Raw genomic sequence first — 56149 nt, forward strand, 5'->3', positions numbered from 1 at the left:
GGAGAGGGTCCATACGCCGGTTGAGGTGGGTGCGCCCGATAACCCCACTGACCAGGCATTGCCCCGCGGCGTCGCCGCCATCGTGGTGCTGGGTGGCGGCGCCGTGGATGATCCCTCGCTGCCGTTAACTGCCCAGCTTTCCCCGACTTCCCTACAGCGGCTGATCGAGGGCATTCGGTTGTGGCGGCTGCGGCCGGATGCGCTCCTGGTGACCAGCGGGGCGTTGCCGCGGGGCCGGTCCCAGGCCGCGATCGCCGCGGATCTGGCGGTGTTGCTGGGTGTGCCGCGGGAGCAGATCCGCAGGCTGCCGGCGGCTCGCAATACCGCGGAGGAGGCGGCGGCCTACGCGGCGCTTGCGGCTAACGTCAGCGACGATAGCGCCTCAGGCGACGAGGTCAGAGGGCTCACGCTTCGCCAGCCCGTGGTCGTCAGCTCGGCGAGCCATCTACCGCGGGCCATCGCGGAGTTCAAAAGCCAGGGCCTCGAGCCTTTACCGGCGCCAACCGCCCACAGGGCCAGCCCCCAGCGCTTTGCCCTGCCCGGTGACTTCGTCCCACAGGCCGATGACCTGCGCACCGCCGAGGCGGCCTGGCACGAATTCCTGGGCCGGCTTTGGGCGTGGCTGCGGGGATAGCGCCCTAACGCCGAAACCACCAGATGATCAGCGTCACCACGACGCTGACAATAATTGAGGTGGCGAGCGGGAAGTAGAAGGTGAAGCCCTCCCGACGGACGAGGATGTCGCCCGGCAGCCGGCCCAGCCCCAGCTTGCTGATCACCGGCCAGAGCAGGCCGCTGATCAGGATGACAAGCCCGATAGTGACAAGAAGCTTCTGCATAGCGAACCCTGGGATCGCCCGATGCGTTGTGTCTGACGCCCGGCCCGGCGCGACGTCAGGCCGCTGTGGACCGCTGCACGCCGGTGTCCGTTCCCACCAGGAGCTCATCCGCCGGCCGCAGGGCGAACAGCCCATTGGTGACCACGCCGGCGATGTTGTTGAGCTGCTGCTCGCGGTGAATGGGCTCGGACAGATCCAGCGCGCGGACATCCAGAATGAGGTTGCCATTGTCTGTGGTGAAGCCCTCACGCAGTTCCGGGCGCCCACCGAGGCGGACGAGCTGGCGTGCCACGTGGGAGCGGGCCATGGGAATCACTTCCACCGGCAGCGGAAAGTCGCCCAGTGCGGTCACCTGCTTGCTGGCATCGACGATGCAGATGAAACGATCGGCGATGGCAGCGACGATTTTCTCTCGCGTGAGCGCTCCGCCGCCGCCCTTGATCATCTGAAGATGCCGATTGATCTCGTCGGCCCCGTCGACATAGATGGCCAGTTCCGAGACGCTGTTGGCGTCCCGGACCTCGATGCCGTGACCGCGCAATCGCTCGGCGCTGGCCTCGGAGGCCGCCACGGCGGCTTCGATTTCGATATCCGAGGCGGCCAGCGCGTCAATGAAGTGATTGACGGTGGATCCGCTGCCGACACCGATAACGGTGCCCGCCTCGACTTTCTCGACTGCCGCCTCGGCGGCGAGACGTTTCTGCGCGTCGGCGCTCATGGCCTGGTCTCTCCTGTACACTGAAGCCCTTTGGGGCGAATTCCCGTTCTGGCATGAAATCCTATCTACAACGCATCCTCACCGCGAGCGTCTATGATGTCGCGCATCAGACCCCGCTGACATCCGCCGTCAATCTCTCCCGTCGGCTCGGCAATAACGTGCTTCTCAAGCGGGAAGACATGCAGCCGGTGTTTTCGTTCAAGATCCGCGGTGCCTACAACAAGATCGCGAGCCTGACCGAGGCACAGCGCGAGAAGGGCGTGATCTGCTCGTCGGCGGGCAACCATGCCCAGGGTGTGGCGCTTTCGGCGAAGAACCTGGGCATTCGTGCCACCATCGTCATGCCCCGGACCACGCCGAGCATCAAGGTGGATGCGGTGCGCAACTTTGGCGGACGCGTGGTCCTGCACGGCGACAACTACGATGCGGCGAAGGCCCATGCCGAGAAACTGGTGGAGGAGCGGGGGCTCACCTACATCCCGCCCTACGACGATCCGGATGTCATCGCCGGCCAGGGCACCGTGGGCATGGAGATCCTCAGCCAGCACCCGCGTCCGATCGATGCGGTCTTCGTTCCTGTCGGCGGGGGCGGTCTGATCGCCGGGATCGCGGCCTACATCAAGCAGCTGCGGCCGGATATCCGCATCATCGCGGTGGAGCCCGAGGACGCGCCCACGCTCGAACGTGCCATGGCCACCGGCCGTCGGGTGACGCTTGATGAGGTGGGTATTTTTGCCGATGGCGTCGCCGTCCGGCAGATCGGTGAGGAGACGTTCCGTATCTGTCGGGAGCTCGTGGACGAGTGCATGCTGGTCAGCACCGACGAGATCTGTGCCGGCATCAAGGACATATTCGAAGACACCCGGACGGTCATGGAGCCTGCCGGCGCCCTTGCCGTGGCCGGGATCAAGAAGTACGTCGAGCAGCGGGGCGTGACTGGGGAGACACTGATCGGCATCAACTGCGGTGCCAACATGAATTTCTCGCGCCTGGCTCATGTGGCCGAACGCGCCGAGCTCGGTGAGCATCGCGAGGCGGTGCTGGCGGTCACCATCCCCGAGCGGCCCGGTAGTTTTCGGGAATTCTGCGAGACCATCGGCAACCGCGCCATCACCGAGTTCAATTACCGCTATGCCCATGCCGATGAGGCGCATGTCTTCGCGGGTATCGGCCTGAATGACGGCCTCGCCGAGCGTGACGAGGTGGTGGCGGCGCTGGAGTCCCGGGGTTATCCGGTCCTGGATCTCACCGAGGACGAAATGTCGAAGGTGCACGTCCGGCATATGGTCGGCGGCCGGGGCCACAACGTCGACCATGAGGTGCTCTATCACGTGCGCTTCCCGGAGCGCCCCGGGGCATTGCTCAACTTTCTCAAGCGTCTGGGGCGGCGCTGGAACATTTCGTTGTTCCACTACCGTAACCACGGTGCGGATTACGGGCGGGTGCTGGTGGGCATTCAGGTGCCGCCGGATCAGCGCGGGAAGTTCGAGGCGAGTCTCGACAAGCTTGGCTATCCGTACCGGAATGAGTCGGATAATCCGGCCTACGCGCTTTTTCTGAGCTGACGGATCTCTAGCTGAACGTTAGCCGAGTCACTGGGCGGCGCAGTGGATGCATAGCGTGGCGGCCGGATCGATCTCGAGGCGCTGGGGGTTGATGTATTCCCCGCATCGCAGACACTCGCCGTAACTGCCATCGTCGCAGCGTTGAAGGGCCGAGGCGATGCGCTTGAGCGTGAGCCGAGCGCGCTCGTTGGTCGCCTCCGCCATGGCCTGCTGCTGTAACGCGTCCATGCGCGAGAGACGCCCGACGCGGGTCTGATCAAGCTCCACCGTGGCTCGCGATGCGTCCCGCGTCTGCTCCAACGCCTCGATCTCCGAGCGCATCTGTTGCAGACGTTGCCGGAAGTGGGGGACATCCGGTTGATCAAACATGGCTTGAGATTATCACGCGGTCGTTTGTCCAGACGAAGGGAAGGCAACCACCACAGGCCCAGGGGAGGTTGCTATCCCCTTTCCGCCCCCTTGTTAACGTTGGACATAAAACCGGTGGATGCATTACGCAACGCGTATCGACGTGTTTCTCTCTTGGCCGCCGGATACATGCGACTGCCACGCGTCCGTCCGGCCTCTGGCCCCGGTCAAGCGGATGCGCCGCGTACCCCGCGCGCATCAGAGACGTATGACGTCCTGCGTTACTCTGTCCAACGTTAACAAGGGCCCGGAAGGGCATACGATCCCTCTCTCCTTGGGGCTCCCTGGCCTTCCCTCGGCTCCCTGGCTTTCCTTGCCCCCTCCCTAGTCTTCTCCTAATTTCCCCATCGTCTCTTTTCCTTCCCATGCCTACCGTTTATCTGATGCCCACCGCCGCCGATCGGGAAATGGCGTATGGGCCGACGAATGGCCGACCCGAGCATGCCAGATCATGTTTTCCTGGATCCCGCCAAAAAATCGATCCCGTCACCACTCACCAGTCGTCGGTCGTCGATGAACCCCAACCGATGGAGTGATCACGCCATGCTCAAAACCGTCGCAACGCCGAGCCTGAGGGCAATATGGCTGGGACGACAGCCTCGACGGATGCACTCGCGGCTGCTGCTTGCGCTGCGGCGGGATCTGTCGATTATCCACGCGGCGGTATCAATCGAGGACCTTGCCCTTGCCTGTGGCGACCGGCTCGAGCCACTGGCCGACGAATCCATCCCTTTCGATGATGCCGCCGGCGTTGGGGCGGCTGAGCATGCGGCTGGCGAGACCGGGATGTACTGCCTTGATGTGGGCTATGGCTGGCGGCTGTATTTTCAGTTCCATGATGGGGAGGCCCACGGCGTCCGGCTGGAGGAGCATTCGAGATGACCATCGACCCAATGACCGACCCGATGATCAGCCCGACGCCGGATGCCCTGGACGAAGATGATCCGCTTTTGCCTGATCCGGCGCTCGTCGACGACGCCGAGGCGCCGGTTCCTCCCGGTGAGATCCTCGGAGCCAGCTTCATGCTGCCGCAGGGACTGCTGCCAACGCCCCTGGCGCGTGCGCTGCGCGTTCCGGTGAACCGCATCACCGATATCCTCAGCGGCAAACGCCGTATCACGGCGCAAACGGCATTGCTGCTGGCCACTTATTTCGACACAACGCCGGAGTTCTGGCTTCGGCTGCAAATGGAGTACGATCTGCGATGCGCGCGCCGCCGTGGGCGGATCCGAACGCATCTCCAGGCCATCCAGTCCGCCAGACGTCTTCGCTGATTTGTCCTCTCCGTTGGGTTTCTGTTAGAACTGCCCCACTACATCTAGTGGAGGACGCATGAGCGCTTCGTCACCCTGCATCAGTATCTGTGAAGTCGAGAACGGTCGCTGCATCGGCTGTGGCCGAACCGAGACGGAGATCGCCGAGTGGCGCGATTATCCCGAGGAAAAACGCCTGGCGATCATGGATCGGCTGGATGAGGAGGCCGCTAACGGCGGCTGGATCGATGCCGGTGCCTTTGCGCAGGCTGCCAGCGCGACCGGCGATGCCGTACCCGCGTCAACGCCCGCGAAAGTCCAACCCAACCGCCCCGGAACAACGAATGCCTGAGCATGAGCCCAAGCGCTGCCCGCGCTGCGGCAACGGTTTCGAATGCCGGCAGGGGAGCATTCACCGCTGCCAGTGCGTGGACGTCATGCTGACCGATGAAGTGCGGGAGACCATTGCCCACACATACGACGACTGCCTCTGTCGCGATTGCCTGCAGGCCCTTGCCGCGGCGGATTCAGTCGGCGATTCGGCCGCCGACGCTGCTGGTGCCGTGGCCCCTGGCGTGGCAGCGAGCCCATCACCGATAACGACTTCAAAGCCGTCCCCGCTGATGCCGTCCCAAGTGGTCCGCGAGCGCCGACGCCAGGCACGGGATGCGGCGCGCGCCCGATCCGTCCGTCCGGAGGAAGTTCTGGCGGCGCTTAACGGTCTGCCCGGCCGCCGTTAGTCGCCAGCTCCGACTCGCCTCGGTCCCTAATGACGCACCGGAATCCGGGCTGACTCATCAGCCCTGCTCGCGATCGCCGGGTCAGTGACTCGCTATCAGGCCCGTCCGGCATCAAAATCCGTCGGCGTGTGGAAGTACTCGCTGCTACGGGCGAAATCCTCCAGCGCGTTGCGCATTGCCTCCAGTCGCAGTTCCGCCGTACACAGGGGTTTGCATTCTTCGCAGTTCGCATCGCCGCAGGGCTGATTGGCATAGAGCCAGTACTGAATGGCACCGGCGAGCAGGCCGTCGGCGATTTCCCCGAGCTCGGCATCCGGGTCGGCATCCGCCAGACGGTTGCCAAGCTCGACCGTCTCGCGTGCACCCCTTTCGTAGGCATTTTCCTGTTCAGTCATGGCGCGATTCTAGCAGCCGTCGCAGGCGACCGGGTTTTCTGGCTATCATGCGGCCTGGTTGCACTCAAGGACTCGGGAGACATCGCCAATGAACACCCTGATCAAGGATCGAGAGGCCGCCGTGGCGCAAGTACAGGGCCTGATCCGCGACATCCCCGACTTCCCCAAGCCGGGCATCGTCTTCAAGGATATTACGCCGCTGCTGGGGGACGCCGAGGGTTTTCACCTGGCGGTTGATCTGCTGGCGGATTCCATCGAGGGGCCGACTCCGGAGTACATCGTCGGCACCGAGTCACGTGGGTTCATTTTCGGCGCGGCCCTTGCCTATCAACTGGGTGCGGGCTTCATCCCCGTGCGCAAGCCCGGCAAGTTGCCCTCAGAAGTGCATGCCTGTGAATACCAGCTCGAATATGGAACCGATGCGCTGGAAGTGCATCGCGATGCCCTGCATCAGGGCGCCAGAACCCTGATCGTCGATGACCTGCTCGCCACTGGCGGGACGGCTCGCGCCACGGGTGATCTGCTGCGGCGTCTGGGTGCCGAGATGCTGGGCTACAGCTTCGTGATCGAGCTGACCTTCCTCGCCGCCCGCGAGCACATGACCGACGCACCGGTGCACTCGCTGGTTCAGTACTGAGCGGACGCTAGCGAATCAGCCGCCGGCGCGCCAGGGCGGCGCTGATCCAGTAAGTGGCGACGATATAGACGAGGATCACGCCCAGATGCAGCAGCGGCGCATCGATGCTGCCGCCGGTCATGAGCGGGCGGACCAGCATGACGACATGGGCCAGTGGCAGAAACTGCGCGCCGATCTGCACCGCCTCGGGCAGGCTCGAGAGCGGGAAAAAGACGCCCGAGAGCAGCAGCATGGGCGTCATGACCAGGGTGAAGTAGTACAGAAAGAAGTCATAGCTGGGCGACAGCGCCGTCACGATCATGGCGATACCGGCGAAGGCCAGGCCGGCCAGCAGGATCACCGGCAGCACCAGCAGGGCCTCGGGGCCGGCCACCAGGCCAAGCAGGGCGGCGACCAGGACGATGGCACTGGCGTTGATCAGGGCCTTGGTGGCGGCCCAGACGATCTCGCCAAGCACCACATCATCCACATTCATCGGCGCGGCCAGCATGGCCGCCCAGGTCTGCTGCTGGGTCAGCCGCGTGTAGGCGGAGTAGAGCGCCTCGAAAGTGGCGCCGGTCATCGCCGCCGAGCAGACGATGCCGCTCGCCAGAAACACCATATAGGGCATGGACTCGACTTCGCCGACGAACTGACCGAGCCCGTAACCGAGGGCGAGCAGATAGAGCAGCGGCTCGCCGAAGTTGCCGAGTATCGAGGGCAGCATCAGCTTGCGCCAGACCCGCAGGTTGCGCAGCCACACGGCGATGAAGCGCAGGCTGAGCTCGGGCGGCTCGCGCAGGTGGTCGAGTACGCCCATCAGTCCCTCAGCTCCCGGCCGGTCAGGCGCAGGAAAACATCCTCAAGGCTTGCCGGGCGGTACAGATAACCCGGCCCCACCAGCGCCTCGACGTGATCAAGCAGGGTGTCGCGCTCGCTCCCGTAGATGAGTACCGTCTCGCCAACCGGCTCAACGCGCAGGCCAGCGGCCACGAGCGGTGCAAGGGGATGGTCACCGGCCCCAGCCGCAGCACTGTCGCCAGCATTGCTGCCTGCACCACCCGTGTCCGCTTCATCGCGCTCGCCGCCACTCCAATGCAAGGCGAGATCACCGCGTAGCTCTACCACATGCGGCTCGATATGCTCGCGGATCAACCGCGTCGGGCTGTCGCAGGCAACGATGCGGCCGTGGTCGATGATGGCGGCCCGATCGCAGAGCCGCTCCGCCTCTTCCATATAGTGCGTGGTCAGCAGCAGCGTTCGGCCCTGCCGGCGAAGGGTCTGGAGACGTTCCCAGATATGCTGTCGCGCCTGCGGATCGAGGCCGGTGCTTGGCTCGTCCAGCGCGAGCAGTTCTGGATCATTGACCAGGGCACGGGCCAGTGTCAGGCGCCGCTTCATGCCCCCGGAGAGGCCCTGGATCGGCGCATCGGCGCGCTCGGTCAGCTCGGCAAACCGCAGCAGTTCGTCCATACGGGCCTCGACCTGTCGGCGACTGGCGCCGTAATAGGCGCCGTAGGTGACCAGATTCTCCCGTACGCTGAAATCCGGATCGAGATTATCGAACTGCGGCACAATGCCGGCCCGCTCGCGCATGGCCCGGGCCCGCTGCGGGATCGGCTCGCCCAGTACCGTGATCTCACCCGCGCTGGGTGGGGTGAGGCCCAGGAGCATGCGCAGCGTGGTGGTCTTGCCCGCTCCGTTGGGGCCGAGGAGGGCAAAACACTCACCGGCCTCGATATCAAGATCGATGCCATCGACCACATTGACCGCGCCGTAGCAACGGGTCAGACCGCGGGCAACCACCGCCGGGGCGTTGCCCGTTTCAATCGCTGCATGCCCCATGCTCAGGTGGCTGCCACATCCCGCTTGTGGGCATTGTGATCCCGCGCCAGGAGCACGTAGAACGCCGGCAGTACGAACAGCGTGAACACCGTGCCGATGCCAAGCCCCGTGGCGATGGTCAGGCCGATGTCGAAGCGACTGACCGCACCGGCGCCGGTGGCGATCAGCAGCGGCACCATGGCCATGATCAGTGCCAGCGAGGTCATGATGATCGGCCGCAGCCGGATCGCTGCCGCCTCCTCCACCGCCTTGCGCTTATCGAAGCCCTTTTTGAGCTGCAGATTGTTGGCGAACTCCACGATCAGGATGCCGTTCTTCGCCACCACGCCGATCAGCGTGATCAGCCCCACCTGGGTATAGATGTTCACCGTGGCGAAGCCGAGGGTGATGAATGCCAGCGCGCCGGCGATACTCAGGGGCACCGACACCAGGATGATCAGCGGATCACGCCAGCTCTCGAACTGGGCGGCGAGGACCAGGTAGATGACCACAATGGACAGGAAGAAGGTCACCACCAGGGCGCTGCCCTGATTGACGAACTGCCGCGACTGACCGGTGTAGTCGACGTTGTAACTCGCCGGCAGGTTCTGGCTTGCGAGCTGATCGAGATACCCCAGGGCATCACCCAGGGGAACACCCGGCGTCGGGATACCCTCCAGTGTCACGGAGTTGAGCTGCTGGAACTGATTGCGTGAGCTGGGCACCACGGAATGGCTGAGCGACACAAGACTCGATAGCGGCACTTTCTCGCCTGCGGACGTCTCGATGTAGTAGTCCTCCAGCATTTCGGCGTTGAGCCGATAGGGTCGGTCCACCTGAGGGATGACCTTGTAGCTGCGGCCATCCAGATTGAAGCGGTTCACATAGCCGCCACCCAGCATGCTGGAGAGGTTGCCGCCGATCTCGGCCATGGTGATGCCCAGATCCGCGGCCTTGTCCCGGTCGACCTCGATGGTGGTCATCGGCCGGTCGAATTCCGTGGATTTCTTCAGGAACAGAAAATTGCCGCTCTGCATCGCCTGGCCGATGAGCTCTGTTGCCCGGGTGTCGAGCGCCTCGTAGCTCGCGGAAGTCGTCAGCACGAACTGTACCGGCAGACCGCCGCCGGAGCCGGGCAGGCTGGGCGGCGGGAACACGGCGGTGTCGAAGCCGGGGTTAGGCGTGAATTTGGCATTCACCTCCTGCTGAATCGCCCCGATGCCCCGTTCACGATCCTTGTTGGGCACCATCTTGAAGCCACCGAAGACGGTATCCGGCGAGAGGCCACCGATGATCATGAACGTCTCGCTGTATTCCGGGATGCTCTCTGCCTCGTCCTGGTAGAGCTCGGCGAATTTTGACAGATAGTCGAAGTTGGCCGTCCGCGGCGCCGAGCCCTGGAAGAAGAGGATGCCCTGATCCTCGGTGGGAGCCAGCTCGCTCTGGCTCATCGTGAACATGAAGTAGTTGGACGCGAGGACCACGATGCCGAAGAACACCAGCACGCTCTTGGTATCGAGCAGGCCGTTCAGGACCCGCTTGTATCCGCTCGCCAGGCCCTCGAAGAAGTTTTCCACCATCTTCTCGAAGCGGCCCTGGTTGCCGCCGGGCTTGAGCACCTTGGAGGAGACCATCGGAGAGAAGGTCAATGCCACGATGCCGGAGATCAGCACCGCCCCCGCCAGCGTGAACGCGAATTCGCTGAACAGCGTGCCGACAAGCCCGCCCATGAAACCGATCGGCGCATAAACCGCCAGCAGGGTGGTGGTCATGGCAATGATCGGCACGGCGAGCTCACGCGCCCCCATGATGGCCGCATCGAAGCGGCTGTGACCTTCTTCGATGTGCCGGTGGACGTTCTCCACCACGATGATGGCGTCATCCACCACCAGGCCGATCGCCAGCACCATCGACAGCAGCGTGAGCAGGTTCAGCGAATAGCCCAGCGCCAGCATGATGGCCGCGGCGCCAATGAGCGAAAGCGGGACCGCGATGGAAGGGACGATGGCCGCCCGGATCGAACCGATGGTCAGGAAGATGACCACCAGGACGATGAGCACCGCCTCCAGAATGGTGGTGAGCACCTCATTGATAGAATCCTGGATGAACTCGCTGGCGTCGTAGGGCAGTGCGAGCTGGATGCCTTCCGGCAGCTGCCGGCGGAGGTCGGGCAGCTCATCGCTCACCCGGCCGGCCACGGTGAGTGGGTTCGCGCCCGGTGCCTGCTCAACGGCAATGAACACCGAAGGCTGGCCCCGATACCAGGCCGCCGATGAATAGGTCTCGGAGCCGAACTCGGTGGCCGCCACGTCATCCAGCCGGATGATCGTGCCGTTCTCCTCGCGCACGACGAGTTGCCTGAACTGGTCCGGATCGGCGATATCCGTGGTCGCCGAGAGATTGATGCGGGTATACGGGCCCTTGGTGTTGCCGATACCGGCCTGATAGTTGTTCTGCTGCAGGACCTCGCGCACCTCGGTGGCGGTGACGTTGAGCGCCGCCATCCGGTCGGGGTCAAGCCATATGCGCATGGCCGGCGAGCGGCCGAACACCCGCGCCTTGGCCACGCCGGGGAGGGCCTGGACCTGCGGCTGCAGCACGCGGTTGACGAAATCGGTGATCTCCGGGACCGGCACGTCCTCGCTGTAGATGGCGAGGTACATCAGCGCCGTCTGGTCACCGGTGCTGGACTCGATCACCGGATCCTGAGACGCCGCGGGCAGCACATTGCGCTGACTGGCCACCTTGGCCTGGATCTCGGAGACGGCCGCGTTGGCGTCATAGTTGAGCTCCATGTTGACTTCAATGGTGGACAGGCCCTGACGGCTCTCCGAGGTGATGTAGTCGATGCCATTGGCCTCGGCGATCGCCTGCTGCAGCGGCTGCGTGATGAAGCCCTGGATGAGCTGGCTGTCCGCGCCCGGATAGCTCGTGGACACGGTGACCACGGTTTTCTCGGTGGAGGGGTATTCGCGCACCTCGAGCATCTCCAGCGACCGCACGCCGGCGAGCAGGATCAGCAGACTGATCACCGTCGCCAGTACGGGTCGCTGGATGAATATGTCGGTAAACTTCATCGCCCGGTCACCTCGGCGGGGTTCATTTCCACCGTCTTGTCGATGGTCACCGGCTGGCCAGGCCGTACCTTGATCAGGCCTGCGGCCACGATCCGATCACCCGCCTCGAGCCCCTTGGTGACCGACACTCGGCCGTCACGAATCTCGCCGGTCTGGATCTGTATCCGCTCGGTGACCATGCCCTGGTCCTGTTCCTTGATCCGCAGCACGAAATCGCCGTAGGTGTTGAAGCTCACCGCGGTGCGCGGAATCGTCAGCACATTGCGCTCGGTGGGTTCGAGCAGTGTCACCCGCGCAAACATGCCCGGCCGCAGATTGCCGTCGGCGTTGTCCAGCGTCGCCCGGACCGGTATCGCCCGGGTCTGGTTATTGATACCCGTGTCGATCGCGGTGATCTTGCCGGTGAAGACCTGATCGAAGGCGCTGGTGCGAACCTGAATGGACTGTCCCATGGACAGATCCGGCAGGAACCGCTCCGGCATGTTGAAGTCGGCATAGATCGGATCGAGGCGCCGCAGCTCCACGATATCGCTGCCCGGGGCGAGGAATTGACCGACGCTGACCCGGCGCAGTCCCAGCACGCCGTCGAAGGGTGCACGAATGGTCTTCTGCCGGATCCTGGCCTGCTGGCTCTCTACCGCGGCGTTGGCACTGTCGAGTCGGGCCCGCGCCTCGTCGAATTCCGACTGCGAGATCGCCCGCTGCGGCAACAGGTCCTCGGAGCGCTCGAACTGGATGCGGGCGAGCTCCGCCTCGCTCTGCAGGCCCTGGAGCTCCGCCCGATCCACTGCCTTGTCCAGCTCCAGCAGGATATCGCCCGTGGCGACACGTTCACCCGAGTCGAAGTTGAGCGACTGGATGATGCCGGCCACCTCCGTGCTCACCGCCACGCTGTCGACCGCGGTGAGGCTGCCCACGGCGCTCTGCTGCCCCTGCCACTTCTCGCTCTGCACCTCGGTGGCAACGACATTGGCCGCCTGCGGCCCGCCAGGCCCGCCAGCCTGCATCTGCACGAAGTATTTGTAGCCGAAAATGCCCCCGAAGATTCCGCCCAATAGCAGCAGGGCGATAAGGAAGCGGATGAAGACTTTCATGGATCGGGCCCCGTGAATTGAGTGACCGGCCGGTGCGCCTGACTTGCGCCCTCCGACACTGGTGCGGTTACAAAGTTGCAAGTGTATCAGTGCGGAGGCGGATTTCACGCGGGCGGGATGGAGCCCCGCCAGCTGCAGCGTTAGGCTGGTTTCCGGGATGGATTAAACGATAGGGGAGAGGTCCATGATTCGGGATATCCTGGTCTATTTGAGTGATGACGGCCACGAGGCCGATCATGTGGCCTCGGCCGCGGATCTGGCCGCCGCCCATGAGGCCCATCTCATCGGCCTCGCCGTGGCGGAACCGCTCGCGGCCCATGCCGAATACCTTCCGCCGGAGGCACTGGAGCGCTATCGGGAGGCCTGGCAGACCCGCAACCGTCGGCTTGAACAGGTGTTTCGCGAGGTCAGCGGGCATCACGGCCTCAGCACCGAGTGGCGCTCGGTGGAGGACCTGCGGGTGGACCGCAGCACGGTGGATGTCATCGCCATGCAGGCCCGGTATGCCGATCTGCTGGTGCTCGGCCAGGTGGATCCCGACCGACCGGCCGACCTGATCCCCGCCGATCTGCCCGGACAGGCGGCGGTTATGGCGGGTCGCCCCGTGCTCGCCCTGCCCTATGCCTGGGAGCGGCGACCGATCGGGCGACGGGTGATCATCGGCTGGGATGGCGAGCGCGAGTCGGCCCGCGCGGTGAGCGATGCGCTGCCCCTGCTGCGGCGCGCCGACAATGTGCAGGTGGTGGTCGTTGGCAGTCAGCACGGGCCGCACGACCGTCATGGCGATCTGCCGGGCGCCGACATCGCCGCCCATCTCGCCCGCCACGGCGTGCCGGTGGAGGCCTCCAGCCAGGGTAGGAGCGAGATCCCGGTGGCCGACGCGCTGCTATCCGCCGCCGCGGACAGCGATGCCGATCTGTTGGTCATGGGGGCTTACGGCCGATCGCGCTTCCGCGAGATGGTGCTCGGTGGCACCACCCGCCGCATCCTCGGCGAGATGACCCTGCCGGTGCTGATGGCGCATTGATCGCCGCGCATTATGCCTGCGCTTAGAGCGTGCTGGCGGCGGTGGAAAGGGCCAGAAAGACCAGCGCCGCGCCGGTGATGCGCTCGATCCACACGCCATGGCGCCTCAGCCAGGTCGTCGTCCCGGTGGCCGTCAGGCCAATCGCCACCAGCGCATACCAGCCCGCATCCACCACCGTCGCAGTGCCGGCGAGGATGGCGACCTCGACAACGCCGGCGTCGGCCGATACGAACTGACTGAACAGCGCCAGGAAGAAGAGCGCGATCTTGGGATTGAGAAAAGCGATGGTGAAACCGTCGCGGGCCGCGGCAATCCCGCCGGCCGGCTGCCGGCCCGCATCCGGGCCGGGCCCGGGGGGCACCGGGCGCCCATCGGAGCCCGCCGCGCGCCCACCCCGCATGGCACTCGCCCCCAGCCATAGCAGATAGGCTGATCCGGCCAGGGTGATGGCATTGAAGAGGGCTTGCTGCGCGGCGATGACCGTCGCCAGGCCGAGGGATGTCGCCAGCGCGTAGCCGCCCACGCCCATCCCGTGGCTCAGCGCCGTGGTGATCCCGGCGCCGCGGCCGCGGTTAACGGTATTGCGGATGACGACGGCGAGGCTCGGCCCGGGTGACAGGGCGCCGAGGAGGCAGATCGCCAGCAGTGACAGCCATGCCGCGAACGTCATGCGTCCCCGCCCGGCCGCTGCATGGCCGCCTTAGTCGCGGCTCGCCGACATGGTCAGTGAAACCGAGTCGGAGAAGCGCAGTGCGTGCGGCTTGTCCACCTCCACTTCGACACGGCGGGCGGGGTTGTGGGCCATGACCATCTCCACCAGGTCGTTGACCAGCTTTTCCAGCAGCAGAAAGCGATTGTCCTCGACATGCGCGATCACCTGCTTGGTGATGGTCTTGTAATCGAGGGCCTCGGCCACTTCGTCGCCCCGTGCCGCGGACAGGGCGTCGTAGTCGATGCGAATGTTGACCACCACGTCCTGGCGCTTGCGTTGCTCCTCGTCATTGAAGCCGATGAAGGTGCGCAGGCGTAGATCCTTGATATGGATCTGCGACAGGGGTCGGGTGAGCCCCTCGCTCATGCCGGCCGCCGCCGGATCAGCTGCAGGAACTCGTTGCGGGTCGACACCGATTCGCGGAAGGTGCCGAGCATCACCGACGAGCTCATCTCGGCGTTCTGCTTGCTCACACCGCGCATCATCATGCACATGTGTTGAGCGTCCATCTGCACCGCGACGCCCTTCGCGCCGGTGACCCGCTGCAGGGCCTCGGCCACTTCGCGGGCGAGGTTCTCCTGGATCTGCAGGCGCCGGGCGTACATGTCGACGATGCGCGCGATCTTCGAAAGGCCGATGACCCGCCCATCCGGGATGTAGCCCACCTGGGCATGGCCAAAGAACGGCAGCACATGATGTTCGCAGAGCGAATAGAACTCGATGTCGCGAACAATGACCATTTCATCATTGTCCGATTCGAACATTGCCTCGTTAACCAGATCATCCAGCGATTGGTGATAACCCTGAGTGAGGTATTCCATCGCCCGGGCGGCTCGATAGGGCGTTTTCGCGAGGCCTTCGCGTTCGACGTCCTCGCCGAGGCCGCGGATGATCTGCTCAAAATGATGGTCCAGATCGGGATTCATCATCGATCTCCGTTCGATTGGAAGGATGCCGTTATGACGGCGTTAAGACAGGGATCTTACACAGGTGTGTCATGAATTCGACCGAAAAGGTGTCGATTGATGCGATTGATGGCGATTATGCGATGGTTGCCGTGGCGCTGGCTGCTGCGGCGGGCGGCCCGTTCCCAGGGGTTCCTCGATCCGCTTGCGGTAATGGCCCGCCTGCGCCGGTTCGGACAGCCCTCGGAGGTGGCCGAGCCCATTGAGCTGCTGCGAGCCGGCATGATTTTCCATGCCCGCGGGCTCATCAACACGCGGGTCATCCAGCACAATCTGGACTGGGTCTGGCCCTACTGGATCGAGCAGCAGTTCGACCCGGCCAGTGCTGCCTTCCTGCCAAGGGCGTTCAGCATCACCCATGTCAATCTGACCCACCGTAACTGGACGGCGGTCGGCCGGCCGGACTGCGCGGCGCTGCCCATCGTCGACCCCCGCGGTCTGGTGACGCCGCTGGATGACGGCTGGTCGCTGGACGCCTGGGTGCTCGGCAGTCGCGGCGAGACCCTGTACCCCTCGCGTCTGGATGACGTCGATCAGTGGCTGGAGATCGGCGACGACGACCTTTGTGTGGTGACCCGCGCCCGGCAGAACGGACTGTGGCTGGAGAGCCGTGCGCACGTCGTGCGCCAGGGGGATGCTTTCCGCCTGGAATGCCGCTACCGGGCAGCCGCCGAGTCAGGCGGGCGACTCGCCATCGCCCTGCGACCGTACAACCCGGAGGGCATCAGCTTTATCCACCGGCTTGATCAGCAACCGCTCGATGATCGCGCTGACGGCCCTGCCTGGCAGTGGCGTGTTCGCAACGGTGAACCGGGAACGCCGCCGGCGACGGTAGCGTTCAGCCGGCGCCCCGAGCGCATCGACCAATCCGACTATGAGACGGGTGATGTCGCCCTGGCGCTGGCCCTGGAGCGACCCGACGGCTCACCCGAGGCCACGCGCATTGACTGCGACACGGGCCTCGTCACGGCAGCGGCGCAGTTCGAGATCCCGTCGGGGGAAGTGGCGGAACTCAACGTATCGATCCCGCTCCCGCTCCCGGATGAGAACGTGACCGCCCAGGCAGAGACATGGGCCGAGGCGCTGGCGCCGGCCGCGCGACTGGATGTGCCTGATCCGGCCTTCCAGAGGCTCTACGACACGGCGCTGCGGACGTTGCTGCTCCACTCCGTCGAAGACATCTACCCCGGGCCCTACACCTATCGGCGTTTCTGGTTCCGGGATGCCGCGTTCATCATCCATGGGCTTTTCAGTGCCGGTCTGATCGGTCGCGGCCGACGGGCCCTGGCCCACTTCCCGTCGCGCCAGACCCGCGCCACCGGGTATTTCCACAGTCAGGAGGGCGAGTGGGATTCCAATGGCCAGGCGCTCTGGATCGTGGCGCGTTACCACGAGCTGACCGGGAAGTGGCCACCCGGGGCCGACGCCGACGAATGGCGCCGGGTGATCCGCCGGGGCGTGCAGTGGATCGCGCGCAAGCGGCTGCCTGCGGATACCGGGCGTCCCGAGGCCGGATTACTGCCGGCGGGTTTCAGCGCCGAGCATCTCGGCCCGAATGACTACTACTACTGGGATGACCAGTGGGCACTGGGTGGGCTGCGCGCCGCGGCGCGTCTGATGCGCGCCGAGGAGGAAAACGACTTTGCCGACTGGATCGAGCGCGAGGCCGACGATCTGGCCGCCAGCCTGCGCCGGGCGCAGGACGCGGACGAGCAGCGGCTCGGTGCTCCGATGCTGCCGGCCTCGCCGCTGCGTCGCATGGATGCCGGTGCCGTTGGTTCGCTGGCGGCCGGCTATCCTCTGCAGACGCTGGCGCCCGACGACGAGCGCCTGCTGGGGACAGTGCATTATCTGCTCAGGGCTCATCGGGTGAATGGCGGATTCTTTCAGGAGATGATCCACTCCGGCATCAACGCCTATCTCACCCTGCATCTGGCTCAGGTATTATTGCGCGCTGGTGATCCGGAGGGTCTGACCCTTATCGATGCGGTGGCTTCGCTCGCCAGCCCCACGGGCCAGTGGCCGGAGGCGATCCATCCACGCACCGGCGGTGGCTGCATGGGCGATGGCCAGCATGTCTGGGCGGCGGCGGAGTGGGTCACGATGATGCGCAATGCCTTCTGCCGCGAGGAAGCCGACGGCCTGGTGCTGGGCGCCGGCATTCAGCCCCGCTGGCTGGCGGCCCGGGCGCCATTTGGTTTTGGTCCAACGCCCACCGCATTCGGCAGCGTAACGGTGCAGGCGGAGCCGCTGGAGGCGGGTGGCCACCGGCTTTACTGGGAAATTGACGGGACGGGGCCGGAATGGATCAGAGTCGAGCGCCCCGGACGGGCGGCCATCGCACTGCCGGGTGATGCCCGCGAGGTTCACCTGCCGGAAGAACGCGCATGAAGATCGTCATGATGACCAACACCTACCTGCCCCACGTGGGCGGAGTGGCCCGTTCGGTGTCCGCCTTTACCGAGGGTTACCGTGATCAGGGTCATCGGGTGCTCGTTGTGGCGCCGGTCTTTCCGGACATGCCCGTGGACGAACCCGACGTGGTGCGCATTCCCGCCCTGCAGAATTTCAATGGCAGTGATTTCTCGGTGGTTCTGCCGGTACCCGGTCGGCTTGATGAAGCCCTGGATGCCTTCGAGCCCGACATCATTCACGCCCATCATCCCTTTCTGATCGGCTCCACCGCCATGCGGGTGGCCACCGAGCGGCGCTGCCCGCTGATCTTTACCCACCACACCATGTACGAGGCCTACACCCACTACGTGCCGGGGGACTCGCCGGCCCTCAAGCGCTTCGTGGTCGAGCTCTCCACCAGCTATGCCAACAGCGCCGATCGGGTCATCGCGCCAAGCGACAGCATTGCCGAGGTGCTTCGTGCGCGGGGCGTCGAGTCACCGGTGGAGGTGGTCCCCACGGGCATCGACCGCGACGCCTTTGCGGCCGGTAATGGCGAGGCCTTCCGCGAGCGTGCCGGTATCGACGCAGGGGCCCGAGTGATTGGCCATGTCGGTCGGCTCGCCGAGGAGAAGAACCTCGACTATCTGGGCGCGGCCATGGTCAAGGCCGCCATCCAGGATGCGAACATCCATTGCCTGGTCGTGGGCGAGGGGCCTGCCGGCGAGGGGCTGGAGGCGCGGTTTGCCGAGGCCGGCATCGCCGGGCGCCTCCATCGCCCGGGAGCCCTTGCCCTGCCGGGGCTTGCCGATGCCTATGACGCCATGGATGTCTTTGCCTTCGCTTCCCACACCGAAACGCAGGGGCTGGTACTCGCCGAGGCCATGGCGGCCGGCGTGCCCGTGGTCGCCCTCGACGCACCGGGAGCGCGGGAAGTCGTCAACGCCCAGAATGGGCGCTTGCTGCCCGCTGACTCGGATACCGGAGCCTTTGCCGATCGGCTGCAGAGTCTGCTGGCCATCGAGGGGTCGGCGCGCTCGCGGATGCAGGCATCGCTGGCGCAGACCGCGGATGCCTATTCGATCACCCGCTGCGCGAATGGGGCGCTTGATCTCTATCGCCGGAGCCTGGCGGACACCGAGGATCGCGGGCACTCCCGCGATGACGCCCGCGAGGCCTGGCATGGCAGCCTGCGACGCGTGCAGGCGGAATGGTCTGTGATCCGGGGCATGGCCCGGGCCGCCGGTCGGGCGCTCACTGGTGAGGGCGAGCCGGATCGCGGCGGCTGAACCTCTGCATGCAAGGTTTGTCTTCCCTCTCACGCTCGATCACAAAGGAGAATGTCATGAGCCGAATACTCGTTCTGTACTACAGCACCTGGGGGCACGTGGAGACCATGGCCGAGGCGGTCGCCGACGGTGCGCGCGGCGTCGACGGCGTGGAAGTGGACATCAAGCGGGTCCCTGAGCTCATGCCGGATGATGTCGCCCGGGAGGCCGGTGCCAAGCTTGATCAGGCCGCACCGGTGGCCGAGCCCGCCGAGCTCGCCGACTACGACGGCATCATCTTTGGCACGCCCACCCGGTTCGGCAACATGGCCGCCCAGATGCGCAACTTCCTCGACCAGACCGGTGGGCTCTGGGCCAGTGGCAAGCTGATTGGCAAGGTGGGCAGCGTTTTCGCCAGCACGGGCAGTCAGCATGGCGGCCAGGAGACTACCCTCACCTCTTTTCAGACAACCCTGTTCCACCACGGCATGGTGGTGGTCGGCGTGCCCTACTCCTGCAAGGCGCTGACGCGCATGGACGAGGTCACCGGCGGTACGCCCTATGGCGCGACCACGCTCTCGGATGGCGATGGCAGCCGCCAGCCCAGCGCCAACGAGCTGGAAATCGCCCGTTTCCAGGGCCGTCATGTGGCTGAAATCACCGCCAGGCTGGCGGGCGGGGAGTAGCGCCGTGGGATTGCTGGTTGATGGTGTCTGGCATGACCAGTGGTACGACACCGAATCCACCGGGGGGCGCTTCGAGCGCCCCGATACGGTTTTCCGGAACTGGATCGACCCGGATGGCGATCATCCGCCGGCCTCCGGGCGATACCACCTCTACGTGTCCCTGGCATGCCCCTGGGCTCACCGGACATTGATCGTCCGGCGGCTCAAGGGTCTGGAGCCCCATATCGGCGTCTCGGTGGTGCATCCCTACATGGGCAGCGGTGGCTGGCATTTCGACGGCCGCTATCCGGGCGCGACCGAGGATGCGCTGTTCGGCTTCAATTACCTGCACGAGCTCTACCAGAAGGCCGATCCGCACTACACAGGCCGGGTGACCGTGCCCGCGCTGTGGGATCGTGAGCGGGAGACGCTGGTCAGTAACGAGTCCGCCGATCTGGTGCGCATGTTCAATCGCGCTTTCGACAGCCTGCCGGGCGTAAAGACCGGGCTTGACCTCTATCCTGCAGACAAAGTGACGGACATCGACGCGCTCAACGAGCGGATCTATCACGCGGTCAACAACGGTGTTTACAAGGCGGGTTTCGCCACGGCGCAGGGTGCCTACGAGGAGGCGGTCACCGAGCTCTTCGCCGCGCTTGACGAGCTCGAGGCAGTCCTCGGCGAGCGGCGATATCTGACAGGAGCAGGCATAACCGAGGCCGACTGGCGGCTGTTCACCACGCTGGTGCGGTTCGACGCGGTGTATGTGGGGCATTTCAAGTGCAACCTGCGGCGTATCGACGACTATCCTCACCTCTCCGGTTACCTGCGCGATCTCTACCAGCAGCCCGGGGTCGCCGACACCGTCAGTCTCGATCACATCAAGCGGCACTATTACACGAGCCATCCGATGATCAATCCCACCGGGGTCATTCCCGTTGGGCCACTCCTCGACCTCGATGCGCCGCATGCTCGGGGTGCGTGATATCGTTATAGGGATGACGCACGAAGCCGCCCGCACCACTGAACGATCCAAGGCCCGTGAGACCGGACAGGCCCGCCTGCCAACGCGTTGGGGCGAGTTCCGCATTCATGGTTTCGAGGCCGCCAATGGCAGTGAGCATGTCGCCCTGGTGATGGGCGACCCGGCCGGGTCGAGTGCGCCGCTCGTCCGCGTCCATTCCGAATGCCTGACCGGTGATGCGCTTTTCAGTCAGCGCTGCGACTGCGGGCCGCAGCTTGAGGCGGCCATGCGCCGCATCGGCGAGGCCGGCGAGGGCATCATCATCTATCTTCGGCAGGAAGGCCGGGGCATCGGTCTGCTCAACAAGATCCGCGCCTACGGCGTGCAGGACCGGGAAGGGGCGGATACGGTCGAGGCCAATGAGGCGCTGGGCTTCGCCCCGGATGCCCGCGACTACGGCGTCGCGGCGGCCATGCTCGAGTCGCTGGGCGTTGAACGCCTGCGTCTGATGACGAACAATCCCGGTAAGGTGGCCGGCCTCGAGTCCGCGGGGGTCGTCGTGGTCGAGCGTTTGCCCATCCTGGCCGGCCGTAATCCGCATAATCATGCCTATCTCGAGACCAAGGCCGCGAAGTTCGGGCACCACTTCGACGAGTCGACGGATCCGCCCTCTTCCGGCGGGAATTGATCTGCGTCACAAACGCAGCGGCGCCCGCGCTGTCGATTACCTGTAGCATTTCGGTTCGCGTTATGGAGGCCGCCCGAGTGGAGGCGTCGTGAATCTTAAATCCTATTTGATCGCCCTCGCTGTGGCGCTGGTCCTGGCCGCGTGGATGCTCAGTGGCCAGCTCGGGACTGACCAGTCCGTCTCGCAGACCGCGCCGGCCTCCAGCGGGGCGGCGATTATGGACGTGCAGGTGGCGAGCTTCCAGGCGAGCCAGGTGCAGCGGTATCTGGAAAACCAGGGCGAGACACGCGCCGATCAGGATGTCGACCTGCGGGCCGAGACCGATGGTCAGGTCGCCGAGGTGCTTGTCCAGGAGGGCAGCACGGTGGCCGCCGGCGATACGCTGGTGCGACTCGCCATGGGTGATCGTGACGCCCGCCGTGAGGAGGCTCGGGCCCGGGTGGCCCAGCGCGAGGCCGATTTCGAGGCGGCCCAGCGTCTTCAGGGCAACGGTTTTCAGTCGGACATCGCCGTGCAGGAGGCCCGGGCCGCATTGCACTCCGCGCGGGCCCGTCTGGCTGAGATCGAGAAGGAGATCCGCGATACCCGCATTGCATCGCCGATCGCCGGAGAGGTGGAGTCGCGGCCGGTGCAGGTGGGTGATTACCTGCGCGCAGGGGAGTCGGTCGCCCGGCTGGTCGATACCGATCCGCTGATCGCGGTTGCACAGGTCGCTCAGCAGGATATCCGCAAGGTGGAGACAGGGCGCGAGGCGCAGATCTCGCTGGCCACCGGCGATGAACTGAGCGGCGAGATCACCTATATCAGTAATGCCGCGCAGAGTGGCTCGCGGACCTTCCGCGTCGAGGTCCGTGCCCCCAACCCCGATCGATTACCCGCCGGCGTCAGCGCCACGATCCGCATTCCGCTCGATCCGGTCAAGGCCCATTTCCTCAGTCCGGCCTGGCTGTCGCTGGAGGCCACCGGCGAGGTGGGCGTCAAGACGGTGGATAGCGAGAACCGCGTGACCTTCCGGCCGGTGGATATCGTTCGGGCTGAGCGCGATGGCGTGTGGGTGAGCGGGCTGCCGGATCAGATCCGGCTGATTACGGTGGGCCAGGGCTTCGTTCGTGCCGGTGAGACGGTCAATCCGGTGGAGGCAGGCAGTACGCCGGGTCTCGCCACCGAACCGCCCGGGGGTGGCGGTATGCCAGCCATCAGCGGGGGCTGACCGATATGCGCGCGCTGATCAACGCCGCGTTCAGCCGCAGCCGGTCAGTGACGCTGATCCTGCTGCTGGTGATCGGCATGGGCGTCATCGCCTACCAGAACATCCCCAAGGAGGCCGAGCCCGACGTCAATATCCCGGTCATCTACGTCTCCATGGCCTATGAGGGCATCTCGCCGGAGGATGCGGAACGCCTGCTGGTGCGCCCCATGGAGCGCGAGCTCTCCAGCATCGAGGGCATCAACGAAATCAAGGGCACGGCGACCGAGGGCTTCGCCTCGGTGCTGCTGGAGTTCGACGCCGGTTTCGATGCCGACCGCGCGCTTGATGATGTCCGCGAGGGCGTGGATATCGCCCGCTCCGAGCTGCCCCAGGGAGCCGAAGAACCCCGTGTCAACGAGGTCAATGTCGCGCTCTTTCCCGTGCTGACGGTCGCTTTGTCCGGACCTGTGCCGGAGCGGGCCCTGATCAATGCGGCGGAGGACCTGCAGGATCGGATCGAATCCCTGCCCGGTGTGCTGGAGGCTGATATCGGCGGCAATCGCGAGGAGCTGCTCGAGGTGGCGGTGGATGACCGGGTCATGCAGACCTACGACGTCTCCTACGCCGATCTCTTCAACCTGGTCAGCCGCAACAATCGCCTGATCGCCGCGGGTGCCCTGGACACGGGCGCCGGGCGTCTGTCCATCAAGGTCCCGGGTGTGATCGAGAACATGGACGACGTCCTCAGTCTGCCGGTGAAGGTCGCTGAGGATCGCGTGGTGACCTTCCAGGATGTGGCCAGCGTCCGGCGGACGTTCAAGGACCCGGATGAATTCGCCCGCATCAACGGCGAACCGGCGATCACGCTGGAGGTCTCCAAGCGCGTCGGCGCCAACATCATCGAGGTCAATGACCAGGTCCAGGGCATTGTTGAAGGCATGCGGGCGGACTGGCCCGAGGCCATGGAAGTGACCTACCTCCAGGATCGCTCGGAGGATATCCGCACCATGCTGCGGGACCTCCAGAACAATGTCCTCACCGCGGTGGTGCTCGTCATGATCGTGGTGGTGGCGGCCATGGGCTGGCGCCCGGCACTGCTGGTGGGCCTGGCGATTCCGGGGGCCTTTCTGGCCGGCATCCTTGCCGTGTACGCCATGGGCTACACCATGAACATCGTGGTGTTGTTCAGTCTCATCCTGGTGGTGGGCATGCTAGTGGATGCCGCCATCGTCGTGGTGGAGCTGGCCGAGCGGCGCATGACCGAGGGCTGGTCGGCGCTGGAGGCCTATCGCTACGGCGCCCAGCGCATGAGCTGGCCGATCATTGCTGCCACCGTGACCACCCTCGCGGTGTTCGTGCCGCTGTTGTTCTGGGGCGGGCTCGTTGGCCAGTTCATGAAGTATCTGCCCATTACGGTGATTGTCACGCTCGCCGCCTCGCTGGCCATGGCGCTTATCTTCATCCCGGTGCTTGGCGGATGGTTTGCCCGCAGCGAGACCACCCAGGGTAGCCATCACCGCCGTATTCGCATCGCCGAGAGCGGTGATCTCGGCGAGCTGGATGGCTTCAGCGGTGGCTATGTCCGCTTTCTGCGGCGCGCGTTGCGCATGCCGGGGACGGTCCTGCTGCTCATGCTGGCGGTGGTGGTGGCCACCTACATTGCCTATGGACGCTTTGGCGTGGGCGTGGAGTTCTTCCCGTCCACCGAACCGGACTATGCGCGCATCCAGGTACAGGCCCGCGGCGATCTCTCCGTTCACGAGAAGGATGAACTGGTACGGGCGGTGGAATCGCGGCTCGCCGGCTTCGATGAGGTCGGTTACGCCTATGCGCGGACCTTCGCCGATCCCACCCGCACCGGCGGCCAGTCCCTGGCCCGCGATGCCATTGGCGTCGTGCAGCTCGATTTTGTCGACTGGACGCAGCGCCGGCCCGCCGCGGAGATCATCGAGGATATCCGTGCGGCCGTGGCGGATATTCCGGGGATTCGGGTGCAGATCACCGAGCAGCAGCAGGGACCGGGCCAGGCCAAGCCGGTGGAGCTGCAGGTGGCGGGTCTCCCGGGGCGGCTTGAGGCGGGCGTCGAGGCCCTGCGGACCCGTATGAACGAGCTCGGTGGCTTCGCCGATGTGGAGGATAACCGGCCGCTCCCCGGCATCGAGTGGTCACTGCGTGTGGACCGGGAAAAGGCGGCACGCTACGGCGCCGATGTCCAGCTGGTGGGTAACGCCGTGCAGCTGGTGACCAACGGCGTCCAGATCGCGGATTACCGGCCGGATGACGCCGATGACGAGGTCGACATCCGGGTGCGCTTTCCGGTGGAGGACCGCAGCCTCGACAGCCTCGGGCAGCTGCGGGTGCCGACGCGATATGGCCAGGTGCCGATCAGCAACTTCGCGGCGTTTGTCCCGGCTGCCAAGACCGGCACCCTGGAGCGCATCAACGGCGAGCGGGTGCTGACCATTAATGCCGATGTTGAGGCGGGGCGCCTGGTGGATGAGCGGATCCAGGCCTTGCGGGCATCCCTCGCGGAAAACCCGTTGCCCGATGGCGTGATGGTTCAGTTCAAGGGCGAGGATGAGGATCAGCGCGAGGCCCAGTCCTTCCTGTCCACCGCGTTCGTGGTGGCGATCGCCCTGATGGGCATCATTCTGGTCACACAGTTCAACAGCCTCTATCAGACGCTGCTGGTCCTCTCCGCGATCGTGCTCTCGAGTGCCGGCGTGCTCCTTGGGCTTATGCTCACCCAGCGGCCGTTCAGTATCGTGATGGGGGGCGTCGGCATGATCGCGCTGGCCGGGATTGTGGTGAACAACAATATCGTGCTCATCGATACCTACAACGCCCTGCGCGACGAGGGCATGCCGGTCCCCGAGGCGATCCTGCGCACCGCCGCGCAGCGTCTGCGGCCGGTGCTGCTGACCTCGGTCACCACCGTGCTCGGCCTGATGCCCATGGTGCTCAAGCTCAACGTCGACCTTGTCAACCGCAGCATCGAGTTCAACGCCCCCTCCACGCAGTGGTGGGCGCAGCTCTCGGCCACCATTGCCGGGGGGCTGAGTTTCGCGACGGTACTCACGCTCATCCTGACACCCTGTCTGCTCATGCTGGGATACAACGCCCGTCAGGCCATGACGCGCTGGCGGCACCGTCTCAAACCCGCCTGAGGGGGTCATATGGAGCTCTATACGTCACCTACATCGCCGTATGCACGTCTTGTGCGCATCACGCTTGCCGAGAAGCAGCTGGATGAGCGGGTGAGCTATCGCTTTGTCGATCCGTGGGCCTCGCCGCCGGAGTTGCTGGCCGTCAATCCGGCCTGCCGTGTCCCCACGCTGGTGACCACCGGCGGGCACGTCCTGACCGAGGCCAGCCTCATCGTGCTCTTCCTGGAGCGTCGCTTCCCGGAGCCGCGGCTGATTCCCCGGGACGCCGTGGAGCCGGTGCATGCGCGTCTGGGCGAGGCCCTGGGCTGCCTCGACTGTGGTGCCGGCGTGATTGCCGAGCGGCGCTATGGTGACCCCGGCACGCCACTGGCGCGCCGTCGCGCCGAGGCCCTGCATCGCGCCGTGGAGGGCGTTGCCGGGAGGGTCGCCTCGGAGCGCACCAGCGACCCCGATCTGGGCGATCTGGCTGGTGCCGTCGCCCTCGACTGGGTGACATTTCGCTTTGCCGATGAGGTGCATTGGCAGTCCCGTTTTCCAGCGGTGGCCGCCTGGTTGGAGCGGCTCCGGGAGCGGCGGTCCTTCAGCGAAACCGCGCCACCGACTCGCTGAGGGAGCGGTGTTGATGTCGCCACGTCGTCAGGCACTGGCTGCCGGTCTGAAGGCCGTTGCTCCCATGGTGGCCGCGATCATGCCGTTCGGTATGACGGCCGGCGTGGCCGGGCTCGATGCGGGCCTGGGCCCGGCCCTGACCATGGGCATGTCGATGATCGTCTTTGCGGGCGCGTCGCAACTCGCCAGCCTCCAGCTGATCGATGCCGGCGCTGCCGTCCCGCTGGTGGTGATCACCGCGCTTATCATCAACCTGCGCATGGTGATGTACAGCGCCCACCTCGCGCCTCATTTCCAGCATCTGCCGCCGGGTTGGCGTTCGCTGGTGGCCTATATCCTCACCGACCAGGCCTATGCCCTGACCATCTCACGGGTCATGACGGAGGGTTCCGGCCGGTTCACCCACTGGTTCTACCTGGGGGTGGGGATACCGCTATGGGTGGTGTGGCAGTTATCCACTGCATTCGGGTACTGGGCCGGGACGGCCATGCCACCGGAATGGGAGCTCGGGTTTATTGTGCCGCTGATCTTCCTGGCCCTGCTGATGATGTCCATCAATAGCCGGCCCGGCATGATTGCCGCCGTGGTGGCCGGCAGCCTGTCGGTCCTGGGCAGCGGCCTGCCCGCTGGCCTCGGGCTGACCCTGGCATCACTGGCGGGCATCACCGCGGGCGTTGTCTCGGAGGGGCGCCGTGGCAGCGATTGATCCGCTCTGGTGGGTGATCGGCCTGATCGGTCTGGGAACGTTCGCCTGGCGTGGTTCGTTCCTGGTGTTTGGGCGCGGGCTGCGGATGCCCGATCTGGTTCGGCGTGCGCTCAATTATGTGCCGCCGGCGGTGTTCGCTGCACTGGTTTTGCCTGGGCTCATGCAATGGCAGGCGGATGGAACGCTGGATACGCCCCGGCTGATCGCCGGGGCGGTGGCGGGCGCTGTGGCCTGGTGGACCCGCGGGACGATTGCCACGCTGGTCGCCGGTATGGCCGTGCTATGGATTCTTCGTGCCCTGATGCCGGTCTAGTGGTGACTGGGCAGGCCATGACGGGCAGCCTGACGGTCGGCAAGCTGCGCCCGGATGCGCCGGACCATCGATTTGCAGGCGCCGGCGATATAGGCGCTGCGGATGATCTCAGCCTGGCGAATGGCGGCATCGGTGCTCATGCTGTGGACTTCCTGAGGGCTCATGCTGACCTCCCAACAGTCTTGATGTTGGGAGAATTGTATTCTGTGCCCAGGATGAGATAATCCGGCTAATTGGCACACAATTCATGACGTAGAGGAAAAGGTAGGCCATGGATCGAGCGGCGGAAATGCACATGTTCGTGCGGGCGGTGGACAAGGGTAGCTTTTCCGCCGCCGCCAGAGACCTCGATCTCACCCCCTCGGCGGTGAGCAAGCAGATCCGCCGTCTCGAGGACCGGCTCGGCGTGCGGCTTTTCAATCGCACCACGCGCCGGGTCAGTCTCACCGAGGTTGGACACGCCTACTACGATCGCTGCTCGCGGATCATTCAGGAAATCGAAGAGGCCGAGGAAGCGGTCACCGCGCTCAACGAGAATCCGCGCGGGACCCTGCGTGTGGCGGCCACGGTGGCTTTCGGCCGGGTAGAGGTGCTCCCCCGTATCCAGGATTTCCTGGAGCGGTATCCCGAGCTCAATGTCGAATTCGAGCTCACTGACCGTCAGGTCGATCTCATCGAGGAGGGCATCGACGTGGCGATTCAGTGGCGGGAGCAGATGGAGGATCCCTCGCTGATTGCCCGGCGCCTGTGCGTCAACCGCCGCATCATCTGTGCCTCACCACAGTATATCGAGCGCCATGGCAAGCCTCGGACCCCGGAGGAGCTCCTGGAGCATAACTGCCTGACGCTCTATGAGGTCTCGCAGTTCAACGACTGGGCTTTCGAGGATGCTGAGCAGGGTCACCGTGTGCTGCATGTCGGTGGTAACTTTCGGGCGAACACGGCGGATGCGCTGTATGAAGCGGCGCTCGCCGGTGTGGGCCTGGCCCGGCTTTCCACCTGGCTGGTCATGCCCGCCATCCGTCGGGGCGACCTGGTCCCGGTGCTGCCGCAGTATCCTCACGAGAGCTCGGCCTACTTCCTTCTCTACCCGCATCGCCGGCACTTGTCACGCAAGGTACGGGCATTCGTGGACTTCCTTGTGGAGGTCTTCACGCCGGTCCCGCCCTGGGAGCGGGAGGGCCTGGAGTTTACCCAGGCAGAATGGCAGGAGCGTATCGAGCGCGGATGACGCGCATGATCCGCTTGAGGGGCTGACGGATCAGGCCGGCGGCGCCGGCCCGTTGAGCAGGATCACCCCGATATTCAGGTAGGCGGCGTAGCTCACCCAGATCAGGTAGGGCGCCAGCAGCCAGGCAGCCGGTGCGTGCACGCGCCGAAAGCGCAGCATGGTCAGAGCGATCAGCACCCAGAGCACGACCAGGTCCACCAGCGCCAGATCCGGGCGATGCCATTGGAAAAACAGGATGCTCCACAGCCCGTTGGCACCCAGCTGGGCAATGAAGGGCAGCAGCACCGCCAGGCCGGCGACCAGGCCTGTACGTCGCCAGACCTGCCACGCGGCGGCGATCATCAATCCGTAGAGGATTGTCCAGGCCACCGGAAAGAGCAGGTCCGGTGGCGTGAGGGGCGGCTTTTGGAGGCCGGCGTACCACTCGCCGGGCGGGCTGAGAATACCGCCCATCGCGGTAATGACCACCAGCAGTGTCCAGCCCCCCAGGCCGATCAGGTCACGCCGTCGATCGTCCATGGGGCGCTGTGCGGCGGCTGCCATCACCAGCTCCCCGTGTTGGGCATGGATGCCCAGGGCTCCTGCAATGGGAGTGCATCGCCGTGCTGTAGCAGCTCGATGGAGATGCCATCAGGCGATTTCACGAAGGCCATATGACCATCGCGGGGCGGCCTGTTGATGATCACGCCGTTATCCATCAGCCGCTGGCAGGTGCCGTAGATATCGTTCACGCGATAGGCCAGGTGACCGAAGTTGCGACCGCCGGTGTACTCCTCCGGATCCCAGTTGTAGGTGAGCTCCAGCATCGGAGCCCGTTCCTCGGAGCGGGCCCGGTCGACATCCGCCGGGGCGGCAAGAAAGATCAGCGTGAACCGGCCCCTGTCACTCTCGCGCCGGCTGATCTCTTCCATGCCGAGCAGCCCACAGTAGAATTTGAGTGACTCGTCGATATCGCTGATGCGTACCATCGTGTGCAGGTACTGCATGGTCCCCTCCGCACAAAACGCCATGATAGCGTTTCATTTGCCGGTGGTCAGCGTCCGGCGTACCGCATCATGCCATCCCTCGACGACATGCTCGCGCGTGCCGCGCGAGATGGCCGGCTCGAAGCGGCGATTGAGCGCCCACTGCGATTCCAGACTCTCCAGCGAATCGTACAGCCCGTGCTGCAGCCCCGCCAGGTAGGCGGCGCCCAGCGCGGTGGTTTCGATAATCTCCGGGCGCTCGACGGCAAGCCCGGTCAGGTCGGCCAGTCGCTGCAGCAGCCAGTTGTTGGCGACCATGCCGCCATCCACGCGCAGGGTTTCCTGGGCCGTACCCGAGTCGCCGGCCATGGCCTCGAGCAGATCACCCGTCTGCAGACAGACCGAATCCAGCGCGGCATGAACGAACTCGGCCACACCGGTGTTGCGGTTGAGTCCGAAAATGGCCCCGCGCGCGTTCGGATCCCACCAGGGCGCGCCCAGGCCCGTGAAGGCCGGGACCAGATAGAGCCCCTCTGCTTCGGCATCATTGGCGAGCCCCTCGCTCTGCGAGGCATGGGCGATGATACCCAGCTCGTCGCGCAGCCACTGAATGGCGGCACCAGCGATAAAGATGGCGCCCTCAAGGGCATAGGTCGGCTGGCCATTGATTCGATAGGCCGTCGTGGTGAGCAGCCGGTTGCTGGATGGCACCGCCTGGTCGCCGGTGTTCATCAATGCGAAGCAGCCCGTGCCGTAGGTGCTCTTGATCATGCCCGGCTGGAAGCAGCACTGACCGACCACGGCGGCGTGCTGATCGCCGGCAATGCCCTCGATCGGCAGTTCCGCGCCCAGAACCTCCGGATCGGTCACCCCGAAGTCGGCGGCACTGTCGAGCACCTCGGGCAGGATGGCCGCGGGAATGTCGAACAGCGCCAGAAGGTCCTCGTCCCAGGCCTGACGGTGGATGTCGAAGAGTAGCGTGCGGCTGGCGTTGGTGGCGTCCGTGGCATGGCTGCGGCCGCCGGTCAGTTTCCACAGCAGCCAGGTGTCCACGGTGCCGAAAGCGAGTTCGCCGTTTCGGGCGCGTTCCCGGGCGCCCTTCACGTTTTCCAGGATCCAGGCGATCTTGGTGGCGGCGAAGTACGGGTCGAGCAGCAGGCCGGTGCGCTCGGCCACCAGTGGCTCGTGGCCGGCCGACTTCAGAGCGGCACAGCGCTCGGCGGTGCGGCGATCCTGCCAGACAATGGCGTTGTGGATGGGCTCACCCGTGGCGCGATCCCACAGGATGGTGGTTTCCCGCTGGTTGGTGATGCCGATGGTGCGGGCATGAACGCCGGCGGCCTTTGCGGCTTTCAGGGCGCGGCGGCAGGTGTCGACGGTGGTGTTCAACAAATCCTGAGGATCATGCTCCACCCAGCCGCTGTGCGGATAATACTGGGTGAATTCCTCCTGGGCCGTGGCAATGATTCGACCTTCGAGGTTGAAGACAATCGCCCGTGAACTGGTCGTGCCCTGATCGATGGCCAGGATGCCGCTGTTTTCAGCCATTCCGCTGCCCTCCTCCATAATATTTGCGCCGTTTTTCCAAAACGGTATGATCGAATCCGAGCGAAAAATGTCAAGCTTGATGTTCACAAGCGAAAACAAGGGGGAGAGCGGTGATCGCGGTAGACGACGATGCCGTGGAGCTGAATCGCCGGCAACAGGCGATGCTCGGCCTGGTCCAGGAGCAGGGCTTCGTTTCCGTTGAGGAGCTCGCGCAGCATTTCTCCGTGACCTCGCAGACCATCCGGCGGGATATCAATTCCCTATGCGGGGCAGGCCTGCTACGCCGGTATCATGGTGGGGCCGGGCTGCCCTCCAGTGTCGAGAACGTGGCCTATCAGGCGCGTCAGATCCTCTATCCCGAGGCCAAGGAACGGATCGGCGCAGCGATCGCGGCGCGCATCCCCAATCAGGCATCCCTCTACATTACCCTCGGGACCACCACCGAGGCCGTGGCGGCGGCGCTGCGCGAGCACCGCGGGCTGCGGGTGATCACCAATAATCTCAATGTCGCCAGCATCCTCGCGGACAACCCGGGTTGCGAGGTCATTGTTGCCGGTGGTGTCGTACGTCACCGCGATCGTGGAATCACCGGTGAGGCAACCATTGATTTCATGAATCAGTTCAAGGTTGATTATGCGGTGATGGGAATCTCCGGCATCGAGGCGGATGGAACGCTGCTGGATTTCGACTACCGCGAGGTGCGGGTGCTCCAGGTGATCATGGGCAACGCCCGCTCCATCCTGCTCGGCGCCGACCACAGCAAGTTCGGGCGCAACGCGTTGGTCCGGGTGGGTGATCTCAGCCGCATTACCGAGCTCTACACCGATGCCGAGCCACCCGCCTCCATCCGTCGGATCCTGTCCGAGAACGGCGGCCGGCTGGTTGTGACCGATCCCTGAAAGACGCGTAAATGTTCGCTTGACTCCCCAAATCGGGCTGGTATGTTTGAAATCGAACATTACGAAGCGGCAATATAGCCGCCGTCATTCGAAACGGAGGAGAGGCACTCGTGTCTTCCGAGGGTCAGCAGACGGACTTCTACGATGTCGTCGTCGTCGGTGGCGGCATTAACGGTGCGGGCATCGCCCGCGACGCGGCGGGCCGCGGTCTCCGGGTCCTGCTCGTCGAGCAGGGCGACCTCGCCAACTACACCTCCTCCGCCAGTACCAAGCTGGTGCACGGCGGACTTCGCTACCTCGAGTACTACGAATTCCGGCTCGTTCAGAAAGCACTGAAAGAGCGCGAAGTGCTCATGGGTATCGCCCCTCATATCATCTGGCCGCTTCGTTTCGTCATGCCGCATGTCAAGGAGCTGCGGCCGGCCTGGATGATCCGCATGGGCCTGTTCCTCTACGACCACCTCGGCGGCCGCAAGAAGTTGCCGGGGTCGAAGGGCATCAACCTGCAGACACACTTTGCCGGCGCGCCCCTCAAGGACAGCCTCCGCAAGGGCTTCATCTACTCCGACTGCTGGGTTCAGGATTCGCGCCTGGTGGTGCTCAACTGCATGGACGTCGAAGCGCGTGACGGCAAGGTGCTTCCACGCACCCGCTGCACGGGGGCCGAGCGCAGCGGTGACGAATGGCGCGTGCAACTCACCGACACGATCAGCGGTGAAGTGCACGATGTTCGTTCTCGTTCGATTGTGAACGCCGCGGGCCCCTGGGTCGCCAAATTCCTTGGCAACGCCATGCACCAGGAGGATGAGAAGGCCGAGAAGGACGTCCATCTGGTCAAGGGCAGCCACATCGTCGTGCCGAAGATGTTCGACCATGAGGACTCCTACCTCTTCCAGAACGACGACGGTCGGGTGATCTTCGCCATCCCCTACGAGCAGCATTTCACGCTCATCGGTACCACCGACGTGGCCTATGAAGGCAACCCGGCGGAGGCGACGGCCAGCGACGACGAGATTCAGTATCTATGCGATGCCGTGAATCGCTACTTCAAGCATGGCATCGCCCCGAAGGACGTGGTCTGGACATACTCCGGCGTCCGCGCCCTTTATGACGAGTCGGAAGAGGAAGACGTATCGGCCGTGAGCCGTGACTACAGCCTCGAGCTCGACGACAAGGCCGCCCCGCTCCTCTCGGTATTCGGGGGCAAGATCACCACCTACCGCACGCTGGCGCGTCAGGCGGTCGACCGCATTGCGCCCTTGCTGAATGCCAGCATCACCGACTGGACGGGTCGTTCGGCGCTGCCGGGCGGCGACATTCCCGATGGTGACTTCGACGCCTATCTCGCCGCGCTGCGCAAGTCTCGGCCCTGGCTGCCCGAGGATATGGCGTGGCGCCTCGCCCGCAACTACGGCACCTGCGTTGAGGAAATGCTGGGCGATGCGGCTTCGCTGGAAGATCTCGGTGAGCATTTCGGCGCCGATCTCTACGAAGCCGAGCTGCGCTACCTGGCCGAGCGGGAGTGGGCAATGACCTGCGAGGACGCCATCTGGCGTCGCACCAAGCTCGGGTTGATGCTTGATGCCTCGCAGCAGGAGCGGGTGGACGCCTGGTTCACCGGCCAGAACAAGAAGAGGGCAACTGCGTAATGAGTCTGATCCTTGAGGGGGTCGACCGCACCGTCGGTGGTGAGGTTTACCTGAAAGATATCAACCTCACCTTCGAGCGCGGTGAGTTCAATGTGCTGCTGGGCCTGACCGAGGCCGGCAAGACCACCATGATGCGGATCATGGCGGGCCTGGAGCCGCCGAACCGCGGCCGTGTGGTCGAGGATGGTCAGGATGTGACCCGCGTCCCGGTCCGTAAGCGGTCGGTGGGCATGGTCTACCAGCAGTTCATCAACTACCCGTCGCTGAGCGTCTACGACAACATTGCTTCGCCGCTCAAGCTGGCGGGGATCTCCAAGTCGGAGATCGATCGCCTGGTGCGCACCGAAGCCGAGCGTCTGGGCATTGACCACCTGATCGATCGCCTGCCGTCGGAACTCTCCGGGGGGCAGCAGCAGCGTTGTGCCATGGCCCGGGCGCTGGTCCGCGACGCCAAGCTGGTGCTGCTGGACGAGCCCCTGGTCAACCTGGACTACAAGCTGCGTGAAGGGCTGCGCTCGGAGCTCCGCTCCTTGTTCGCCGATCGCGACACGGTGGTGGTCTATGCCACCACCGAGCCCGAAGAGGCCCTCGTGCTGGGCGGCAAGACGACGGTATTGCACGAAGGCCGTGTCATCCAGAACGGCGTGACGGCCCAGTGCTATCGCCACCCGGCCAGTACCACGGTGACCCAGGTGTTTGCCGACCCGCCCATGAATCTCATGCCGGTGACGGTGGGTGACGGCCAGGTCAAGGCTGAAGGGTTGCTGAGCGCGCCGCTGCCGGCGCACATGAAGGACCTGGCCCCTGGGCATTACACACTCGGCGTCCGACCGCATCACCTGTTCGTGAATGCCGGGGAGGGGCGTGTTGGCCTTCATGGCACCGTCGAGGTCGCCGAAATCGCCGGTTCCGTGACGTACGTGCACCTCGAAGTGAATGGCCGGGACTGGGTGATCGAGGAGCGTGGCGTCCATCAGGTGCACCCCGGCGAGCGCTTCGAGCTCTTCATGGATTTGAACCGGGCATACGCCTTCGACAGCGCGGACCAGCTGGCGGCCGCGCCGGATAGTTAATGCGGATGACAAAATGGCGCGAATAGAACTCAACAATCTGGCGCATCAGTACGCCCCCGGCGGCGACTACGCCTTGCAGCCCATGCAGCATGTCTGGGAGGACGGGGGCGCCTATGCACTCCTGGGACCGTCGGGCTGCGGCAAGACCACGCTGCTGAACATCATCTCGGGGCTGGTGCAGCCTTCGGAGGGACGGGTGATGTTTGGTGATCTTGATGTCACCACACTGGCCCCCGAGCAGCGCAACATCGGGCAGGTTTTCCAGTTCCCGGTCATCTACGACACCATGAGCGTGTTCGACAATCTCGCCTTCCCGCTGCGTAACCGCAAGCATGGTGAGGACTATGTCGAGCGTCGGGTGAAGCACATCGCGGGCATGCTCGGCCTTGAAGACGTCCTCAAGCGGCGTGCCAACAACCTCACCGCCGATGCCAAACAGAAGATCTCGCTGGGCCGCGGGCTGGTCCGCGAGGACGTGGCGGCGGTGCTGTTCGATGAACCGCTCACGGTGATCGATCCGCATCTGAAATGGCAGCTGCGGCGCAAGCTTCGTGAGGTGCATGAGCAGCTCAACCTCACGCTGGTCTATGTCACGCATGACCAGACCGAGGCGCTGACATTCGCTGACAAGGTGGTGGTCATGCTGGCTGGCCAGGTTCTCCAGGTCGGTACGCCCCAGGCACTGTTCGAGCGGCCGGAACACACCTTCGTGGGCTACTTCATCGGCAGCCCCGGCATGAACTTCTTCGACTGCCAGGTCGACGGCAGCCATGCCGTCGTAGACGGCGAGCATATCCCGGTGGATCCCACCATGGCGGAGGCCGCGCGCAACGCGGGTGGTCTGCTGCAGCTCGGTATCCGTCCGGGGTTGATCCGGCCGGCCGGAGCGGATGAGTCGGCGCTCACCGTCAAGGTGGACAAGGTTGAGGATCTGGGCGACTACGAACTGGTGACCGGCCACCTCGGCCAGCATCAGGTTCATGTGCGCCTGGAGGAGTCCGAGAAGATTGGCAGTGACGGTCTGCGGGTGGTTTTCCCCACCGAGAACGCACTGCTGTACGCCGACGACAAGCTGGTCGGCTAGGGGGAGAGAACGTGGAAAAGCGCGAATATCAATGGGCGTGGCTGATGGTGCTGCCAGTGGTGCTGGTGGTGGCCTTCAGCGCCATCATGCCGCTGATGACCGTGGTCAACTACTCGATGCAGGACATCTTCGGTCCTGACTCCCGTTTCTTCGTGGGCACTGAGTGGTTCAAGGAGGTGCTTCGGGATCCGGCGCTGCATGGCGCGCTGATCCGCCAGATCATCTTCTCCGCCGCGGTGCTCCTCATCCAGATCCCGCTGGGCATCGGTCTTGCGCTGTGTCTGCCCAAGAAGGGCCCATGGGTGTCCGTCTCGCTGGTGCTTCTGGCGCTGCCGCTGCTGGTGCCGTGGAACGTGGTCGGCACGATCTGGCAGGTCTTTGCCCGCCCGGATGTAGGGCTCGCCGGCGTATTCCTGAATTCTATCGGCCTGGACTACAACTACACCGGGGACTCGGTGGATGCCTGGGTCACCGTGCTCGTCATGGACGTCTGGCACTGGACCTCGCTGGTGATCCTGCTCTGCTACGCCGGACTCCAGGCGATTCCCGACGCTTTCTACCAGGCGGCGCGCATTGACGGGGCGTCGCGCTGGGCCGTGTTCCGGTACATCGAGCTGCCCAAGCTCAAGGGTGTGCTGCTGATCGCCATTCTCCTGCGCTTCATCTTCAGCTTCCGGATCTACGCCGAGCCGTTCGTGCTCACCGGCGGTGGTCCGGGCAACGCGACCACATTCCTGAGTCAGCGGCTCACCACCATGGCTGTGGGGCAGTTCGATCTGGGACCGGCGGCAGCATTCTCGCTGATCTACTTCCTGATCATCCTGCTGTTCAGCTACGTGTTCTATCTGACCATTCTCAATATGGACCGGGAGGGTTAAGCCGTGGGTTCCAAGCGACGTTACATCTTCCTTGGCCTGTGGCTGGTCTTCCTGATGCTGCCGATCTACTGGCTCATCATGATGTCGCTGAAGACCAACCAGGAGATCCTCTCGACGTTCACGCTGTGGCCGAACGATCTGACGGTGGCCAACTACGTGAAGATCTTCACCGATCCCACGTGGTACCCGGGCTACATCAACTCCACGCTCTATGTACTGATGAACGTGGTGATCTCGCTGACGGTGGCACTGCCGGCGGCCTATGCCTTCTCCCGGTACAACTTCCTGGGTGACAAGCATCTGTTCTTCTGGCTGCTGACCAACATCATGGCGCCGCCGGCGGTGTTCCTGCTGCCGTTCTTCGAGCTCTACCAGAGCGTCGGCCTGTACGACACGCACATCGCCGTGGCGCTGGCGCATACGCTGTTCACCGTGCCGCTCGCGGTGTGGATCCTCGAGGGGTTCATGTCCGGCGTGCCGAAGGAGATCGACGAGACGGCCTACCTCGACGGGTATTCCTGGCCGCGGTTCTTCATCACGATCTTCCTGCCCCTGATCCGCTCCGGTGTGGGCGTGACGGCGTTCTTCTGCTTCATGTTCTCGTGGGTGGAACTGCTCATCGCCCGGACCATCACCTCCACCGAGGCCAAGCCCATTGCCGTCACGATGACGCGGACCGTGGGGGCCTCCGGCCTTGACTGGGGTCTGCTCGCCACCGCCGGCGTGCTGACGCTGGTGCCGGGGGCGCTGGTGATCTGGTTCGTGCGCAAGCACATCGCCCGCGGGTTCGCGCTGGGCCGCGTGTGATCGGAGTAAAGACACGATGAATCAAGAAGCTGGATTTAACCTCGCGTGGATGGCCTGGACGCAGCCGGTCGCGATCTTCTTCGCCTCGATCGCGGTCATGCTGGTGGTCTTTGGTGTGCTGCAGTTCGTCATCCCGACCTACGAGCGGAAGGGCTTCCTGCCGGTGCCGACCACGCGCGGCGACCGGCTGTTCATGAGCCTGCTGGGAGCGGCTTATATCCATCTCATCTGGCTGGCGTTTACGGACGCGAGTCTTTTGATTGCCTCAGGCATTTCCATCGTCTATGCGGTGGTGATGCTGCGTTGGGGCTGACTGGCTTGCGGGTACCTCGGTGCTCGCTTGGCATGAAATGGGCATGGGCCGGATGGGCCGGTTCCGCTGCCCTTTGGTAACGGGATCAGAATGATCCCCTCCAGGAGGAGAAACGCATGAAACAGCATAAAAGCGCCATGCAGCCATGGACTGCGCTCGCTGTAGCCGCTGCGCTGGGTGTGGGAGGTCTGGGCAGTGTCCAGGCCGCCACTGATGCGCAGATGGCCGTCGCCGAGCAGTATCTCGACGAGTTCCAGCCGTCGACGCTGACCCGTGAAGAGCAGCTCGAGCAGCTCGAGTGGTTCATCGACGCGGCCGAAGAGTTCCGCGGCATGGATGTCTCGGTGGTCTCCGAGACCATCCCGACCCACGAGTACGAGGCCAGTGTGCTGGCCCCGGCCTTCTCCGAGATCACGGGGATCAACCTGACCCACGATCTCATCGGCGAGGGCGACGTCATCGAGGCCCTGCAGACCGAGATGCAGTCGGGTGAGAGCATCTACGACGGCTACGTCAACGATGCCGATCTGATCGGTACGCATTATCGCTACGGCCAGGTCATTCCGTTGTCCGATTACATGGACGGTGACGGCGCCGACGTGACCTCGCCCTATCTGGATCTGGACGATTTCATCGGCCTCGACGCCGTGACGGCGCCTGACGGCAAGATGTACCAGCTGCCCGATCAGCAGTTCGCCAACCTCTATTGGTTCCGCTATGACTGGTTCCAGCGCGAGGACCTGCAGAGCCAGTTCGAGGACATCTACGGCTACGAGCTCGGTGTGCCCACCAACTGGTCGGCCTACGAGGACATCGCCGAGTTCTTCACCGAGCATGTCGGTGAGCTGGACGGCCAGACCGTCTACGGCCACATGGACTATGGCAAGAAGGACCCGTCCCTCGGCTGGCGTTTCACTGACGCCTGGCTGTCCATGGCGGGTGCCGGTGACACCGGTCTGCCGAACGGTCATCCGGTCGATGAGTGGGGTATCCGTGTCGAAGACTGCCATCCGGTGGGCTCCGACGTGACCCGTGGCGGTGCCGTGAACGGCCCGGCTGCGGTCTACGCCCTGACCAAGTACATCGACTGGCTTGACGCCTACGCCCCGCCGGAGGCTGCCGGCATGACCTTCTCCGAGGCGGGTCCCGTCCCGGCACAGGGTCATATCGCCCAGCAGATCTTCTGGTACACCGCCTTCACCGCGCCGATGGCCGCTGAGGGGACTCCGGTGGTGAACGCCGATGGCACGCCTAAGTGGCGTATGGCGCCGTCGCCTCACGGCCCGTACTGGGAAGAGGGCATGAAGGTCGGTTATCAGGACATCGGTTCCTGGACCTTCTTCGAGCATGCGGATCCGGATCGTCGCAAGGCGGCCTGGCTGTATGCGCAGTTCGTGACCTCCAAGGTCGTGTCGCTGAAGAAGCTCCACGAGGGCCTGACCCCGATCCGCCAGTCCGACATCATGTCCGAGTCGATGACCGAGCGGGCGCCGGAGCTGGGTGGTCTCGTCGAGTTCTACCGCAGCCCCGACCGTGCCCTGTGGACGGATACCGGCACCAACGTGCCTGACTATCCGCGTCTGGCCCAGCTCTGGTGGTCGAACGTCGCGGCAGCCGTCACCGGCGAGGTGACCCCGCAGGCCGCCATGGACAACCTGGCCCAGGAGCAGGACCGCGTCATGGAGCGCCTCGAGCGTGCCGGTGTGCAGGATCGCTGCGGACCGCGCATGAACGAGGAGCGGAGTGCCGAGTACTGGTTCGACCAGCCCGGCGCACCCAAGCCCCCGCTGGATAACGAGAAGCCGCAGGGCAAGACCGTGCCTTACGACGAGCTCGTCGCCGGCTGGCGCGCAAGCATGTAATCCGGACTTATCTCCTCATCCGGAACTTTTAGGGGGCCCTCGGGCCCCCTTTTTCTTTCCCGCCCTTCAGGACAGACGGTTTGACCGACCCCCCGTGGGGAGGGGTATGGTGATTCCATTGCCAACGGCAGGGAATCGATTGCCATGTCCGAACGAACGTTCAATCTGGAAATAACCGGCCTCAACTGCGGTAGTTGCGTCCGGCGGGCGGAGACCGCGCTGGGGAACGTCCGCGGAGTCAACGCGGCCAGTGTCAATCTGTCCACGGCGAAGGCGCGCCTGGAGATCGACTCCGGGCACGACCCGGCCACCGTCCTGCGTGAGGCCGCCGAGGCGCTGACAGAGGCCGGTTATCCGCCGGCGGACCCGGACGCCAGTGACGCCGGCGATGACACGCAGCAGCGGCTGCGTCAGCGGGTGGCCATTGCCGCGGCCTTCACGCTGCCGCTGGTGATCATTGCCATGGGCCGCCACATCCCCGCGGGCCATGAATGGTTCACGCAATGGCTGCCCGATCGGGGCTGGATCGCCATTGAGTGGCTCCTCGCCACCCCCGTGGTGTTCTGGGCGGGCCGCGATTTCTTCATCAAGGGCTTTTCGGAAATGCGTCACCGCGCGCCCGCCATGAGCAGTCTGGTCATGATCGGGGCCGGCGCGGCCTACGTTTACTCATTGCTGGCACTGACCCTGCCGGCGATCTTCCCCGAAGGAACCGCGGGCAGCTATTTCGAGGCGTCCGGCGTCATCATCACCCTGATTCTGGTGGGTCGCTACCTCGAACAGATCGCCCGCGGTCGGACCTCCATGGCCATCAGACGCCTGCTGGGGATGCAGTCCCATACGGCCCGAGTGGTGCGCGATGGCGATACCGTCGAGGTGCCGATTGATGAGGTCGCCACCGGCGACACCGTCCTGGTCCGCCCGGGAGAGCGTATCCCGGTGGATGGCGAGATCAGCGAAGGACAATCGCGGGTCGACGAGTCGATGATCACCGGCGAGCCCGTACCGGTGGCCAAGAACATCGGCGACCGGCTGGTGGCCGGTACCGTCAACGGTCAGGGGTCGCTCACCGCCAGGGTCACCGAGGTGGGTTCCGAGACCGTGCTGGCCCAGATCATCGACATGGTGGAACAGGCGCAGGCCGAGAAACCCCCCATCCAGCAGCTCGCCGATCGCATCGCCGGGGTATTCGTGCCCATCGTCCTGCTGGTGGCCCTTGCCACCGGCGCGATCTGGCTGACGATCGGGCCCGACCCGGTGCTCGCCTATGCGTTCGTGGCCACGGTCAGCGTCCTGCTCATCGCCTGCCCCTGCGCCATGGGGCTGGCTACGCCCACCGCCGTGATGGTGGCGACCGGCAAGGGCGCCGAGAACGGCATGCTGTTGCGCCGTGGCGCCGCGCTGGAATCACTGGCCCGGGCCGATACGGTCGTGCTCGACAAGACCGGCACCCTGACGCTGGGCGAGCCGCGGCTGACCGATCTGGAGGTGGCGAGCGGCAGCGAGGACGAGGCCCTGGCCCTGATGGCCGCGGTCGAATCGCACAGTGAACATCCGCTTGGCCAGGCCATCGTCGATGCGGCCCGCCGGCGCGGTCTGTCGATCCCGACGGCAACGGACTTCGACGCGGTCACCGGCTTTGGCGTCGAGGCCCGAGTCGATGGTCGGTATGTGCATATCGGCGCCGCCCACTACATGGAATGGCTCGGCGTTGATACCCGCAACGTCCAGCCCAGTGCCGAGCGGCTCATGGCGCAGGCCAGAACACCGTTGTATGCCGCCGTGGATGGCCAGTTGATCGGCGTGGCCGCCGTGGCGGATCCGCCGCGGGCCGAGAGTGCACAGGTCATCGCCGACCTGCGCGATCGGGGGCTGAAGGTGGCCATGGTCACCGGCGATCAGGCGGCCACCGCCAATGCACTCGCCGAGCGTCTGGGCATCGACGAGGTCATGGCTGGCGTTCTGCCGGATGGCAAGGCCCGCGAGGTCCAGCGCCTGCAGTCCGAAGGCCGTCGGGTGGCATTCGTGGGCGACGGCATCAACGATGCACCGGCCCTCGCCCGTGCCGACGTGGGTATCGCCATCGGCACCGGCACGGATGTGGCCATCGAAGCGGGCGATGCCGTGCTCATGCGCGCCGACCTCAACGGCCTGCTGGATGCAGTGGACCTGGCCCGACGCACCCACCGCACCATTCAGGGCAACTTCGTCTGGGCCTACGGCTATAATGTCCTTCTGATCCCGGTGGCAGCGGGGCTGCTTTACCCCTTCACGGGTTGGCTGCTCAACCCGATGGCCGCTGCGGCGGCCATGAGCCTGTCGAGCCTGTTTGTGCTCACCAACTCATTGCGTCTGCGCCGGTTCCGTCCGGCGCCGCACCGCCAGGAGGCTGACCATGGCCGAAACGACCAACCACTGCCAGCTCGCTCTTGACCCGGCGGTCCGGGATGCCGCGCGGCAACGGCTGGCCTCCATCCGCGGCCATGTCGAAGGCATCGTGCGCATGCTCGAGCGCGACGATGTCTACTGTGTCGATGTGCTGCGCCAGCTCAAGGCGGTGGACGGGGCGCTCTCCAAGGTGGGGGACGCGGTCCTCCGAAGCCACCTTCACCACCATGTCACCAGTGCGCGCGAGCGCGGCGACGCCGACGTCATCGTCGACGAGCTCATGGAGATCATGAAATACCGCTAGCGGTCTCCTGGCCGGTGGCGGCGGTCAGCCGCCGCCACTGTCCATGTCCAGGGGCAGCGTCACCCGGATGATGTCGCGCTCTTCCGGGTCGACATGCTCTTCAAAGCCCAGCTGGCGGCAGAGCGCGAGCATGGGCTGGTTCTCCCGCAGCACATCGCCGTCGATCTCATGGATGCCGCGATGGCGGGCATAGTCGATGACATGCTCCATCAGCAACCGGCCCAGACCCTGCCGGGTCAGGTCGTTGCGCACGATGATCGAGTACTCGGCCTTCTCGCCGTCCGGATCGGCATGGATATGCACCGCGCCGTAGAGCTCCGCTTCGCCGGGGACCTTGTCCGGGTCGGTGATGATCAGTGCCATCTCGCGGTTGTAGTCGATCTGCGTGAAGCGCGCCGCGGCCATGTGGCTGAGCTGCTTCATGGGCGCGAAGAAGCGCAGGCGGATCTGCTCCGGCGTCAGATGGGCGAAAGCGCGGTGCAGCGCCGGCTCGTCCTCCGGCAGGATCGGCCGCAGCAGATAGTGCTCGCCGTCATCGGCGGTCACCGTCTTTTCCAGGTCGCGGGGATAGGGGCGGATCGCCAGGCGCCGGGTGCCCTGTCCGTTCTCGCCGATCCGTACCCGGGCGTCCAGCGCCACCACGCCGTCGGCGGACGCCAGCAGCGGGTTGATATCGAGCTCCTTGACCCGCGAGAGATCCGCCGCAATCTGGGCGATGCGCGTGAGCGTGAGCGCGATGGCTTCCAAGTCGGCGGGCCGGCGATCGCGATAGCCCTGCAGCTGCCGGTAGATCCGGGTGCGGGAGATCATGTCGCTGGCCAGTTTGAGGTTGAGCGGCGGCAGGGCCAGTGACTGGTCCTTGATCACCTCGACGGCGGTCCCGCCCTGTCCGAACAGCACCACCGGTCCGAACTGTTCATCGTCGGTGAAGCCGGCAATGAGCTCCCAGGCACCGGCCCGCTTGACCATCGGCTGAACGCTGAAGCCCTGGAGTTCGGCGTCGGGGTAGGTCTCCGAGACACGGCGTTGCATGGCCTCGGCGGCCTGGCGGACGGCGTCGGCGTTCTCCAGGTCAAGCACCACACCACCCACGTCGCTCTTGTGGGTGATGTCCTTGGAGAGGATCTTGATCGCCGACGGATAGCCCAGGCGGTCGGCCGCCTCCGCGGCGCTATCCGGGTCGCCGGCCACCTCCGTGGGTACGACTTCGACGCCATAGGCCGCCAGCAGCTGCTTGGCCTCGGGCTCGCTGAGGATCTCTCGACCCTCGGCCGCGGCCTTTTCCACCAGCCGATTGGCGGTCTCGTAATCCGGCGTGAAGAGCTCCGGCACCGACGGCGGCGTTTCCAGCAGCTGCTCCTGGCTGCGGCGGTACGCGACCATGTGCATGAAGGCGCGCACCGCGCCCTCGGGTGTGGTGTAACTCGGAATGCCGGCTTCGGCGAAGCGCCGGCGGGCGTTCTGGGCGGTGTGCTCGCCCACCCAGCAGGTCAGGAGTGTGGGTCGGTTGCCGCGGCCGCTGCGCTGGCGGCCCTGCTCGGCGATCACCGCCTCGGCCGCGTCCATGCTGTCAGCGACGGCGGTGGGACAGTTCAGGACCAGGATGGCGTCGGCGTCCTGGGTATCGGCGAGGATGGAGAGCGAGTCGGCATAGCGCTTGCCCGGCGCATCGCCGATGATGTCCACCGGATTGCCATGCGACCAGGTTGCCGGCAACACCGCGTTCAGTGACTCGATGGTCTCCTCGGGAAGCTCGGCCAGTTGGCCCCCTTGGCCGATCAGCGCATCGGTAGCCAGTACGCCAATCCCGCCGCCATTGGTCAGGATCGCCAGGCGATCCCCCGCCGGCGGCTCTGTCGTGGCCAGGGTTTCCACCGCGGCAAAGAGCTCGCCAAGCGTATCCACCCGAAGCATGCCGGCGCGCCGGAACGCCGCGTCGTAGACGGCGTCCGAGCCGGCCAGCGCCCCGGTGTGGGAGGCCGCCGCCTTGGCGCTGGCGGCGTGGCGGCCGGCCTTGACCACGATCACCGGCTTCATGCGGGCCGCGGCCCGTGCCGCCGACATGAACTTGCGGGCATCGGTGATGGCCTCGACGTACAGCAGGATGGCGCGGGTGTTGGGGTCGTTGGCCAGGTAGTCAATGGTGTCGCCGAAGTCGACATCCGCCATGTCACCCAGCGAGATCATGTGCGAGAAGCCGATGCCGCGACGTTCCGCCCAGTCCAGCACGGAGGTGACGATGGCGCCGGACTGGGTGACGAAGGCGATCCGTCCCTTGGGTGGTGCCAGGTGGGCGAAGCTCGCGTTGAGGCCCATACCGGGGACCAGCAGACCCAGACAGTTGGGGCCGATGATGCGGGTGAGATTGGGCCGCGCGGCGTCCAGGGTGGCCTGGCGGAGTGCCATGCCTTCCTCGTCATTGCCCTCACCGAAGCCGGCGGTGATCACGATCACGCCGCGGGTGCCGCGCTCGGCCAGCTGTCGGACGATGTCGGGCACGGTCTTCGGCGGCGTGCAGACAACGGCCAGGTCCGGCGTGACAGGCAGATCGCTGATGTCGCGGTAGCAGAGAACGCCCTCGATGGCCTCATGCTTGGGGTTGACCGGCATGATGGGCCCGTCGAACCCGCCGTTGAACAGGTTGCGGGCCAGCACCGCACCCACCGAACCGGCGCGCCGGCTGGCGCCAATGATGGCGATGGAACGGGGCTTGAACAGCGCGTCGAGGTTGCGGACCGTCATCGGGCAGCCCTCCTGGTCGATGTATGTTGCAGAGCAACATTGTAACGCAGGAAGGCTTCAGACTTGTGACCCGCGAGACTACCCGCCTTGGCTGAAAAGCATGGGTGGCACGAGCGGCGGAATCAGGCTCCGGCCGCTGCGGCCGGGGTCAGCCCCGAGAGCTGCACCCCCAGCAAGCGCACGGCACGGTGCAGTCGATGGGCGAACAGGCATTCGCGCACCGCATCGGCCAGCGGTGAGAGACGGTCGGTGGGCACCGACAGGCTGCGGGAACGGGTATGGGTAGTGAAATCGCGGTAGCGCAGCTTGACGGTCACCGTCCGGGCGGCGAGACCGCGTTCGGTGAGCCGCGCATGGACACTATCCAGCATCTGGCGCGCCTCGTAGGCCAGTCGACCGCTGCTGCGGCAGTCCTGCTGGAAGGTACGCTCGCGGCCGATGGATTTGCGCACCCGCTCGGTCTGAACCGGTCGATCATCCTCGCCATGGGCGGCGCGCTGCAGTGACCGGGCGTGGCGTTCGCTGAATTCGCCCCGCAGCTGATCCGCTGGCAGGGCGGCCAGGTCGCCCACCGTTTCCACGCCCAGCGCGGCGAGGCGTTCCCCCGTCCGCGGTCCAACACCATGCAGGGTACGCACCGGCAGCGGCCAGACGCGACCGGGGACATCCGACGTCCGCAGCCAGGTCAGCCCGTCGGGCTTTTCCAGATCGGAGGCGATCTTGGCCAGCAGCCGGTTGGGACCGATGCCCACCGAGGCCACCAGGTCGGTGCTGGCCAGGATGTCGGCCTTCAGCCGCCGACCGATGTCGAGTGCATCCTCTTGCCGGTCGCTGATATCCAGATAGGCCTCGTCCAGCCCCACGGGTTGCAGCCGCTCGGTGACCGCGGCCAGGTGTTCGAACACCCGATCGGAGGCCGCGCGATAGGCCGGAAAATCCACCGGCAGGAAAACCGCATCGGGGCAGAGCCTTGCCGCCGTGCGCAGCGCCATACCCGAGTGAATGCCGAACACCCGCGCCTCGTAGGTGGCGGTGGAGACAACGCCACGCCGGGTCGGGTCGCCCCGCCCGCCCACGATCACCGGCTGGCCGTTGAGCTCGGGACGGCGTTTGAGCTCCACCGATGCAAAGAACGCGTCCATGTCGACATGCATGATGGTCCGCATCATGGTGCCGCCGACGGCTTCAGCCCGTGGGTTCGCCAAGATCATTCAGGAATCGCTGCTCCCAGGCGCCGATATCCTTTTCCCGCAGTGTGGTCATCATCCGCTGGTGGCGCCGCCGCCGCTCGGGCAGCGGCATGGCCAGTGCCTGGTTGAGGCCGGCGGCAATGGCGTCGATATCGTAGGGGTTGACCTGCACGGCGTCGGTGAGCTCGGCCGCCGCGCCGGCCAGCTCGGAGAGCACCAGCACGCCGGGGTTGTCGGGATCCTGGCTGGCCACGAATTCCTTTGCCACCAGATTCATGCCATCGCGCAGCGGCGTCACCACCCCGACCCGCGCCGCACGGTACAGCCCCACGACGGAGCCCCGCGCGAAGGTCTTGTTGAGATAGTGGATCGGGGCCCAGTCCAGGTCGGCATAGGTACCGTTGATGTGCCCGCTCAACCCCTCCAGGCGCTGGCGCAGCTCGGCGTACTCGGCGATGTCGCCCCGAGACGGGCTGGCGATCTGCATCAGCACGGTATGGCCGCGTCGGTGCGGGTAGTCGTCGAGCAGTGCCTCGAAGGCGCGGAAGCGCTGTTCCAGGCCCTTGGAGTAGTCCAGCCGGTCGACACCGATCATCAGGTCGCGCTCGCCCAGCCCGTCCAGCAGTCGGCGAACCCGCGGCGTGGTCATGGTACGGCGGCTGAGATCCGCCAGCTCATCCACGGCCACACCCACCGGATAGACGCCCGTTCGAAAATGTCGGCTGCGGTGGCGAAGACGCCCCGGTGAGAACACCAGCGCGCCAATGGCGCGGCTCGCGGACTCCTCGAAGGCGTGCCGGTCGTTTTCGGTCTGAAAGCCGAGGAGATCGAACCGGCATAGATCCTCGAGCAGCCGGCGATGCCCCGGCATGGCCCGCAGGACATCGTAATCCGGGAACGGGATGTGCAGGAAAAAGCCGATCCGATTGCGCACGCCCCGCTCGCGCAGCTCCCGGGCGAGGGGCATGAGGTGATAGTCATGGATCCAGACGGTATCGTCGGGCTCGAGCAGCGGTGCCAGCGCATCGGCGAACAGCGCATTGACCCGCGCATAGCCTTCGGAATAGCGGCGCTGGTAGTCCATGGCGCCCAGGTTGAAGTGGAACACCGGCCAGATCACGGCATTGGCGTAGCCAAGATAGAAGTCGTCGTAGTCGTCCTTGGCCAGTGGCAGGGTGGCGTAATCGATGCCGTCGTGCTGGACCAGTCGCGGTCGGGTGACGGGGCCGGCGCTGAGTTGCCCGTTCCAGCCAAACCACAATCCGCCACGCCGGGCCAGCGCATCGGACAGTGCCACGGCCAGGCCGCCCGCCTGCGGCTGACCGGCCTTAGGGGTCGGGACCCGATTGGAGACCACCACCAGTCGGCTCAAAGGCTCTCCTCCCAGCTGCGGCTCAGATGCATGGCTGAGTTGATGAGCCCCACCATGCTGTAGGTCTGCGGGAAATTGCCCCACAGTTCCCCATCCTCGGTATTCAGATCCTCCGACAGCAAGCCGAGTTTCGTGCGGTGTTCGAGCATGTTGCAGAAAAGCCGCCGCGCCTCCTCGCCGCGGCCGATGGCGTGCAGCGCATCGATGAACCAGAAGGTGCAGATGTTGAAGGCGTTCTCTGGCAGGCCGAAGTCATCCTCGGCGGCGTAACGGAACAGATGATCGCCGCGACGCAGCTGGCGCTCGATGGCCTCGACCGTGCCGATGAAGCGGGAATCATCGGGGGCGATGAAGCCGAGTTCATGCATCAACAGCAGGCTCGCATCCAGCGTGTCACCGCCGAAGGTCTCGACAAAGGCCCCGTGTCGCTCGCTCCAGGCCTCCCGGCAGATGGTTTCGTGCATGCGCTCGGCCTCGCCCTCCCAGCGGGAGGCATCCGCATCCAGACCAAGCCGTTCGGCGATTCGCCGCAGCCGGTCGCAGGCCGCCCAGCACATCATCGCCGAGTAGGTATGGACCCGCGCCCGGCCCCGATACTCCCAGATACCGGCATCGGGCTGGTCATAGAGCCGCGCGGCCTCCTCGCCCAGCGCGCAGAGGCGATGGTAGAGCGCCTTATCACCCGGCCGCTCGAGGCGTTCGTCGAAAAACGCCTGGGTCGCGGCCAGCACCACGGTGCCATAGACATCATGCTGATCCTGGTGATACGCGGCATTGCCGACCCTGACCGGTCCCATCCCCCGGTAGCCGCTGAAGGCATCGGCCTGGGTCTCATCAATGCGCCGTTCGCCGCCGATGCCATAGAGCGGCTGCAGACGATGATCGCCACTCGCGGCGACCAGGTTGATGATATATCGCAGGAAGCCCTCCATGGTGCGCGTGGCACCCAGCCGGTTGAGGGCATGCACCGTGAAATAGGCATCGCGCAGCCAGCAGTAGCGGTAGTCCCAGTTGCGCTCGCTGTTGGCCGCCTCCGGGATGGAGGTGGTGAAGGCCGCGATCACCGCCCCGGTGTCCTCATAGGCCGAGAGCTTGAGGGTGATCGCCGCCCGGATCACCTCGCGCTGCCATTCGAAGGGAATCGCCAGTGAGCGCGCCCATTCCCGCCAGTGGATCTCGGTATTCTCGAGAAAGCGTCGGCCCATGGCGTCGACGGACTCCTTGACGCTCTCGTCCGGCCCCAGCACGAAGGTCATCGTGCCATCCACCACGAACGGCGTTTCTTCCAGCACATGGGTCAGCGGCGCGTCCGTGGTCACGCGCAGCACCTGCGCCTCGCGGATGAAACGCACATGGTTGCTGCCGCGGGTCGTCGCCGGTGGCTGACCGTCCCAGCCGCTGGTGGGCCGCAGCCGGGTGCGGATCACCGGATTGCCGCGCAGTACCTCGAGACGGCGAATGATCATGACCGGCCGGTAGTAGCGGCCGTACTGCCGGAACCGCGGGCAGAAGTCGGTGATCCGCAGGACCGCGCCATGCAGGTCGCTGAGCTCGGTGCAGAGGATGGCGGTGTTGTGCCGGTAGTACTGGCGGGTGTCGCAGTGGTCGATCAGCTCAATACTGAAGTGCCCCCGGTCGCCCGTATCCACGAGCCGCGAGAAGGCCGGCTGGGCGTCGAAGCGTGGCAGGCAGGACCAGACCAGCGATCCGCCCGAGTCGATCAATGACGCGATCTGGCAGTTGCCGATCACGCCCAGTTCCAGGTTCAGCTCGGAGGGGTCAGTTGCCTCGCCAGGCTGGTCAGCCATTGCAGTGCCTCGTTGACAGACTCGATCTCGTATTGCGCCGCGGTCGGGCGGTCGGTGCCGACGCGGATGGAATGGCCGCCCAGCGTGTTGACGACCTGAAAGGCGTCTTCATCGGTCACGTCATCGCCGATGAATACCGGTGTACGTCCTCGGAAGGGTATCTCGGCCATGAAGGCCTCGACCACGGTGCCCTTGTGGTGGCTTGAAGGACGGATCTCCAGAACCTGCTTGCCGGGCTGAAGCCGGAACTCTTCGCCGAGGGCTGCGCATTGGTTCCGCATCACCGCCGCCGCCTCCTCGGCCACGGCCGGAGCCCCGCGGTAATGCAGGGTCAGTGCATTACCCTTGTCCTCCATCGCGGTGCCGGGATGCGTCTCGACGAACTCATGCAGCGCGGCACGCACCTCGGTGAAGCGTTCGCTGTGATCCACGGGCCGATACAATCGGCCCTGGCCATCGCGGCGCTCCAGTCCATGGATGCCGGCCATGGCTGGCAGGGCACCGTCGAGCAGGGCATCGAGCCCGGCCAGGTCACGACCGGAGACAATCGCCACGGCCCCATCCAGCCGCTCGACGAGCGCCCGCAGGAGGGCCGGCAGCGCATCGGGAACGGTCACGGCATCCGGGTGCTCGGCGATCTCCACGAGGGTGCCGTCGAAATCGAGGAACAGGGCCCAACCGGCCTCAGGGCTCGGCAGGCCGGGCCTCCTTGCCGCGCGCGCTTCGCTCATGCCACTCCGTTCAGCCGCGTCCCGCCAGGAAGTTGGCCATCTCCTCATTGAGGAGCTGGCCGAGGGCCCGGGTGATGGCCGTATCGATGGCCTCGGCATTGGCCTTGGCCCCCGGGGGCAGGGCGCGCTGCCGGGTCAGAGTGGTCTGTGCCCGGCCGGTGAACCGCTCGCCGTTCATCCAGGCGACACCCTGGAGGGCGATTTCCGTGTCGAGCTTGTAGGGCACGCCGGCGGTCACATCGTGCATGAGCACCTGGATGCGGATCTCCAGCCGCGGCTCGGCACGCCCATCCCACAACGTGGGTTCGAAGCCATAGTCACGCAGTGTCTCGGCGGCGGCCAGCTGGATGGCGTAGTTGATGTCGTCGGCCGGCAGCAGACGCACGATGCTGCCATCGGGGTTCTCGAGCATGCCCAGATCGCGGTCGCTGCGCATGTCCACCACCTGCAGGGAGACCGGCAGACCGCCACCGGTCACCTCGCCGGTGTCCGCCGGTTGCGGCGCCAGTCGAAGGTTCTGTGTGCCCTGGCTACAGGCGGCGAGCAGCAGCGTCAATCCGATCAGCAACAGGGTCTGCTGGAGTCTTTTCATGGTTCAGTCCTCGCTTGGGATGTCAGAAGATTAACATCCCCGGACCCGCCGCGGGCGCCCGGGCACTTGACGCCGGCAAGGGGGCGCCGGAGACTGCCGAGCCGTTTGCGAGTCGCTTTGATCAGGGAAAGACAACCGTGAAAACCGTTCTGGAGGCCGTTCCGCCGGAGCTGCACAAGGGAGAGGCGGCGGTGGACGCCGTGGTGGAGAAGGTCGCTGCTGTCCAGGCGGGAACGCCGCTCGATGCCGTGAATATCCCCGAAATCCACGAGGAGCCATCCCGCAGCAGCAAGGGTGAGCGGCGCCAACCCTTCGCGCCGCGCATGGCGCCCCGCGACCTCGCGAGGATCATCCATGACCGGCTCGGGCTGGAGTGCATGATCAACCACGTCGTCGTCCATCATCAGAGCGAACAGGCTTTGGTCGACTGGGCCCGGGAGACCTGGGAGTCGTACGGCATCCGGCAGTTCGTGCTGGTGGGCGGCGGGCGCCACTCGGCGCGCTACCCGGGGCCGGGGGTGCCCGAGGCCAACCAGCTCCTGCGCGAGCGCGCCGACATTCCCGCGCTGCGAATCGGTAATATCTGCATCCCCTCCCGCGAGGACGAGGCGCAGCGCGTAGCGGCCAAGGTGGCGACCGGCGCGGATTTTTTCACCACCCAGATCCTCTACGAGCCCGAGGGCTTCACCGGCATGCTCGATACGCTGGCCGAGGAGGGCGGTGCGCCGCCGGAAATCCTGCTCGCCTTCTGTCCGGTCAGGTCCGTTCGCAACCTGCGCTTTCTGCTCTGGCTGGGCGTCAGCCTGTCCGATGCGCTGGAGCAGTGGCTCACCGCCATCGAGGACGCGGTGCCTGAGCGCTCGCTGGCCCAGATCCGCCAGGCCTGGGCCGAGATCATCGAGCATCAGCAAGCCCGCGGCCGCGAGGCGCCGATCCTCGGTGTCAACCTTGCCCCCATCGGCCCGATCACCGCCGGGACGACGATCGATCTGGCCGCTGACCTCGCGAAACTGCACGGCGCCGGTTCGCGCGCGGTATGATGCCCGCATGACGATCACGCTCAAAACGCTGATGAGTCAGTATCCGCGCGCCGGCCGCCTGGAGTGGATCGGCCTCCGCCCGGCACGCCGGGTGGCACTGGAGATGCCGGATCAGGCCGAGGTCGACGCGACCGGGCTGGTGGGTGATCGCTACGCCGGCCGCAGTGGCAAGCGGGCGGTCACCCTCATCCAGGCCGAGCATCTGCCGGTGGTGGCGGCCCTGATGGGGCGGTCCGATCTGGATCCGGCGATCACCCGTCGTAACCTCGTGGTCAGCGGCATCAACCTATACGCCCTGCGCGGCGAGCGGTTCCGGGTGGGGGAAGTGCTGCTCGAGGGCACCGGGGTCTGCGATCCCTGCTCGTTCATGGAGGCGTCGCTGGGGCCGGGCGGCTACAATGCCATGCGTGGCCATGGCGGCATTACGGCGCGGGTCATCGACGCCGGGCGCATTGCCCTCGGTGATGCCGTCGCCGCCGAGCTGGAGGAGGCATCGGCATGAGTGATCTCCCGCGTTTCTTTCGCCGGCTCGGCTGGGTGTTCCTGGCCGTCGCCCTGAATATCGTGCTGATCGGTGTCGGTGCGCTCTGGATGAAGATCGGTCCGGCGACGATTGGCGTGCTGCTCGACCCGGGCAACGCCGTGATCTGGCTGACAACGGCGCTCACTTTCGCCCCGGCGATCGGCAGTTTCTACGCCGCGAGGCTGTTCCGTCGCCGCCAGTCCGACGCCTGAGGCCTAGTCCTCCGCCGGCGGCACAACCTTACCGGGGTTGAGGCGGCCCGCCGGATCCAGCGCGGACTTCAGGCGCCGCATCAGATCCTGCTCCACCGGGTCCTTCAGCCGCGAAACCTCGCCGGGCTTCAGCTGGCCCACTCCGTGCTCGGCGGCGAACGAGCCGTTGTATGTCATGACCACGTCGTGGACCTGTTGGGTGAGTTCATCCCATTCCGCGAGGAAGTCCGCATCGTCCATCGTCTCGGGTCGGGTCAGGTTGAAGTGGATGTTGCCATCACCGATATGCCCGAACGCGCAGACGCGGACGCCGGGGCAGGCATCGCGGACGACGGCGCCGGCGGCATCAATGAAGCCCGGCATGTCCGCCACTGGCACCGAGATATCGTTCTTGACGCTGGCACCAGCGCCCTTCTGGGCGCCGGGGATGCCGTTGCGCAGGCGCCAGAACGCCGCGGCCTCATCGGCGTTATCGGCGATCCGGTAGTCGCCGATCCCCGCCGGGGCAGCGGACAGGGCCCGCTCCAGCCGGCGCCCCAGCTGGACCTCGTGGCCGCTGCTGGTCAGTTCGATGAGCAGATACCAGGGGTACGCCGCGGGCAGCGGTTCAACGCAACCCTCGGCATAGTCGATGGCAAAGGCCAGGGGTTGGCGGCCCATGAGCTCGCAGCTGGTGACAGTGTCGCCGCTCTCGGCCCGCAGAATGCCGAACAGCGCAACGGCCGACTCGGCGCTCTCGAGGCCCACAATGGCGGTGGCCCGTTCACGGATCGCCGGGAAGAGCTTGAGGGTCGCGGCAGTGATGATGCCCAGTGTGCCCTCCGCACCGATGAACAGATCCTTCAGGTCGTACCCGCTGTTGTCCTTGCGCAGGGCGCGCAGGCCGTTCCAGATCCGCCCGTCGGCCAGGACCACCTCGAGGCCCAGGGTCAGGTCGCGGGCGTTGCCGTAGCGCAGCACATTCATGCCGCCGGCATTGGTGGCCAGGTTGCCGCCGATCTGGCAGTCGCCCTCCGCGGCGTAGCTGAGCGGGAAGAGTCGATCCACGGCAGCGGCGGCGGCCTGGACGGCGCTCAATCGACATCCGGCCTCGGCGGTCAGGCTGAAGTTGTCCGCATCCACGGCGCGGATGCGGTTGAGCCGCTCCAGCGACAGGATGATGGCCTCGCCACCATCGGTGGCCGCGGCGCCCCCGCACAGGCCGGTATTACCGCCCTGAGGCACAATGGCAACTCCCTGCTGGGCGCACATTCGCACCGTTGCGGCAACGCCCGCGCTATCCGCGGGGCGCAGCACCGCACGCACCGGGCGATCGGCGAAAAGCCCGCGGCGTTCCGTCAGGTAGGATGCCATTCCCTCACCGGGGTGAATGACCGCCCCGGGCCCCAGCTGCTGGCTTAGTGCGTCGAGGAATTCCATGATGCCAATGCTCTCATCCCGGCGGCGTTACAACCACATCCGCATGAGGGCGCGCACCGGGAAGACCGCCGTCCAGATACCCAGTGCCAGCACCGCCAGGCCGGCGACCCGCCGAAACCCCTGGTGCTGGAAGAAGCGCGACAGCCGGCCGCCGGCAACGCCGACCAGCGCCATGGCCGGGATCGTGCCGAGGCCGAAGGCGATCATGAACGCCGCCCCGCCACCCGCGGAACCCACGCCGGCGGCGGTGAGCGCCATGGCATAGACAAGGCCGCAGGGCAGCCAGCCCCAGAGTCCGCCCAAAGCGAATGCCATCGCGGGGTTGTGCACCGGCATGCAGCGCTGGGCGAGCGGTGCGATGTGCTGCCAGAGGCGCAGTCCGGCCCGCTCCAGCGGCGCCAGCAGATTGCGATTGAGGGTCAGCTGGATGCCCACCAGGATCACCAGCACGGCGGCGAACAGCCGCAGGAGCGGGGCCGCCGGGCCAAGGCCCTGGCCAATGCCCGCGCCCAGCAGTCCGGCTACGCCGCCGATGATGGCATAGCTCGCCACCCGGCCCAGGTTGTAGCCGAGCACGCAGGCGACACCGCGGCCACCGGGCGCGGCGGTGCTGCCGAGGGCGGCGGCAATGCCACCACACATGCCGATGCAATGGCTGCTGCCGGCCAGGCCGGCGACCAGGCCGGCGATCAGTGTCGGATCGGTTCCGCCCATGTTCACTGCTCGGGTTCTCCGTCTTTTCTCGACGGGTTATCCGGGTCCGCTGGCGGCAAGTCGCTTGGCTTGTTGCCCTGCTCGGGTGGACGGCGGTCGTCGTCCAGCAGAATGCGCCAGGCGGGGCTGTCCAGATCGTCGTACTGGCCGTTGCTGACTGCCCAGATGAACGCGGCAACGGCGAAGCCCAGCAGCATCACGCCCAGCGGGATGAGAATGAAGAGGATATTCATGGGGTCGCCTCGCCGGCCGTGTCCAACGAGCCAGCCGGTGCCGATGCGCCCCGCGGGCGGCCGCCCCGGGTCAGGCGGAGGGCGTTGAGTACCACCAGTACCGAGCTCGCGGACATGCCGATGGCCGCCGCCCAGGGTGGGATCTGGCCCATGGCGGCAAGCGGCAGGGCCAGGGCGTTATAGCCCGCCGCCCAGGTGAGGTTCTCGCGGATCACCCGGCGGGTCCGCCGGGCCAGGTCGATGCCCGGTGCCAGTGCGGTGAGTCGTTCGCCGGCGAGGAGCAGATCGGCACTGCCATGGGCGATGGCGGCACCACTCCCGAGGGCGACAGCCAGATCGGCGCCGGCAAGCACCGGCGCATCGTTGACGCCATCGCCCACCATGGCGGTGGCACCGCGTTGGCGTTGTGCGCTGAGCCACTCCAGCTTGTCCGCCGGCGTCAGCCCCGAGCGCCATTCCTCGATGCCCAGCCGTTCGGCCACCGCCGCCACAGAGGGTTCGGCATCGCCGCTGGCAATGCTGATCCGAATGCCGGCCTGTCGCAGCGCGGTGACTGCCGCTTCGGCATCGGGCCGGATGCGATCCGTGAGCACGAATCGGCCGAGCAGGCTTTCGGTATCGCCCAAAAGGACTTCTGTGCCCGAGTCGCTGCGGCGCGCCGGCACCGGCTTGCCGCTGAGGGCTGCTACCCAGTCGGGGCGGCCGAGCCGCAGCCGGCGGCCGGCACGCCCGGCCTCCACGCCCAGGCCGGGATGACTCTCGATGGCCTGTACCGAGGGGTCGCGTCGCATGCCATCAAAGGCCCGCGCCAGCGGGTGGCCGGCCTCGGCCTCCATGGCCGCGGCAACGGCCAGGCAATCCGCCTCGGAGAGCGCGCCCAGCATGTCCCGCTCGCCCAGCGCGATCCGTCCCACGGTGAGGGTGCCCGTCTTGTCGAAGACAACCTGTTCGACCGCGGCCAGCCGCTCGATGGCATCCGCCCTGGCCACCAAAAGCCCTTCCCTGGCCAGCCGCGAGGTGGCGCTGACCAGGGCCGCCGGCGTCGCCAGCGAAAGGGCGCAGGGGCAGGTCACCACCAGCACGGCCAGGGTAATCTCGAAGGCGCGTTCCGGCGCGATCTGCAGCCAGACCGCCCCGGTGACCGCGGCCGCGACCAGTAGCGCCGTGACGAACACCCGGGCAATCCGGTCGGCCAACCGCGCCACCGGCGGACGTTCCGCCTGGGCCCGCTCCAGCAGTCGCATCACCGAGGCCACCACCGTATCGCCCCCGGTGCGGGTGACCTCAATATCCAGCGCGCTACTGGTGTTGGTGCTGCCCCCCACCACTTCGTCGCCCACGGATCGGGGCTGCGGGACCGACTCGCCGGTCAGCAG

The 56149-nt window shown here is 65.7% G+C and carries 57 protein-coding genes (2 of these 57 running past the window's edge); 32 read left to right on the forward strand and 25 right to left on the reverse strand.

Annotated features, from left to right (window positions below):
• On the forward strand, positions 1 to 634 hold the 3' portion of the coding sequence (locus V6X30_RS09105; RefSeq protein WP_367984323.1) for an ElyC/SanA/YdcF family protein. The gene continues 194 nt to the left of window position 1, outside the view; only the last 634 of its 828 coding nucleotides appear in the window; the start codon falls outside the window, past its left edge; the stop codon is at positions 632 to 634.
• A gap of 4 nt (positions 635 to 638) precedes the next feature.
• Here the strand turns inward: V6X30_RS09105 and V6X30_RS09110 are convergent, their stop codons facing one another.
• Positions 639 to 839, reverse strand: coding sequence for a DUF2905 domain-containing protein (locus tag V6X30_RS09110; protein WP_367984324.1), 201 nt, complete (start codon positions 837 to 839; stop codon positions 639 to 641).
• Positions 840 to 894: 55 nt separating this feature from the next.
• The gene (gene rpiA / locus V6X30_RS09115) at positions 895 to 1557 is read right to left on the reverse strand and encodes a ribose-5-phosphate isomerase RpiA (RefSeq protein WP_367984326.1); all 663 of its coding nucleotides are present in this window, start codon (positions 1555 to 1557) and stop codon (positions 895 to 897) included.
• Between the two features lie 53 nt (positions 1558 to 1610).
• On the opposite strand from rpiA, the gene ilvA reads away from it, so the two are divergent.
• Positions 1611 to 3122 carry a threonine ammonia-lyase, biosynthetic gene (gene ilvA / locus V6X30_RS09120; RefSeq protein WP_367978758.1) on the forward strand — a complete coding sequence of 504 codons (1512 nt, stop codon included), beginning with the start codon at positions 1611 to 1613 and terminating at the stop codon, positions 3120 to 3122.
• Between the two features lie 27 nt (positions 3123 to 3149).
• Here ilvA and V6X30_RS09125 read toward each other — a convergent pair whose 3' ends face one another.
• Positions 3150 to 3491 (reverse strand): TraR/DksA family transcriptional regulator, encoded by a 342-nt coding sequence (locus V6X30_RS09125; RefSeq protein WP_367984327.1) that lies wholly within the window; start codon positions 3489 to 3491, stop codon positions 3150 to 3152.
• 582 nt (positions 3492 to 4073) lie between these two features.
• Here V6X30_RS09125 and V6X30_RS09130 point away from each other — a divergent pair.
• The 4 genes from V6X30_RS09130 to V6X30_RS09145 are packed head-to-tail and all read left to right on the forward strand — an operon-like array spanning position 4074 to position 5523.
• Positions 4074 to 4412 carry a hypothetical protein gene (locus tag V6X30_RS09130; RefSeq protein ID WP_367984329.1) on the forward strand — a complete coding sequence of 113 codons (339 nt, stop codon included), beginning with the start codon at positions 4074 to 4076 and terminating at the stop codon, positions 4410 to 4412.
• Positions 4409 to 4804: a HigA family addiction module antitoxin gene (locus tag V6X30_RS09135; protein ID WP_367984331.1), complete on the forward strand. Its 396-nt coding sequence runs from the start codon at positions 4409 to 4411 to the stop codon at positions 4802 to 4804. Before V6X30_RS09130 ends, V6X30_RS09135 begins: the two co-directional genes overlap by 4 nt.
• 58 nt (positions 4805 to 4862) lie before the next feature.
• The gene (locus V6X30_RS09140) at positions 4863 to 5135 is read left to right on the forward strand and encodes a DUF1289 domain-containing protein (RefSeq protein WP_367984332.1); all 273 of its coding nucleotides are present in this window, start codon (positions 4863 to 4865) and stop codon (positions 5133 to 5135) included.
• A complete protein-coding gene (locus V6X30_RS09145) occupies positions 5128 to 5523 on the forward strand; it encodes a cysteine-rich CWC family protein (protein ID WP_367984334.1) in 396 nt (131 codons plus the stop codon). The genes V6X30_RS09140 and V6X30_RS09145 overlap by 8 nt, the downstream gene beginning before the upstream one ends.
• Before the next feature lie 95 nt (positions 5524 to 5618).
• On the opposite strand, the gene V6X30_RS09150 is transcribed toward V6X30_RS09145, so the two are convergent.
• Entirely contained in the window at positions 5619 to 5918 is a 300-nt protein-coding gene (locus V6X30_RS09150) for a hypothetical protein (RefSeq protein WP_367984335.1), read from the reverse strand.
• Positions 5919 to 6006: 88 nt separating this feature from the next.
• Between V6X30_RS09150 and V6X30_RS09155 the strand changes: the two genes are divergently transcribed.
• A complete protein-coding gene (locus tag V6X30_RS09155) occupies positions 6007 to 6555 on the forward strand; it encodes an adenine phosphoribosyltransferase (RefSeq protein ID WP_367984337.1) in 549 nt (182 codons plus the stop codon).
• 7 nt (positions 6556 to 6562) lie between these two features.
• Here V6X30_RS09155 and V6X30_RS09160 read toward each other — a convergent pair whose 3' ends face one another.
• Genes V6X30_RS09160 through V6X30_RS09175 form a run of 4 tightly spaced genes read right to left on the reverse strand, consistent with a single transcriptional unit; the run spans position 6563 to position 12529 of the window.
• Positions 6563 to 7354, reverse strand: a complete 792-nt coding sequence (locus V6X30_RS09160; protein WP_367984339.1) for an ABC transporter permease — start codon at positions 7352 to 7354, stop codon at positions 6563 to 6565.
• Positions 7354 to 8379 carry an ATP-binding cassette domain-containing protein gene (locus V6X30_RS09165; RefSeq protein WP_367984341.1) on the reverse strand — a complete coding sequence of 342 codons (1026 nt, stop codon included), beginning with the start codon at positions 8377 to 8379 and terminating at the stop codon, positions 7354 to 7356. The genes V6X30_RS09160 and V6X30_RS09165 overlap by 1 nt, the downstream gene beginning before the upstream one ends.
• 2 nt (positions 8380 to 8381) lie before the next feature.
• On the reverse strand, positions 8382 to 11435 hold the full coding sequence (locus tag V6X30_RS09170) for an efflux RND transporter permease subunit (protein ID WP_367984342.1): 3054 nt from the start codon (positions 11433 to 11435) through the stop codon (positions 8382 to 8384).
• Positions 11432 to 12529: an efflux RND transporter periplasmic adaptor subunit gene (locus tag V6X30_RS09175; protein ID WP_367984343.1), complete on the reverse strand. Its 1098-nt coding sequence runs from the start codon at positions 12527 to 12529 to the stop codon at positions 11432 to 11434. The genes V6X30_RS09170 and V6X30_RS09175 overlap by 4 nt, the downstream gene beginning before the upstream one ends.
• A gap of 184 nt (positions 12530 to 12713) precedes the next feature.
• Between V6X30_RS09175 and V6X30_RS09180 the strand changes: the two genes are divergently transcribed.
• On the forward strand, positions 12714 to 13556 hold the full coding sequence (locus V6X30_RS09180) for a universal stress protein (RefSeq protein WP_367984344.1): 843 nt from the start codon (positions 12714 to 12716) through the stop codon (positions 13554 to 13556).
• 22 nt (positions 13557 to 13578) lie between these two features.
• On the opposite strand, the gene V6X30_RS09185 is transcribed toward V6X30_RS09180, so the two are convergent.
• Genes V6X30_RS09185 through folE form a run of 3 tightly spaced genes read right to left on the reverse strand, consistent with a single transcriptional unit; the run spans position 13579 to position 15194 of the window.
• Positions 13579 to 14226 carry a LysE family translocator gene (locus V6X30_RS09185; RefSeq protein ID WP_367984345.1) on the reverse strand — a complete coding sequence of 216 codons (648 nt, stop codon included), beginning with the start codon at positions 14224 to 14226 and terminating at the stop codon, positions 13579 to 13581.
• Positions 14227 to 14256: 30 nt separating this feature from the next.
• Complete coding sequence (gene folX / locus V6X30_RS09190) at positions 14257 to 14634, reverse strand: dihydroneopterin triphosphate 2'-epimerase (RefSeq protein WP_367984346.1); 378 nt, start codon at positions 14632 to 14634, stop codon at positions 14257 to 14259.
• On the reverse strand, positions 14631 to 15194 hold the full coding sequence (gene folE / locus V6X30_RS09195) for a GTP cyclohydrolase I FolE (protein ID WP_367984347.1): 564 nt from the start codon (positions 15192 to 15194) through the stop codon (positions 14631 to 14633). The genes folX and folE overlap by 4 nt, the downstream gene beginning before the upstream one ends.
• Before the next feature lie 108 nt (positions 15195 to 15302).
• Here folE and V6X30_RS09200 point away from each other — a divergent pair, with 108 nt between their 5' ends.
• From V6X30_RS09200 to V6X30_RS09245, 10 genes are all read left to right on the forward strand, one after another.
• Positions 15303 to 17624 (forward strand): glycoside hydrolase family 15 protein, encoded by a 2322-nt coding sequence (locus V6X30_RS09200; RefSeq protein ID WP_367984348.1) that lies wholly within the window; start codon positions 15303 to 15305, stop codon positions 17622 to 17624.
• A complete protein-coding gene (locus tag V6X30_RS09205) occupies positions 17621 to 18916 on the forward strand; it encodes a glycosyltransferase (protein WP_367984349.1) in 1296 nt (431 codons plus the stop codon). The genes V6X30_RS09200 and V6X30_RS09205 overlap by 4 nt, the downstream gene beginning before the upstream one ends.
• A 56-nt stretch (positions 18917 to 18972) precedes the next feature.
• Positions 18973 to 19581 (forward strand): NAD(P)H:quinone oxidoreductase, encoded by a 609-nt coding sequence (gene wrbA / locus V6X30_RS09210; RefSeq protein ID WP_367984350.1) that lies wholly within the window; start codon positions 18973 to 18975, stop codon positions 19579 to 19581.
• Between the two features lie 4 nt (positions 19582 to 19585).
• On the forward strand, positions 19586 to 20545 hold the full coding sequence (locus V6X30_RS09215) for a glutathione S-transferase family protein (protein WP_367984351.1): 960 nt from the start codon (positions 19586 to 19588) through the stop codon (positions 20543 to 20545).
• Between the two features lie 13 nt (positions 20546 to 20558).
• Entirely contained in the window at positions 20559 to 21212 is a 654-nt protein-coding gene (gene ribA / locus V6X30_RS09220) for a GTP cyclohydrolase II (protein WP_367984353.1), read from the forward strand.
• An 88-nt stretch (positions 21213 to 21300) separates the two neighbouring features.
• On the forward strand, positions 21301 to 22422 hold the full coding sequence (locus V6X30_RS09225; protein ID WP_367984354.1) for an efflux RND transporter periplasmic adaptor subunit: 1122 nt from the start codon (positions 21301 to 21303) through the stop codon (positions 22420 to 22422).
• A gap of 5 nt (positions 22423 to 22427) precedes the next feature.
• Complete coding sequence (locus V6X30_RS09230) at positions 22428 to 25568, forward strand: efflux RND transporter permease subunit (protein WP_367984355.1); 3141 nt, start codon at positions 22428 to 22430, stop codon at positions 25566 to 25568.
• A 9-nt stretch (positions 25569 to 25577) separates the two neighbouring features.
• Entirely contained in the window at positions 25578 to 26177 is a 600-nt protein-coding gene (locus V6X30_RS09235; protein ID WP_367984356.1) for a glutathione S-transferase family protein, read from the forward strand.
• Positions 26178 to 26190: 13 nt separating this feature from the next.
• Positions 26191 to 26883: an AzlC family ABC transporter permease gene (locus V6X30_RS09240; RefSeq protein ID WP_367984357.1), complete on the forward strand. Its 693-nt coding sequence runs from the start codon at positions 26191 to 26193 to the stop codon at positions 26881 to 26883.
• Complete coding sequence (locus tag V6X30_RS09245; protein WP_367984358.1) at positions 26870 to 27196, forward strand: AzlD domain-containing protein; 327 nt, start codon at positions 26870 to 26872, stop codon at positions 27194 to 27196. Before V6X30_RS09240 ends, V6X30_RS09245 begins: the two co-directional genes overlap by 14 nt.
• Here V6X30_RS09245 and V6X30_RS09250 read toward each other — a convergent pair.
• Positions 27193 to 27360: a hypothetical protein gene (locus tag V6X30_RS09250; protein WP_367984360.1), complete on the reverse strand. Its 168-nt coding sequence runs from the start codon at positions 27358 to 27360 to the stop codon at positions 27193 to 27195. The two genes, V6X30_RS09245 and V6X30_RS09250, sit on opposite strands and share 4 nt — an antisense overlap.
• Before the next feature lie 107 nt (positions 27361 to 27467).
• Here V6X30_RS09250 and V6X30_RS09255 point away from each other — a divergent pair, with 107 nt between their 5' ends.
• Positions 27468 to 28427 carry a LysR family transcriptional regulator gene (locus V6X30_RS09255; RefSeq protein WP_367984362.1) on the forward strand — a complete coding sequence of 320 codons (960 nt, stop codon included), beginning with the start codon at positions 27468 to 27470 and terminating at the stop codon, positions 28425 to 28427.
• Between the two features lie 30 nt (positions 28428 to 28457).
• Here V6X30_RS09255 and V6X30_RS09260 read toward each other — a convergent pair whose 3' ends face one another.
• The 3 genes from V6X30_RS09260 to glpK are packed head-to-tail and all read right to left on the reverse strand — an operon-like array spanning position 28458 to position 30940.
• Positions 28458 to 28970, reverse strand: a complete 513-nt coding sequence (locus tag V6X30_RS09260) for a TspO/MBR family protein (RefSeq protein ID WP_367984363.1) — start codon at positions 28968 to 28970, stop codon at positions 28458 to 28460.
• The gene (locus V6X30_RS09265; RefSeq protein WP_367984364.1) at positions 28970 to 29413 is read right to left on the reverse strand and encodes a VOC family protein; all 444 of its coding nucleotides are present in this window, start codon (positions 29411 to 29413) and stop codon (positions 28970 to 28972) included. The genes V6X30_RS09260 and V6X30_RS09265 overlap by 1 nt, the downstream gene beginning before the upstream one ends.
• A gap of 33 nt (positions 29414 to 29446) precedes the next feature.
• Entirely contained in the window at positions 29447 to 30940 is a 1494-nt protein-coding gene (glpK, locus tag V6X30_RS09270) for a glycerol kinase GlpK (RefSeq protein ID WP_367984365.1), read from the reverse strand.
• Positions 30941 to 31050: 110 nt separating this feature from the next.
• On the opposite strand from glpK, the gene V6X30_RS09275 reads away from it, so the two are divergent.
• The 10 genes from V6X30_RS09275 to V6X30_RS09320 all read left to right on the forward strand — a co-directional run bounded on the left by V6X30_RS09275 (position 31051) and on the right by V6X30_RS09320 (position 42197).
• Positions 31051 to 31839, forward strand: coding sequence for a DeoR/GlpR family DNA-binding transcription regulator (locus V6X30_RS09275; RefSeq protein ID WP_456242965.1), 789 nt, complete (start codon positions 31051 to 31053; stop codon positions 31837 to 31839).
• A gap of 110 nt (positions 31840 to 31949) precedes the next feature.
• A complete protein-coding gene (gene glpD, locus V6X30_RS09280) occupies positions 31950 to 33488 on the forward strand; it encodes a glycerol-3-phosphate dehydrogenase (RefSeq protein WP_367984367.1) in 1539 nt (512 codons plus the stop codon).
• Positions 33488 to 34561: an ABC transporter ATP-binding protein gene (locus V6X30_RS09285; protein WP_367984369.1), complete on the forward strand. Its 1074-nt coding sequence runs from the start codon at positions 33488 to 33490 to the stop codon at positions 34559 to 34561. Before glpD ends, V6X30_RS09285 begins: the two co-directional genes overlap by 1 nt.
• Before the next feature lie 13 nt (positions 34562 to 34574).
• Positions 34575 to 35645, forward strand: a complete 1071-nt coding sequence (locus V6X30_RS09290) for an ABC transporter ATP-binding protein (RefSeq protein WP_367984370.1) — start codon at positions 34575 to 34577, stop codon at positions 35643 to 35645.
• An 11-nt stretch (positions 35646 to 35656) separates the two neighbouring features.
• On the forward strand, positions 35657 to 36523 hold the full coding sequence (locus tag V6X30_RS09295; protein ID WP_367984371.1) for a carbohydrate ABC transporter permease: 867 nt from the start codon (positions 35657 to 35659) through the stop codon (positions 36521 to 36523).
• Positions 36524 to 36526: 3 nt separating this feature from the next.
• Positions 36527 to 37330: a carbohydrate ABC transporter permease gene (locus tag V6X30_RS09300; protein ID WP_456154539.1), complete on the forward strand. Its 804-nt coding sequence runs from the start codon at positions 36527 to 36529 to the stop codon at positions 37328 to 37330.
• Between the two features lie 16 nt (positions 37331 to 37346).
• Positions 37347 to 37643 carry a DUF2160 domain-containing protein gene (locus V6X30_RS09305; protein ID WP_367967998.1) on the forward strand — a complete coding sequence of 99 codons (297 nt, stop codon included), beginning with the start codon at positions 37347 to 37349 and terminating at the stop codon, positions 37641 to 37643.
• Between the two features lie 116 nt (positions 37644 to 37759).
• On the forward strand, positions 37760 to 39505 hold the full coding sequence (locus tag V6X30_RS09310; RefSeq protein WP_367984373.1) for an ABC transporter substrate-binding protein: 1746 nt from the start codon (positions 37760 to 37762) through the stop codon (positions 39503 to 39505).
• Between the two features lie 144 nt (positions 39506 to 39649).
• Positions 39650 to 41938, forward strand: coding sequence for a heavy metal translocating P-type ATPase (locus tag V6X30_RS09315; protein ID WP_367984375.1), 2289 nt, complete (start codon positions 39650 to 39652; stop codon positions 41936 to 41938).
• Positions 41901 to 42197 carry a metal-sensitive transcriptional regulator gene (locus tag V6X30_RS09320; protein WP_367984377.1) on the forward strand — a complete coding sequence of 99 codons (297 nt, stop codon included), beginning with the start codon at positions 41901 to 41903 and terminating at the stop codon, positions 42195 to 42197. The genes V6X30_RS09315 and V6X30_RS09320 overlap by 38 nt, the downstream gene beginning before the upstream one ends.
• Before the next feature lie 24 nt (positions 42198 to 42221).
• On the opposite strand, the gene V6X30_RS09325 is transcribed toward V6X30_RS09320, so the two are convergent.
• The 6 genes from V6X30_RS09325 to V6X30_RS09350 form a co-directional block, all read right to left on the reverse strand.
• Entirely contained in the window at positions 42222 to 44939 is a 2718-nt protein-coding gene (locus tag V6X30_RS09325; RefSeq protein WP_367984378.1) for a bifunctional acetate--CoA ligase family protein/GNAT family N-acetyltransferase, read from the reverse strand.
• Between the two features lie 122 nt (positions 44940 to 45061).
• Entirely contained in the window at positions 45062 to 46108 is a 1047-nt protein-coding gene (gene dinB, locus V6X30_RS09330) for a DNA polymerase IV (protein ID WP_367984379.1), read from the reverse strand.
• A 16-nt stretch (positions 46109 to 46124) separates the two neighbouring features.
• The gene (locus tag V6X30_RS09335; protein ID WP_367984380.1) at positions 46125 to 47501 is read right to left on the reverse strand and encodes an alpha,alpha-trehalose-phosphate synthase (UDP-forming); all 1377 of its coding nucleotides are present in this window, start codon (positions 47499 to 47501) and stop codon (positions 46125 to 46127) included.
• On the reverse strand, positions 47498 to 49309 hold the full coding sequence (locus V6X30_RS09340) for a glycoside hydrolase family 15 protein (RefSeq protein ID WP_367984381.1): 1812 nt from the start codon (positions 49307 to 49309) through the stop codon (positions 47498 to 47500). The genes V6X30_RS09335 and V6X30_RS09340 overlap by 4 nt, the downstream gene beginning before the upstream one ends.
• Positions 49267 to 50040, reverse strand: coding sequence for a trehalose-phosphatase (gene otsB, locus V6X30_RS09345; protein WP_367984382.1), 774 nt, complete (start codon positions 50038 to 50040; stop codon positions 49267 to 49269). The genes V6X30_RS09340 and otsB overlap by 43 nt, the downstream gene beginning before the upstream one ends.
• Positions 50041 to 50050: 10 nt before the next feature.
• Complete coding sequence (locus V6X30_RS09350; protein ID WP_367984383.1) at positions 50051 to 50632, reverse strand: YajG family lipoprotein; 582 nt, start codon at positions 50630 to 50632, stop codon at positions 50051 to 50053.
• 137 nt (positions 50633 to 50769) lie between these two features.
• On the opposite strand from V6X30_RS09350, the gene V6X30_RS09355 reads away from it, so the two are divergent.
• The 3 genes from V6X30_RS09355 to V6X30_RS09365 are packed head-to-tail and all read left to right on the forward strand — an operon-like array spanning position 50770 to position 52407.
• Positions 50770 to 51672, forward strand: coding sequence for a mycobacterial-type methylenetetrahydrofolate reductase (locus tag V6X30_RS09355; protein WP_367984384.1), 903 nt, complete (start codon positions 50770 to 50772; stop codon positions 51670 to 51672).
• Between the two features lie 7 nt (positions 51673 to 51679).
• Positions 51680 to 52174: an MOSC domain-containing protein gene (locus V6X30_RS09360; RefSeq protein ID WP_367984385.1), complete on the forward strand. Its 495-nt coding sequence runs from the start codon at positions 51680 to 51682 to the stop codon at positions 52172 to 52174.
• Positions 52171 to 52407 (forward strand): hypothetical protein, encoded by a 237-nt coding sequence (locus V6X30_RS09365; protein WP_367984386.1) that lies wholly within the window; start codon positions 52171 to 52173, stop codon positions 52405 to 52407. Before V6X30_RS09360 ends, V6X30_RS09365 begins: the two co-directional genes overlap by 4 nt.
• A 3-nt stretch (positions 52408 to 52410) precedes the next feature.
• Here V6X30_RS09365 and V6X30_RS09370 read toward each other — a convergent pair whose 3' ends face one another.
• The 4 genes in view from V6X30_RS09370 to V6X30_RS09385 are tightly spaced (at most 27 nt apart) and all read right to left on the reverse strand, a layout consistent with a single transcriptional unit that may run on beyond the window.
• Positions 52411 to 53826, reverse strand: coding sequence for an FAD-binding oxidoreductase (locus V6X30_RS09370; RefSeq protein ID WP_367984387.1), 1416 nt, complete (start codon positions 53824 to 53826; stop codon positions 52411 to 52413).
• Between the two features lie 27 nt (positions 53827 to 53853).
• The gene (locus V6X30_RS09375) at positions 53854 to 54540 is read right to left on the reverse strand and encodes a sulfite exporter TauE/SafE family protein (RefSeq protein WP_367984388.1); all 687 of its coding nucleotides are present in this window, start codon (positions 54538 to 54540) and stop codon (positions 53854 to 53856) included.
• Positions 54541 to 54542: 2 nt separating this feature from the next.
• The gene (ccoS, locus tag V6X30_RS09380; RefSeq protein ID WP_367984389.1) at positions 54543 to 54773 is read right to left on the reverse strand and encodes a cbb3-type cytochrome oxidase assembly protein CcoS; all 231 of its coding nucleotides are present in this window, start codon (positions 54771 to 54773) and stop codon (positions 54543 to 54545) included.
• A protein-coding gene (locus tag V6X30_RS09385; RefSeq protein WP_367984391.1) for a heavy metal translocating P-type ATPase crosses the window boundary here: on the reverse strand, positions 54770 to 56149 show its 3' portion. 1068 nt of this gene lie beyond the right edge of the window; only the last 1380 of its 2448 coding nucleotides appear in the window; the start codon falls outside the window, past its right edge; it ends in the stop codon at positions 54770 to 54772. Before V6X30_RS09385 ends, ccoS begins: the two co-directional genes overlap by 4 nt.

Source organism: Spiribacter sp. 1M189 (assembly GCF_040838345.1).
In the GTDB taxonomy this organism is placed as follows: Bacteria; Pseudomonadota; Gammaproteobacteria; order Nitrococcales; family Nitrococcaceae; genus Spiribacter; species Spiribacter insolitus.

Coding starts and splice junctions, on each gene's coding strand:
- V6X30_RS09150 (WP_367984335.1), bottom strand. CDS start 5,918: ATGACTGAACAGGAAAATGCCTACGAAAGGGGTGCACGCGAGACGGTC.
- V6X30_RS09180 (WP_367984344.1), top strand. CDS start 12,714: ATGATTCGGGATATCCTGGTCTATTTGAGTGATGACGGCCACGAGGCC.
- V6X30_RS09240 (WP_367984357.1), top strand. CDS start 26,191: ATGTCGCCACGTCGTCAGGCACTGGCTGCCGGTCTGAAGGCCGTTGCT.
- V6X30_RS09165 (WP_367984341.1), bottom strand. CDS start 8,379: ATGGGGCATGCAGCGATTGAAACGGGCAACGCCCCGGCGGTGGTTGCC.
- otsB (WP_367984382.1), bottom strand. CDS start 50,040: ATGAGCGAAGCGCGCGCGGCAAGGAGGCCCGGCCTGCCGAGCCCTGAG.
- V6X30_RS09125 (WP_367984327.1), bottom strand. CDS start 3,491: ATGTTTGATCAACCGGATGTCCCCCACTTCCGGCAACGTCTGCAACAG.
- folX (WP_367984346.1), bottom strand. CDS start 14,634: ATGAGCGAGGGGCTCACCCGACCCCTGTCGCAGATCCATATCAAGGAT.
- ccoS (WP_367984389.1), bottom strand. CDS start 54,773: ATGAATATCCTCTTCATTCTCATCCCGCTGGGCGTGATGCTGCTGGGC.
- V6X30_RS09365 (WP_367984386.1), top strand. CDS start 52,171: ATGAGTGATCTCCCGCGTTTCTTTCGCCGGCTCGGCTGGGTGTTCCTG.
- V6X30_RS09290 (WP_367984370.1), top strand. CDS start 34,575: ATGGCGCGAATAGAACTCAACAATCTGGCGCATCAGTACGCCCCCGGC.
- V6X30_RS09325 (WP_367984378.1), bottom strand. CDS start 44,939: ATGACGGTCCGCAACCTCGACGCGCTGTTCAAGCCCCGTTCCATCGCC.
- wrbA (WP_367984350.1), top strand. CDS start 18,973: ATGAGCCGAATACTCGTTCTGTACTACAGCACCTGGGGGCACGTGGAG.
- rpiA (WP_367984326.1), bottom strand. CDS start 1,557: ATGAGCGCCGACGCGCAGAAACGTCTCGCCGCCGAGGCGGCAGTCGAG.
- V6X30_RS09205 (WP_367984349.1), top strand. CDS start 17,621: ATGAAGATCGTCATGATGACCAACACCTACCTGCCCCACGTGGGCGGA.
- V6X30_RS09310 (WP_367984373.1), top strand. CDS start 37,760: ATGAAACAGCATAAAAGCGCCATGCAGCCATGGACTGCGCTCGCTGTA.
- V6X30_RS09285 (WP_367984369.1), top strand. CDS start 33,488: ATGAGTCTGATCCTTGAGGGGGTCGACCGCACCGTCGGTGGTGAGGTT.
- V6X30_RS09350 (WP_367984383.1), bottom strand. CDS start 50,632: ATGAAAAGACTCCAGCAGACCCTGTTGCTGATCGGATTGACGCTGCTG.
- V6X30_RS09265 (WP_367984364.1), bottom strand. CDS start 29,413: ATGCAGTACCTGCACACGATGGTACGCATCAGCGATATCGACGAGTCA.
- V6X30_RS09320 (WP_367984377.1), top strand. CDS start 41,901: ATGGCCGAAACGACCAACCACTGCCAGCTCGCTCTTGACCCGGCGGTC.
- folE (WP_367984347.1), bottom strand. CDS start 15,194: ATGAATCCCGATCTGGACCATCATTTTGAGCAGATCATCCGCGGCCTC.
- V6X30_RS09155 (WP_367984337.1), top strand. CDS start 6,007: ATGAACACCCTGATCAAGGATCGAGAGGCCGCCGTGGCGCAAGTACAG.
- V6X30_RS09340 (WP_367984381.1), bottom strand. CDS start 49,309: ATGGCTGACCAGCCTGGCGAGGCAACTGACCCCTCCGAGCTGAACCTG.
- V6X30_RS09200 (WP_367984348.1), top strand. CDS start 15,303: ATGGCGATTATGCGATGGTTGCCGTGGCGCTGGCTGCTGCGGCGGGCG.
- V6X30_RS09130 (WP_367984329.1), top strand. CDS start 4,074: ATGCTCAAAACCGTCGCAACGCCGAGCCTGAGGGCAATATGGCTGGGA.
- V6X30_RS09260 (WP_367984363.1), bottom strand. CDS start 28,970: ATGGCAGCCGCCGCACAGCGCCCCATGGACGATCGACGGCGTGACCTG.
- V6X30_RS09250 (WP_367984360.1), bottom strand. CDS start 27,360: ATGAGCCCTCAGGAAGTCCACAGCATGAGCACCGATGCCGCCATTCGC.
- glpK (WP_367984365.1), bottom strand. CDS start 30,940: ATGGCTGAAAACAGCGGCATCCTGGCCATCGATCAGGGCACGACCAGT.
- V6X30_RS09370 (WP_367984387.1), bottom strand. CDS start 53,826: ATGGAATTCCTCGACGCACTAAGCCAGCAGCTGGGGCCCGGGGCGGTC.
- ilvA (WP_367978758.1), top strand. CDS start 1,611: ATGAAATCCTATCTACAACGCATCCTCACCGCGAGCGTCTATGATGTC.
- V6X30_RS09185 (WP_367984345.1), bottom strand. CDS start 14,226: ATGACGTTCGCGGCATGGCTGTCACTGCTGGCGATCTGCCTCCTCGGC.
- V6X30_RS09140 (WP_367984332.1), top strand. CDS start 4,863: ATGAGCGCTTCGTCACCCTGCATCAGTATCTGTGAAGTCGAGAACGGT.
- V6X30_RS09170 (WP_367984342.1), bottom strand. CDS start 11,435: ATGAAGTTTACCGACATATTCATCCAGCGACCCGTACTGGCGACGGTG.
- V6X30_RS09255 (WP_367984362.1), top strand. CDS start 27,468: ATGGATCGAGCGGCGGAAATGCACATGTTCGTGCGGGCGGTGGACAAG.
- V6X30_RS09235 (WP_367984356.1), top strand. CDS start 25,578: ATGGAGCTCTATACGTCACCTACATCGCCGTATGCACGTCTTGTGCGC.
- V6X30_RS09230 (WP_367984355.1), top strand. CDS start 22,428: ATGCGCGCGCTGATCAACGCCGCGTTCAGCCGCAGCCGGTCAGTGACG.
- dinB (WP_367984379.1), bottom strand. CDS start 46,108: ATGATGCGGACCATCATGCATGTCGACATGGACGCGTTCTTTGCATCG.
- V6X30_RS09360 (WP_367984385.1), top strand. CDS start 51,680: ATGACGATCACGCTCAAAACGCTGATGAGTCAGTATCCGCGCGCCGGC.
- ribA (WP_367984353.1), top strand. CDS start 20,559: ATGACGCACGAAGCCGCCCGCACCACTGAACGATCCAAGGCCCGTGAG.
- V6X30_RS09175 (WP_367984343.1), bottom strand. CDS start 12,529: ATGAAAGTCTTCATCCGCTTCCTTATCGCCCTGCTGCTATTGGGCGGA.
- V6X30_RS09135 (WP_367984331.1), top strand. CDS start 4,409: ATGACCATCGACCCAATGACCGACCCGATGATCAGCCCGACGCCGGAT.
- V6X30_RS09315 (WP_367984375.1), top strand. CDS start 39,650: ATGTCCGAACGAACGTTCAATCTGGAAATAACCGGCCTCAACTGCGGT.
- V6X30_RS09145 (WP_367984334.1), top strand. CDS start 5,128: ATGCCTGAGCATGAGCCCAAGCGCTGCCCGCGCTGCGGCAACGGTTTC.
- V6X30_RS09305 (WP_367967998.1), top strand. CDS start 37,347: ATGAATCAAGAAGCTGGATTTAACCTCGCGTGGATGGCCTGGACGCAG.
- V6X30_RS09375 (WP_367984388.1), bottom strand. CDS start 54,540: ATGGGCGGAACCGATCCGACACTGATCGCCGGCCTGGTCGCCGGCCTG.
- V6X30_RS09110 (WP_367984324.1), bottom strand. CDS start 839: ATGCAGAAGCTTCTTGTCACTATCGGGCTTGTCATCCTGATCAGCGGC.
- V6X30_RS09160 (WP_367984339.1), bottom strand. CDS start 7,354: ATGGGCGTACTCGACCACCTGCGCGAGCCGCCCGAGCTCAGCCTGCGC.